General features: G+C 44.4%; 46 protein-coding genes, 3 tRNA genes and 2 pseudogenes (1 of these 51 only partly in view). 26 read left to right on the top strand and 25 right to left on the bottom strand.

The genetic code is table 11. The features are described 5' to 3' along the window. Positions 1 to 153: 153 nt before the first annotated feature. On the bottom strand, positions 154 to 1,911 hold the full coding sequence (locus tag BLV62_RS21650) for an SWIM zinc finger family protein (protein ID WP_089764221.1): 1,758 nt from the start codon (positions 1,909 to 1,911) through the stop codon (positions 154 to 156). A 636-nt stretch (positions 1,912 to 2,547) separates the two neighbouring features. On the opposite strand from BLV62_RS21650, the gene BLV62_RS21645 reads away from it, so the two are divergent. Then, positions 2,548 to 3,498 (top strand): terpene synthase family protein, encoded by a 951-nt coding sequence (locus tag BLV62_RS21645; protein WP_089764220.1) that lies wholly within the window; start codon positions 2,548 to 2,550, stop codon positions 3,496 to 3,498. Here the strand turns inward: BLV62_RS21645 and BLV62_RS21640 are convergent. Then, positions 3,483 to 5,216: a hybrid sensor histidine kinase/response regulator gene (locus BLV62_RS21640; RefSeq protein WP_089764218.1), complete on the bottom strand. Its 1,734-nt coding sequence runs from the start codon at positions 5,214 to 5,216 to the stop codon at positions 3,483 to 3,485. The genes BLV62_RS21645 and BLV62_RS21640 overlap by 16 nt on opposite strands. A gap of 475 nt (positions 5,217 to 5,691) precedes the next feature. On the opposite strand from BLV62_RS21640, the gene BLV62_RS21635 reads away from it, so the two are divergent. From BLV62_RS21635 to BLV62_RS21625, 3 genes are all read left to right on the top strand, one after another. Continuing rightward, on the top strand, positions 5,692 to 6,111 hold the full coding sequence (locus BLV62_RS21635; protein ID WP_089764216.1) for a DUF1648 domain-containing protein: 420 nt from the start codon (positions 5,692 to 5,694) through the stop codon (positions 6,109 to 6,111). A gap of 128 nt (positions 6,112 to 6,239) precedes the next feature. Further along, positions 6,240 to 8,639 carry an ABC transporter permease gene (locus BLV62_RS21630; protein ID WP_089764214.1) on the top strand — a complete coding sequence of 800 codons (2,400 nt, stop codon included), beginning with the start codon at positions 6,240 to 6,242 and terminating at the stop codon, positions 8,637 to 8,639. Between the two features lie 84 nt (positions 8,640 to 8,723). After that, positions 8,724 to 8,800: transfer RNA gene (locus BLV62_RS21625), tRNA-Pro, on the top strand. 455 nt (positions 8,801 to 9,255) lie between these two features. Here BLV62_RS21625 and BLV62_RS21620 read toward each other — a convergent pair. From BLV62_RS21620 to BLV62_RS21610, 3 genes and pseudogenes are all read right to left on the bottom strand, one after another. Next, positions 9,256 to 9,615, bottom strand: coding sequence for a helix-turn-helix domain-containing protein (locus BLV62_RS21620; RefSeq protein ID WP_089764213.1), 360 nt, complete (start codon positions 9,613 to 9,615; stop codon positions 9,256 to 9,258). After that, positions 9,593 to 9,820, bottom strand: a pseudogene (locus BLV62_RS29025) (type II toxin-antitoxin system HigB family toxin); the annotation flags it as partial. The pseudogene BLV62_RS29025 and the gene BLV62_RS21620, both read right to left, overlap by 23 nt. Positions 9,821 to 9,912: 92 nt before the next feature. After that, positions 9,913 to 10,809, bottom strand: coding sequence for a helix-turn-helix domain-containing protein (locus BLV62_RS21610; protein ID WP_089764211.1), 897 nt, complete (start codon positions 10,807 to 10,809; stop codon positions 9,913 to 9,915). A gap of 103 nt (positions 10,810 to 10,912) precedes the next feature. On the opposite strand from BLV62_RS21610, the gene BLV62_RS21605 reads away from it, so the two are divergent. After that, a complete protein-coding gene (locus tag BLV62_RS21605) occupies positions 10,913 to 11,554 on the top strand; it encodes a hypothetical protein (RefSeq protein WP_225889665.1) in 642 nt (213 codons plus the stop codon). Positions 11,555 to 11,763: 209 nt separating this feature from the next. On the opposite strand, the gene BLV62_RS21600 is transcribed toward BLV62_RS21605, so the two are convergent. The 4 genes from BLV62_RS21600 to BLV62_RS21585 all read right to left on the bottom strand — a co-directional run bounded on the left by BLV62_RS21600 (position 11,764) and on the right by BLV62_RS21585 (position 15,409). Continuing rightward, positions 11,764 to 12,459 carry a hypothetical protein gene (locus BLV62_RS21600; protein ID WP_089764209.1) on the bottom strand — a complete coding sequence of 232 codons (696 nt, stop codon included), beginning with the start codon at positions 12,457 to 12,459 and terminating at the stop codon, positions 11,764 to 11,766. Between the two features lie 136 nt (positions 12,460 to 12,595). After that, positions 12,596 to 13,714 (bottom strand): epoxide hydrolase family protein, encoded by a 1,119-nt coding sequence (locus BLV62_RS21595; RefSeq protein WP_089764208.1) that lies wholly within the window; start codon positions 13,712 to 13,714, stop codon positions 12,596 to 12,598. Positions 13,715 to 13,896: 182 nt separating this feature from the next. After that, positions 13,897 to 14,766 (bottom strand): helix-turn-helix domain-containing protein, encoded by an 870-nt coding sequence (locus BLV62_RS21590; RefSeq protein WP_089764207.1) that lies wholly within the window; start codon positions 14,764 to 14,766, stop codon positions 13,897 to 13,899. A 136-nt stretch (positions 14,767 to 14,902) separates the two neighbouring features. Continuing rightward, complete coding sequence (locus BLV62_RS21585; RefSeq protein ID WP_089764206.1) at positions 14,903 to 15,409, bottom strand: N-acetyltransferase; 507 nt, start codon at positions 15,407 to 15,409, stop codon at positions 14,903 to 14,905. A 250-nt stretch (positions 15,410 to 15,659) separates the two neighbouring features. Here BLV62_RS21585 and BLV62_RS21580 point away from each other — a divergent pair, with 250 nt between their 5' ends. From BLV62_RS21580 to BLV62_RS21550, 7 genes are all read left to right on the top strand, one after another. Then, a complete protein-coding gene (locus tag BLV62_RS21580) occupies positions 15,660 to 16,496 on the top strand; it encodes a hypothetical protein (RefSeq protein ID WP_139170340.1) in 837 nt (278 codons plus the stop codon). A 193-nt stretch (positions 16,497 to 16,689) separates the two neighbouring features. Next, entirely contained in the window at positions 16,690 to 17,052 is a 363-nt protein-coding gene (locus BLV62_RS21575) for a DUF4180 domain-containing protein (RefSeq protein WP_089764202.1), read from the top strand. 238 nt (positions 17,053 to 17,290) lie between these two features. Beyond that, positions 17,291 to 20,071: a TonB-dependent receptor gene (locus BLV62_RS21570; RefSeq protein ID WP_168927941.1), complete on the top strand. Its 2,781-nt coding sequence runs from the start codon at positions 17,291 to 17,293 to the stop codon at positions 20,069 to 20,071. Positions 20,072 to 20,107: 36 nt separating this feature from the next. Beyond that, positions 20,108 to 21,643, top strand: coding sequence for a hypothetical protein (locus BLV62_RS21565; RefSeq protein ID WP_089764199.1), 1,536 nt, complete (start codon positions 20,108 to 20,110; stop codon positions 21,641 to 21,643). 76 nt (positions 21,644 to 21,719) lie between these two features. Next, complete coding sequence (locus BLV62_RS21560; RefSeq protein ID WP_089764198.1) at positions 21,720 to 22,694, top strand: hypothetical protein; 975 nt, start codon at positions 21,720 to 21,722, stop codon at positions 22,692 to 22,694. Between the two features lie 11 nt (positions 22,695 to 22,705). After that, complete coding sequence (locus tag BLV62_RS21555) at positions 22,706 to 23,887, top strand: metallophosphoesterase family protein (RefSeq protein WP_089764196.1); 1,182 nt, start codon at positions 22,706 to 22,708, stop codon at positions 23,885 to 23,887. A 202-nt stretch (positions 23,888 to 24,089) separates the two neighbouring features. After that, positions 24,090 to 24,163, top strand: a tRNA-Pro gene (locus tag BLV62_RS21550). A gap of 442 nt (positions 24,164 to 24,605) precedes the next feature. On the opposite strand, the gene BLV62_RS21545 is transcribed toward BLV62_RS21550, so the two are convergent. The 5 genes from BLV62_RS21545 to BLV62_RS21525 form a co-directional block, all read right to left on the bottom strand. Continuing rightward, positions 24,606 to 25,436 carry a PDDEXK nuclease domain-containing protein gene (locus BLV62_RS21545; protein ID WP_225889666.1) on the bottom strand — a complete coding sequence of 277 codons (831 nt, stop codon included), beginning with the start codon at positions 25,434 to 25,436 and terminating at the stop codon, positions 24,606 to 24,608. Between the two features lie 122 nt (positions 25,437 to 25,558). Beyond that, the gene (locus BLV62_RS21540; protein ID WP_089764193.1) at positions 25,559 to 26,038 is read right to left on the bottom strand and encodes a DoxX family protein; all 480 of its coding nucleotides are present in this window, start codon (positions 26,036 to 26,038) and stop codon (positions 25,559 to 25,561) included. 22 nt (positions 26,039 to 26,060) lie between these two features. Then, a complete protein-coding gene (locus BLV62_RS21535; protein ID WP_089764192.1) occupies positions 26,061 to 26,921 on the bottom strand; it encodes a helix-turn-helix domain-containing protein in 861 nt (286 codons plus the stop codon). Between the two features lie 195 nt (positions 26,922 to 27,116). Next, positions 27,117 to 27,809 (bottom strand): peroxiredoxin-like family protein, encoded by a 693-nt coding sequence (locus BLV62_RS21530; protein WP_089764190.1) that lies wholly within the window; start codon positions 27,807 to 27,809, stop codon positions 27,117 to 27,119. A gap of 60 nt (positions 27,810 to 27,869) precedes the next feature. Then, positions 27,870 to 29,171, bottom strand: coding sequence for a spondin domain-containing protein (locus BLV62_RS21525; protein WP_089764231.1), 1,302 nt, complete (start codon positions 29,169 to 29,171; stop codon positions 27,870 to 27,872). Between the two features lie 342 nt (positions 29,172 to 29,513). On the opposite strand from BLV62_RS21525, the gene BLV62_RS21520 reads away from it, so the two are divergent. The 3 genes from BLV62_RS21520 (at position 29,514) to BLV62_RS21510 (ending at position 31,523) form a co-directional block, all read left to right on the top strand. Beyond that, entirely contained in the window at positions 29,514 to 29,954 is a 441-nt protein-coding gene (locus BLV62_RS21520; protein ID WP_089764229.1) for an Hsp20/alpha crystallin family protein, read from the top strand. 75 nt (positions 29,955 to 30,029) lie between these two features. After that, on the top strand, positions 30,030 to 30,317 hold the full coding sequence (locus BLV62_RS21515) for a hypothetical protein (RefSeq protein ID WP_089764188.1): 288 nt from the start codon (positions 30,030 to 30,032) through the stop codon (positions 30,315 to 30,317). A gap of 15 nt (positions 30,318 to 30,332) precedes the next feature. Beyond that, positions 30,333 to 31,523: a cation:proton antiporter gene (locus tag BLV62_RS21510; protein WP_311202800.1), complete on the top strand. Its 1,191-nt coding sequence runs from the start codon at positions 30,333 to 30,335 to the stop codon at positions 31,521 to 31,523. 50 nt (positions 31,524 to 31,573) lie between these two features. Here the strand turns inward: BLV62_RS21510 and BLV62_RS21505 are convergent, their stop codons facing one another. From BLV62_RS21505 to BLV62_RS21490, 4 genes are all read right to left on the bottom strand, one after another. After that, entirely contained in the window at positions 31,574 to 32,479 is a 906-nt protein-coding gene (locus tag BLV62_RS21505; protein ID WP_089764187.1) for a helix-turn-helix domain-containing protein, read from the bottom strand. An 11-nt stretch (positions 32,480 to 32,490) separates the two neighbouring features. Next, entirely contained in the window at positions 32,491 to 33,375 is an 885-nt protein-coding gene (locus tag BLV62_RS21500; protein WP_089764185.1) for an NmrA family NAD(P)-binding protein, read from the bottom strand. A 151-nt stretch (positions 33,376 to 33,526) separates the two neighbouring features. After that, entirely contained in the window at positions 33,527 to 34,702 is a 1,176-nt protein-coding gene (locus BLV62_RS21495) for an RNA polymerase sigma factor (RefSeq protein WP_089764226.1), read from the bottom strand. Positions 34,703 to 34,767: 65 nt separating this feature from the next. Then, positions 34,768 to 35,112: a YciI family protein gene (locus BLV62_RS21490; protein WP_089764183.1), complete on the bottom strand. Its 345-nt coding sequence runs from the start codon at positions 35,110 to 35,112 to the stop codon at positions 34,768 to 34,770. Positions 35,113 to 35,423: 311 nt separating this feature from the next. Here BLV62_RS21490 and BLV62_RS21485 point away from each other — a divergent pair, with 311 nt between their 5' ends. Next, positions 35,424 to 36,329 (top strand): glycosyltransferase, encoded by a 906-nt coding sequence (locus BLV62_RS21485; protein ID WP_089764182.1) that lies wholly within the window; start codon positions 35,424 to 35,426, stop codon positions 36,327 to 36,329. Between the two features lie 79 nt (positions 36,330 to 36,408). Here BLV62_RS21485 and BLV62_RS21480 read toward each other — a convergent pair whose 3' ends face one another. Then, entirely contained in the window at positions 36,409 to 36,915 is a 507-nt protein-coding gene (locus tag BLV62_RS21480; RefSeq protein ID WP_089764180.1) for a GNAT family N-acetyltransferase, read from the bottom strand. A 164-nt stretch (positions 36,916 to 37,079) separates the two neighbouring features. Between BLV62_RS21480 and BLV62_RS21475 the strand changes: the two genes are divergently transcribed. Then, a tRNA-Pro gene (locus BLV62_RS21475) sits at positions 37,080 to 37,153 on the top strand. A gap of 119 nt (positions 37,154 to 37,272) precedes the next feature. On the opposite strand, the gene BLV62_RS21470 is transcribed toward BLV62_RS21475, so the two are convergent. Together BLV62_RS21470 and BLV62_RS29020 are read right to left on the bottom strand one after the other, a co-directional pair. Beyond that, the gene (locus BLV62_RS21470; RefSeq protein WP_139170338.1) at positions 37,273 to 37,518 is read right to left on the bottom strand and encodes a T9SS type A sorting domain-containing protein; all 246 of its coding nucleotides are present in this window, start codon (positions 37,516 to 37,518) and stop codon (positions 37,273 to 37,275) included. A gap of 108 nt (positions 37,519 to 37,626) precedes the next feature. Continuing rightward, positions 37,627 to 37,950: pseudogene (locus tag BLV62_RS29020) on the bottom strand (PA14 domain-containing protein); the annotation flags it as partial. A 355-nt stretch (positions 37,951 to 38,305) separates the two neighbouring features. Between BLV62_RS29020 and BLV62_RS21460 the strand changes: the two are divergent. From BLV62_RS21460 to BLV62_RS21445, 4 genes are all read left to right on the top strand, one after another. After that, positions 38,306 to 39,166, top strand: a complete 861-nt coding sequence (locus BLV62_RS21460) for an SDR family NAD(P)-dependent oxidoreductase (protein ID WP_089764177.1) — start codon at positions 38,306 to 38,308, stop codon at positions 39,164 to 39,166. Between the two features lie 86 nt (positions 39,167 to 39,252). Continuing rightward, complete coding sequence (locus BLV62_RS21455; protein WP_089764175.1) at positions 39,253 to 40,194, top strand: helix-turn-helix domain-containing protein; 942 nt, start codon at positions 39,253 to 39,255, stop codon at positions 40,192 to 40,194. 27 nt (positions 40,195 to 40,221) lie between these two features. Then, positions 40,222 to 40,656, top strand: a complete 435-nt coding sequence (locus BLV62_RS21450) for an acetyltransferase (protein ID WP_089764174.1) — start codon at positions 40,222 to 40,224, stop codon at positions 40,654 to 40,656. A 154-nt stretch (positions 40,657 to 40,810) separates the two neighbouring features. Then, the gene (locus tag BLV62_RS21445) at positions 40,811 to 41,353 is read left to right on the top strand and encodes a cupin domain-containing protein (protein WP_089764172.1); all 543 of its coding nucleotides are present in this window, start codon (positions 40,811 to 40,813) and stop codon (positions 41,351 to 41,353) included. Here BLV62_RS21445 and BLV62_RS21440 read toward each other — a convergent pair. Continuing rightward, positions 41,350 to 41,823, bottom strand: a complete 474-nt coding sequence (locus BLV62_RS21440; protein ID WP_225889667.1) for a winged helix-turn-helix transcriptional regulator — start codon at positions 41,821 to 41,823, stop codon at positions 41,350 to 41,352. The genes BLV62_RS21445 and BLV62_RS21440 overlap by 4 nt on opposite strands. Positions 41,824 to 41,836: 13 nt before the next feature. Between BLV62_RS21440 and BLV62_RS21435 the strand changes: the two genes are divergently transcribed. Next, positions 41,837 to 42,715, top strand: a complete 879-nt coding sequence (locus tag BLV62_RS21435; protein ID WP_089764169.1) for an NAD(P)H-binding protein — start codon at positions 41,837 to 41,839, stop codon at positions 42,713 to 42,715. A 57-nt stretch (positions 42,716 to 42,772) separates the two neighbouring features. On the opposite strand, the gene BLV62_RS21430 is transcribed toward BLV62_RS21435, so the two are convergent. From BLV62_RS21430 to BLV62_RS21420, 3 genes are all read right to left on the bottom strand, one after another. Then, positions 42,773 to 43,282 carry a cupin domain-containing protein gene (locus tag BLV62_RS21430; protein ID WP_089764167.1) on the bottom strand — a complete coding sequence of 170 codons (510 nt, stop codon included), beginning with the start codon at positions 43,280 to 43,282 and terminating at the stop codon, positions 42,773 to 42,775. Positions 43,283 to 43,355: 73 nt separating this feature from the next. Continuing rightward, on the bottom strand, positions 43,356 to 43,925 hold the full coding sequence (locus BLV62_RS21425) for a Crp/Fnr family transcriptional regulator (protein ID WP_089764165.1): 570 nt from the start codon (positions 43,923 to 43,925) through the stop codon (positions 43,356 to 43,358). 14 nt (positions 43,926 to 43,939) lie between these two features. Continuing rightward, entirely contained in the window at positions 43,940 to 44,404 is a 465-nt protein-coding gene (locus BLV62_RS21420) for a hypothetical protein (RefSeq protein WP_089764164.1), read from the bottom strand. A gap of 144 nt (positions 44,405 to 44,548) precedes the next feature. Here BLV62_RS21420 and BLV62_RS21415 point away from each other — a divergent pair, with 144 nt between their 5' ends. The 4 genes in view from BLV62_RS21415 to BLV62_RS21400 are tightly spaced (at most 3 nt apart) and all read left to right on the top strand, a layout consistent with a single transcriptional unit that may run on beyond the window. Then, positions 44,549 to 46,855 carry a putative monovalent cation/H+ antiporter subunit A gene (locus BLV62_RS21415; RefSeq protein WP_089764162.1) on the top strand — a complete coding sequence of 769 codons (2,307 nt, stop codon included), beginning with the start codon at positions 44,549 to 44,551 and terminating at the stop codon, positions 46,853 to 46,855. Between the two features lie 3 nt (positions 46,856 to 46,858). Beyond that, the gene (locus BLV62_RS21410) at positions 46,859 to 47,272 is read left to right on the top strand and encodes a Na+/H+ antiporter subunit B (protein WP_089764161.1); all 414 of its coding nucleotides are present in this window, start codon (positions 46,859 to 46,861) and stop codon (positions 47,270 to 47,272) included. Positions 47,273 to 47,274: 2 nt separating this feature from the next. Then, a complete protein-coding gene (locus BLV62_RS21405) occupies positions 47,275 to 47,628 on the top strand; it encodes a Na+/H+ antiporter subunit C (protein WP_089764159.1) in 354 nt (117 codons plus the stop codon). Further along, positions 47,625 to 48,926: the 5' portion of a proton-conducting transporter transmembrane domain-containing protein gene (locus BLV62_RS21400; RefSeq protein ID WP_089764157.1), read on the top strand. Its footprint extends 231 nt past the window's final position; the window shows 1,302 of its 1,533 coding nt (coding positions 1-1,302); the start codon lies at positions 47,625 to 47,627; its stop codon lies beyond the right edge, outside the window. The genes BLV62_RS21405 and BLV62_RS21400 overlap by 4 nt, the downstream gene beginning before the upstream one ends.

The raw sequence follows: 48,926 nt of genomic DNA, 5'->3' as shown, positions 1-48,926 counted from the left end.
CAGAGGAGTACGGGACGTTGAATTTTTTCTCTACAGGTTAACCAAACTATATGCTTAATTTTTACCTAATCCCCCAATTATTCAACTTGATCCTATTCTCAACGTCATTCCTGTATTATACCTTGGCAGATCCCCCGCCAGGAACCATACCGGCTACTTTTCTTGCCTGGCCATTTTGATCACCCTGGTCAACTCTTCTACCATCGCGGGCCTGCGGACATATTTTCGTTTTAGTTCCTCTGCTACATCAATGATCTCCTCTTTGCCCTCCGGTATAGCAGCCATAACAAACGCCATTTTATTGGCAAGGTCAATGTATTCACGGCGGTTAGATGCCGTATCCCCTTTCCGCATAAAAGCGGGAAGATAAATGGCCAGTAACTGCAATGGATATACTTCCTGTAAATAGTGATGATATTGTAATAACCGGTTAAGGTCTGTTTCCCGGCTCATAAGGCTAAGCAACCTATCCCAATACTTCTCTTGAATGTAAATAGGGGCGAGCAGGTCCAGGAGTATAGTATCCGGCGAATGCCAGTACCTTCCCCTATTCGCTTCGTATTGCTGTTCTATCTCCGAAACCCTTTCTTCAATATATTTTTCTATCTCTAATTCCCATTCCTCAGTGTCGAATGTCGCTTTCCATTGATTATAATAAGCCAGGTCGAAATGCCTGTTAAAAGCCAATTGTTTTGTATAACGTCTTATATTTTGCAGATCATTCTCTATAACGGCTATACGCAATAACACTTTCTCCCAGTTAATTACTGTACCAGGGTGCCCCTTCTTTTCCGCGATCTTTATTCCCTCAGCAACTAATTTCTTCGCTTTCTCCAACTCCTTTCTCTCTATCAACCTATTCACCTCTTCTTTCCGTACAGCTATAACATCCATGTATTTCTGCACCAGCTTTCCGGCTTCGCCCGTATTCCCTATTCCCCTTAAGAATGCTATCTTCTTTACAATAAAAAAATCCTTCTCAAAAGTAAATTCATTCTTTGACGCCATTTTAAGCCGGGAATCGATAAACTCCAGGTATTCTTTCTCCTGGTGCAGTTTTATAGCAAGGGTATGGTAGATGTCTGCCAGGCTGTATCCAAAATCGCCATAATCGAAATACCGGCGATCGTTAACGGCAGATTGTACGAATATCAAAACCTCTTTCAACAGATCATCGGGCGCATTTGCAGTTGAAGCAATCAAGGATAACAGTTCTGTAGCATCAGTGAGAACAGGACTTATATAACTGCCGGAATCATCGTAGTAGGTAACGAGTTCTATAACGGTTGTGAGCACAGCCCGGGCCAGCATTAAAGTATTCCGTAAATTTCCTTTCTGAATTTGCAGCTGGCCTTCCTCCAGCAACCCATGGATATCATTGGCGAAACGGGGAATGGCCTTATAATCGACATACTCGCCGTCCGAAATATTATCAACCATGCTCCGAAGCAGCCGGGTATAGTTTTCACCTGCGTTGATGCTATCGTCCTTGCCGGCGAAGTACCCTTCGAAAAGGGCCTTAAATCGTTTATCCCTGGCGGCCTGCATTGCTATAAACTCCCTGCATTCTTCCAGGGTAATGCTTTGCAGCAGCTTATCAAAACCTGTTTGTGCCGGCATCTTTTCAGGGCCGCGACTATCTGCCAGCTCTTCCCTGATCCGGAACAGGACAGCTACTACATGTTTACAGGTATTACCTTCATAGGGGCAGTCGCAGGACCATGAATCAATGATGTTTTTCCGCAGGATATTTATCTCTACGGTATAAGTTTCGTTTCCGGTTACTTCCGCATGCCAGAACCCGTTTCCTGTTTCCTGCAGGTCTGCAACTAAGCCATTTTCATAGTATTCCCGTCCCCGTTGTACGAGGGTATGGTTGATCTGTAATTCAAACTGTTTCAGCGTGAGCATATAAATGAATGCTTTAGGCCAAAATACGCGGAAAATATGATAAACGACTAAATTAACTTTGTATATGACCGGTTATTGACATGAATTGGTTTTCAATATGTTAGATTGACTGTGGGAGAATGCGTCCGGCATGTCGGCCCGGTGATATCTTTTTTCCTTTTACCGAATCTTTCCTGCTGCTGCCGGAGTATATATCAATATAAGCCATCAAGTTACCGGGTATATGCAAACGAACATGTAAACTTTTGAATTGTCAGCTTGGAGTATTACTAATGAAACCTTATTGAGCTAACGCCGTGATATATACGAATCAAGACTAATTGTTTGGGTTAACTAGCCCCCTCTTTAATGTAGGATATATATACTATTTTCATATTGCCAAAAATGCCGCTTATCCTGCTTTCGGCAAATGAATAGCAAAATGTATCTCCGGGCGCCTGTTCTGTCTTTTTATCCCGGCAGCATTGATTGAAGGTCCTATAGAGCAGGGAATCACAACGTATAGTAACTGATAAGGGATGTTTGTCGGGCTACCAGGTTATTCATGATTGTCGCAAACAGGTTAGTTATCCGGTAGTTATTGTTATCGCTCATTATTATCTCACAATAATTTTCTCACCTTTTAATTTTTCTGTTATGTTAGTTCTTGAAAAAAACTATGTTGAATTTCCCGGGATCACTGAAATCAGTCCTTTTGCGGATGCGGTACAGGCGCATACACTTTCATTTGCTGCAGACTTCCAGCTTTACCCGGCTATCAAACCTTTGAAATGGTACGAAAAGGCGCAATTCGGCATGCAAGGGGCCAGGGAATATCCCGATGCTTCATATACTGACCTTTGCCTGGCCGGCGATCTACTGACGTGGTTATTCTCGGTTGATGACAAATGCGACAGAGCGTCTAACGATCGTAACGATGCTGTTGCTATGGAGGCATTGCTCTACAGCCTTATCGACATCCTCGAGGACCGTGGACCCAGGTTTAAGGATGATATCCTGAGTATCAGTTTAATGGACATCATGGCCAGGTTCAAGGCTATCAGTTCTCCTTTCCTTTACCAGTTATTATGCAAACACATTGTTACTTACCTGAAGGAATGTTTTTACGAGATTGATATGCAAACCAGGAATTACCTGCCAACGATAAAAGAGTATTTCCGTGTGCGCCCCGACACAGGATTTTCAATTATGTTCCCGTTGGTAGCCATTTTCCAGCGGCTCGACCTGCCCGATGAAGTATATCTCCATCCGGTTATGCAGGAAATAGAGTTGATACTAAACCTGGTTGGAGGTTTGGGAAATGACGTGCATTCTTTTCACCGGGAGAAGAACCTGGAAACAACCGGTTTAAACCTCATCTTTATTGCCCAGCATGAATTGAAGCTGACGGAAGACGAAGCGTTTAGCTATGTGATCAGGGAGCATGATCAGCACCTGGAAATGCTGGAAGCAGCTTGCTCCAGGATGCCGTTTTGGAGCGAGGCTATCAACACACAGGTAGATGCCTATGTTTTGGGACTAAGGAAAATACTCAGGGGGTATTATGATTGGGCGACTATCGAGAGTAAGCGCTATACGGCTGCATAGCGTAGGGGCAGCTGCCTGGACAACTCCTGGTACAGTTCTTTAAAATGCACCGGTTTGGTGATAAATGCAGCAGCGCCGGCTTCTAACAGTTCTTCTCTGACAGTACTAAAGGCATCTCCGGAAACAATAAGGACGGGGATGCCTTTCAGTTCTTTATGATTGTTTACGATTCCAAGCAATTCCCTGCCATTCAGTCCGGGCATATTCAGGTCTGAAATAATTACAGTTGGTTTATTTTCGCTGATCACGGCAATAGATTCCTGTGCATCTTTACAGAGGATAGGTTGTATCCCCATTTCTTCCAATACCTTTTTCAGTAAAGTGCTGCTGGGCAGGTCGTCTTCTATTACAACTGCTGTAGCTCCATAGAAGCAGTTCTTCCTGTACTGGAATGCGTGATGCGTATTCACTGCATCTGTGGCGGTTTCTAGCGGGATATTGAAATAAACGATCGTTTGGTCGTTATCGTTAGGTTTCAGCGCGATCTTTCCTCCGAAGAGTTCTACCAGGTGCCTGGTGATGGCGAGTCCCAGTCCTGTACCTTCAGATAGCTGGCTGCGGGTGGTCACAAAGGCATCGAATATTTTGCCGGCAACTTCGGGGTTAATAGTTCCTTCGTTGCTGATCTCGAAAATGATCTGTTCTTCTATTGCATAACACTTAAACAGGACCAATGAATTGTCGGGGGCGAATTTTACAGCATTGGATAGTACGTTGTTAAATATCTTGGTGAGCAATAGCTTGTCGCTGTTGATAGCCAGCGGAAGTTCATCGGCATATTCTATGTTGATAATTATACCCCTGGAGGCGGCAAGGTAGCTGTTCATGGCTACGCACAATGCGATCGTTTCTTTCAGGTTAAAGGGCTCTTTGATCAGCACATAAAATTTACCGGAGTCGATACGCGACATATCCAGTACATTATTAACGATATTCCGGGCTATATAGGAGGCAGCATACAGGTTTTCGACTTCCTGGCGTTCGGGCAGCTCATAATTCTGTTTTCGTTGCTGAAGGAACTGCGCATTACCGAAGATGGCGTTTAACGGTGTTCTGAGTTCATGAAAAGTTTCTCTTAAAAAAGCGCTCTTTCTTTCGGATACTTCTTTTAATTGCCTTTCAGACAGGAGCAGCACCTGTATCTTGCCCAGGTAGGTAGACATGATCAGCGCTATCAGTACCAGGAAGGCAATAGAAGTGATACCTCTCATGGTGCTTTGTACCGAAGGGGAAATACTCAGTGGTGTGATCGCATGATATACCCTGTTTAAATGAACAGAGATAGTTAGCAGGATCACCATGGTAAGACAAACGATGATGGTCTTTTTCTCTTTATAAACAATAAAACTGCCACTGAGGTGGAATATAATTAAGAAGAGGAATGCTAATAACAGTTCTGTGGATATAGCGGCATCCAGTACTATGCTCCAGTACACAGCAAATATGCAGTGGGCAACCAGCATAACGAGATTGGCCTCTACGAATCTTTTACGGCTGTTAAGTACGATCACCGACAGGAAGCTAAGCGTTTCAATGATCACAGGGATGAGTACTAACAGGGAAGAAGTAAGCAGGTAAAAGTAGCCCCCTACACCTATCACCATAGCGCCAACAACTAAAGCAAGTGAATTGATCACAATCACAGATTTTCTATTGGCGGAATTTTCCATGCCTTCAGTACCTGCAAAAATGGGTTTTCCAATAATATCGAATTTCATTTTGAGGGGATGTTTTTGGAATTTTCAAATACAATGTCGGAATCCACTTTAGCGATTTTACTAAGATAACAATTATTCGTACAAGTTTTTGGGTGGCCGATCAATGCGTTCTAATAAGCGATAATAATATACTAAAAATCAGGTTATAATTTATATGCTATTCAGGATGTACATAAAAAGATTTACAGGTAATTCATTAATAGTATTTTCATATATTTAAATTATTTAAAGATAGTTAAATAGGGAGACAGGTTGCTGTGGTTTTCCATTCAATTGATTTGTACTATTTATGACTTCCCCGTCGGGCGATGCTAAACTTTACCAGCTACATTATAGAGACCGATTGATTGATGTTGTACCAGGCAACCGGGCGCCCGACAAAAATAAAATAACTTTGCAGAAGTAAAAATGGATTGCAGACAATTTCATATAACCATTGCAGTTAGATCGTTTATTTTTTTAAATACCTGATGCGATGTATAGCGTTTATAAAGCGCCAATCAAGAAGTTTTTTTCTCCTACCGGCCAATGGCAGGATACTTTTATTACTGTTCTTTCCCTGGTTTGCTTAATTGCGCAAATGCTGATCACTGGCTTGTTTGCGTCGCGTTTACCAGCTGAAATACCTGTTCATTTTAACTGGCAATTGAGGCCCGACAGGTATGGCGATAATAGTAACCTGGCAACGCTGGTATATGTGGCGGCAGGAATTTTCGTGTTGTTATCTGTGCTGATGCAGGCTGGATTTATCATGAAAAATTTTAAAGATCTTGATAACTTCGGGAAGGTGGATGGAAACCTGGGAATAACTACGTTAAGAACATTTATACTGCTGCGCTTTGCGGTTGCCCTTATTTTCCTGGGTCTTACTGTGCTTACCATTGTAACGGCGTAAATAAATAAAAATGAACGTGGGCTGTATTGTTAACGGACAATTTTTGTTTTATTAATATATCTAAATTGCTGTTTAATAAATTCATAATTGAATGGCATTGTTGATGTGAAAGAAACCGAAAAAGGAGTATGCTTTACAGCTATATCAAAATTGCTTTTCGCAACTTACGCAGGAACAAGCTTTTTTCTATACTAAACGTATTGGGGTTGTCTGCCGGGATGGCCTGTAGTATCCTTATTTTTTTATGGGTAGCTGATGAAAGAAGCTATGACAGGTTTCATAAGGATGCCAGTCATATTTACCGCATCACCGCCCAGGTCAATGATATCAAGTCGGCGGTTGTGCCGGTGCCGCTGGCAATGGCTGTAAAGGAAGCTTTCCCGGAAGTAAAGATGGTGACCAGGGTAGTGCCGCTTCAGTCGATGGTAACAATAGGCGCCCGGAAGTTTGAAGATAAGCAGATACTGTATGCAGATAGTAATTTCCTGCAACTGTTTTCTTTTCCTATGGCCAACGGCGGGCCTGCTCCGCTGTTTAAGGATCCGGGTACGGTGTTGCTTACGGAAAGCGGCGCCCGGAAATATTTTGGCAGCCCAGAGAATGCTATAGGGAAAACCCTGCATATAGATAACGATTATACAGGCAATGACCTGATGGTAACGGCTATCCTGAAAGATATTCCTGTTAACTCGCACCTGCAATTTGACATGGTGCTGCCCATACAACTTTACGAAAGAACGATCAACCTATCGCAAGGTTGGGGTAATTATGATCTGTATAGCTATATACTTTTCGCCCCTGCTTTCAACCCTACAAAGAATGCCATTGCGGGAATGGAGAAAAGGATCATGCAACTCCATGAACAGTTAGACGATTCACATACCAAAGCAACGCTGCGGTTACAGGCGTTAACAGATATACATCTTTCGCCGGGCCTTATGCTGGATGTTGCCGGCCAGGGGAACAGGCAACAGGTGAACACTTTTTCGCTGGTGGCTATTTTCATCCTGCTAATCGCCTGTATCAATTTCATGAATTTATCTACTGCATTATCTGCCGGCAAGGCGAAGGAAGTAGGATTACGTAAAGCGATAGGCGCAAAACGTTCGCAATTGGTATTCCAGTTCCTGACGGAAGCAATATTGCTTTCTTTTATATCGCTGGGTCTGGGATTGGCGCTGGCGTGGTTGCTAACGCCTCTTTTCAACCAGCTGACAGGTAAGGCTATTACTTTGCCGTTCCTGTCGGTAAACTGGGTTGGTATGCTAATAGGAGGCGTTTTATTGTTGGGCCTTATCGCAGGCAGCTACCCATCGTTGCTGCTGTCGTCGTTCCTCCCTGTCAAAGTGCTGAAAGGAGCGAAGGTTATGCATGGCAACAGGTCCTTTTTCCGCAGCAGTTTAATTGTCGTGCAATTCTCTATTGCGGTGATACTGATCATCAGTACTATTGTGGTATACCGCCAGCTTACCTATATACAGAAAAGGGATATAGGGTTTAACAAGAACGACTTAGTATATGCGCCTATTCCGAGGATCGGCGACCTGGTGCAGCATTGCCAGGCGCTGAAGACAGCTGTTGCCGGGAAGGCAGGGCTGGAAGATGTTACCTTTATCAGTCATTTGCCTACCGACCTTACTACGGGTACCAAGTTTGTGAACTGGGAAGGGAAAGATCCATTATCTCAGCCTTTATTCTGCCAGATGTGGGTAGACTACCACTTTGCGCAGACATTCAAAATGCAGTTGGTAAGCGGCAGGTTTTTCCGGGAAGATGCAGTAGCGGATAAAAACAACCTGGTTGTAAATGAAGCTGCGCTGAAGATACTGGGAGTGGATGCCAACAGCGCATTGGGGAAAAAGGTGACGATTGGAGGAGCCCCGGCCGGTGAAATTGTTGGGGTATTGAAAGACTTTAATTTCAAGCCCGTTCAACAGCCAATTCAGCCTTTATTGCTCAGAAATGCGAATGATGGGAATTTTAACGGCAATAATGGTTATGTGGTTGTTAGAACAGGACTGAATAAATTGCCCCGGGTGGAAGCCGGTTTGCAGGCAGCATTTCAGAAAACGTTCGGAGATTTTCCTTTCACTATGGGTTTTATAAGCCAGGACCTGGAGCATCTTTATTTAACCGAGCAGCGTATGGGTAAGCTGTTCAATATTTTCTCCGTTCTGGCTATTCTTGTTTCCTGTCTGGGACTTTTCGGGCTTACAACCTATGCAACCCAGCAAAGGATCCGGGAAATAGGTATCAGGAAGGTTTTGGGCGCCAGTGTAACCAGTATAGTAGGTATGCTGTCCAAAGACTTTATATTGCTGGTATTACTGGCTCTTTTAATTGGTTTCCCGCTTGCTTACTGGATGATGCAGCGGTGGTTATCTCACTTTGTGTATCATATCAGTATTGAGTGGTGGATCTTCGTGGTAGCAGGGATATCGGCTATTCTTGTGGCTTTTCTTACGATGAGTTTCCAATCTGTTAAAGCAGCCAGGGCTAACCCTGTAAAAAGCCTGAAAGCGGAATAGGCTGTTGATATTCATGAAAAAATATGATTGGATTTGCTTTTATGTAACATTTTCATACATTTGCACTCCGCAAACAGCGGAATTCGGGGCGTAGCGTAGCCCGGTATCGCGCCACATTTGGGATGTGGAGGCCGCAGGTTCGAATCCTGCCGCCCCGACCAGAAACTTAAAGCCCGCTCTGGTAGCGGGTTTTTTAGTTCGATTTAATTCGTGCTTTAGAGGGAATTCTTTGAGAAGGTTGATTATCCTATATTTAGGAGTTCGAATCCTGTTAACATCGGCACATTTCAAAATTTTACTCTTTTAAGTTTTTCTCTCTATCGAGTTTTATGCCTTAAAGCGTTTCCTTTGCTCATTTCTTTTTTCTTCTTTTAACTCTGCGATCATATACAGCTTCGCAATGGTTATGTAACGTCATTGGGAAGCTCAATAGGCCAAATTTTAAGTGCATATTGCTCAATTATTTGGTCTTTGATATACCCCGTTGCTACGACTAGCTTAGGATTTTTGCTTTTATTTCTTTTTGAATCAATTGCTTTGTAAGATCGAACGATTTTTTTCCTGCCCTAAATTTTTCGACATTGTCCAATAACTGCCTTGAATATTTATTCAGTCCCTAATAGGCTTGTATTAAAACTTCTGCGGGAATATGTAATAATTCATTTAATTTCCTTATCATGGCAAGACTTAATTTTCTTTTGCCAGATAAAATTTCTGATTTCCTGGATCGATATCCCAAAATTTCAGACAATTCCACTTCAGACATATTCATCTGTTCCAGCCGGAATTTAATAGCCTCCAGCGGATTGGGCTTAGGAACAGGATAATGTTCATTTTCATATTCTTTAATTAGAATAGAAAAAATTTCCAATTCATCAGATTCTTTAGAATCAGGCTTGATATTTTTTTGCATCAGCACATAAGCACGGGCTAACGCATCTTCATACTGCTGATTATTTTTTATTGGTTTTAGCATAACTTACTTTTTTAGCGTCTATTTTATCATATTGCTTATGAGTACCGAACCACGCTATGAATACTATTTTTAGCCGGTACTCAATATCTACGATTAACCGGTAAGTATTCCCATGAATATTGAAAACTACTCTTTTATCAGTAAGAACAGAGGCATTTCGATACTGGCTTTTTAACTCGTTAGGGTTATTCCAATTTGCAGTTCCCGCTTTGTCATACTAGGATAATAATGCCTGTTCTGCCTGTGGGATTCCTCCCAATACTCCTTTAACGTTCTTACAGCATGTATTCCGCCTTTCTAAGAGCTAATTTCAAGCTTATATCCTTTCCCACGTATAGCCACAATTCTGATATTCGGATCAGGTTCCAATTTTTTCCTAAGCTTTGATATGAACATATCCAGACTACGTCCCACTATCACGCCTTCATCTTCCCATATCTCTTTTTGCAGCCTGCTTCTCTCAATTATTTCATTCTGAGACTTTGCGAAAATACTGAGTACACGGGTTTCAGTTCCGGTCAGGTCTGTTGTTGTACCATCTATTACCAGCTTCCGGTTCTTTGTATCGAACAACACTGCTCCCAAAGTGATCATGTCGGTTTGCTGATCATCTACGGGTAATACCCTTCGCGGTTTAACTGGTCTGAAAAAAACAAAACCGGCAATTGCCAAACATAATAAGCCTCCTCCCAGTAAATATTTATTTTTTGTGGTAGTGATACCGCGCGGTTTAAATTTAATGTCGATGATGTAACATGCTACAGGTTGCCTTCTTCCTAAACAGGTTATAATATTATCCTTCTTATTTTTTGATATAGCATATTCATAAGCTACACTGGCGTTAGCACAGTTAAGTACGTTAACAACATAATCACTTGCGAACGGGTCTTTGGCCAACAAACGCTGAGTAGTACTCACCAGGGAGTCGGGTTGAAAAGTAAATTCTTTCTCAAACCTTACCTGGTATTCATTGTCACTGAGTTTTTCTACCGGAAGTACCCGCGATGTACTGTCGCCCGACTGTAGGAGCAGTTCATGTCCTATTCTGCGGAGCAAAACTTCTCTTCTTGAAGTATCAAAACCGTCATTATCTCTTATGGTGAAAGCCACACATATGGCAGAGATAAAAAGAAGTAATAATAACCCGAAGAGGTACCTGCGTTTCCCGGAGAGGGGGTTTCGGCTATCAGACATACTACTTTACAATTTATTTACAAAGGTTACATTTTTATTTACAATCCTGGTTTCCAGCCTGAAAAATCGCAAGTTAATTTCGTTGAAATCAATTTTATAGGGTATGAAAAATAAACAAAATGCCTTAAACGGATCTGGTTTATCAGGAGGTAGATCAATGTTAATTAAACTAAAAAATATGAAAAAAGCTATTTATGCGCTGATCTTACCGCTGGTTGTGGCAGGCGGACTAGTATTTGCCAATCGTGAAATTAAAAATGAAACTTCTAAAAAAACAGTGCCACGACCACTTTCTGCCGCTGAAATTAAAGCCGAAAGAGAAAGATGGGCGGCTACCCCCGAGGGTATAAAGTACAAAAATTGGGAAACCTCTCCCGATGGTAAAAAAGTGCTTGCCGGGGCTGCTAAAATCAGGAAGAATACAAGCGCTTTTACCGATATGGAGGCTGTTGTAACCTCTCTTTCGCTTCCGCCAGGTTCACGGCTAGGTTTCGGAATGATGGTCAGGATTAATGATGACGACTATATTCTTAGTTTCGGACCAGAAAAGTTTGACAAGAATTTTTTGAATTTCAACAGTGAATTTCGGCAATTGCATAACCTGAAAGTTAACGACAGGATAATTATAAGAAGCCATAGCGTATCGTGGGCTCCCAAGTATTCATATCCAATAGTAGCGGGCGACTATGTAGAACAAGACGGTAAAATAATTTATAAACGTCCCCCTCACAAAGGTGGTTGCTGAGTATTTGTTAAGCCTGGCGGGAATTATATATAAGTAAATTGTTGAATGTATGATTCTGGATTTTACGTTTGTAGCAAATAGTCAGGACAAACCTGGCTATTGCTACAAACCCTGGTTTTATTTAATGGTATTGAGCTTTCTCTTATACCAAAGGCGGCTAAATGCATGGCGAGAAGAATTAGATCGCATGGCAAATTCCTCACTTGCCTTCAACAAATCAACAGTAGCCTCTTCCCGGATTTTTCCCTCGGCGCCCGGTGAAGACACGGGGGAACCTGGCTTCCCGGATGATCAACTGCCAGCCTCCATAAATTTCCAACTCCTAAACTTATGGGGTGCGCCCCCGGTTTGGCCTGATAGTGCAGGTCAAAGAAATGATCACTTAAGAAAGAATCAAATTCTTCATCCGGTCCCTGGTATACCTTTTTCAGTTCGTCGCGTATTTCCGGGATCAGTACTTTTTTCAGGCCTTGAGAATTGGGTAGTATTTCACTTGGATCACCATAGTAAGTGCATAAAAAGGTATCGGTAGGTATGGGAGAACGATCTGCATGAAACGAGTAAACATCGGTTGGGAAAAACGGGTAGGTATCGTCCTGCTCGTAGTGGGTGATCACGTTAAGGACCGGCGATGCGCCATGAGCTTTCAATAGCTCCAGGTCATTTAACAGAGTTTCGCGTGCAAGTTGTCCTTGTTCACTCAATTGAAGCTCAAGAAGTTCCTCCTGTTCAATCTCTGTTATATTCCCGTTTAACGCTACTTTACCGACAATCTCAGCGAAATCGCCTTTTAATTCACGGCTCCAGCAAATCGCATTCATTTCTTTATTAAATGGCGTAGCAACAAGATCCTGGAAATTCCTGACATAGTAAATTTGTTCCCCGGCCTGGTAGGAATCTGTCATAGTTAATTAAATATGGGAACGAAGGTCCGCTATTTTCTTTTATAACTGAAACCTTTCTGATCGCTGTCGAATCTGCCGAAAATTACAAAGCCCGCTCTATAAGCAGGCCTTGCAAAAATTCTGTCAAAGTTCTCTTCTACTCTATACTATAGAAAAAAGTCCTTAACTCATCCGCAAATACATTCGGTACTTCCAGCGCAGGGAAATGCCCTCCCTCTTTCATCTTCCTGAAACTTACCACATTTACAAAACGTTCTGCCCATTCTTTTGGAAATTGCGCTTCTCTTGGGAATACAGAGATACCTGCGGGAACCTTCGATTTTTGTAATGGTTGAGAACCGCCCCATTGTGCAATAGCATCTGCCTTGTACATCCTCACCGAAGTAGCTACTGTTTCTGTGGTCCAATAGATCATGATATTGGTAAGCAGGTCGTCTTTGCCGCCAAACGCCTGTTCTATCATTTCAGGTGGAGCGCCTGCGTTGATAAAGCTAAGTATCCAGGCGGTAAGACCTGCAGGAGAGTCGTTCAGCGCATAAGCCAGCGATTGCGGCTTTGTGGAGTGTACCATTGCATAGGCGCCTTCACTATACCACCACTGCTGTACAAATTGTGCAAATTGCTTTTCAGCTTCCGTCATCGTTGCAGGGTCCTCCTGCCCCATAGGGTAACCGATATCTATGAAATGAACCCCGGCTACGACGTCAGGATATTTGGATGCCAGCGCCTTGGTAACGCCCATCCCTACATCGCCTCCGGCAGCATAGAATTTAGCGTAACCCAGGTTTTCGGTCATCAGTACCTTCCATAGATCAGCCACTGCTTCACTTGTTATCGCTTTTTTCTCTGAGTATCCGAAGCCGGGGATAGACGGGATGACCAGGTCAAAACTTTGTTCGCCTTCTGTTAATAACGGAATGATCTTATTAAAACGGTAATAGCTGTCGGGCCAGCCATGTGTTAATATAAGGGGCTTGGAGTGCTTACCTTTGCCTTTGATATACTGGAAGTGGATCTTCACGCCATTTACATCGGCAATATATTGAGGGTATTTATTTAAAGCTGCTTCCTGTTTACGCCAATCGTATTTGGTGAGCCAGTATTGTACCAACTCTTTCAGGTAGGCTTCGCTGGTGCCAAAGTTCCATCCGGAACCTTCTGCTTCGCCCGGCCAGCGGGTATTTTCCAGGCGTCTTTTTAAATCATCCAATACGGGTTGGGGAACTGATACTTTAAATTCCGATACATTTTTCATGGTCAAATTTTTACTGGTTTGTGAATGCAAGGTTGTAGAACTTAATATGAGTGTTATAAAAACGAATGAGATAATTCTGGGTATCATGTTGTATTGTTTTACTGAAACAAAGGTAGAGATACCCATACGGGGCTGTTAGTCTGTATGTCGGGAGAACTGGTAAAAAATTCGGTTTTGCTTAATTAAGCCCTGCGATAGTCAGTAGGGGTGACGTTAGTTAGCTTTTTGAATGATTTTGTAAAGTGGGATGCATCTTCATACCCCAACCAATAGCATATTTCCTGGACAGAAAGGGTGGTTTGTTTCAGCAGGCTTTTCGCTTCCATTATCACATATTCGTCGATAAAGGTTTTGGCCGATTTACCAACCTCTGTTTGCAGGATCTCGCTAAGATATTTAGGAGTAAGGTTCAGTTTCGTTGCGTAATAAGCCACTTCTTTATGTTCGGGATAATGCTCCGCAACCAGCTTCCTGAAAGAACTGGTGATCTTTTCTTTATTGGATGCGGCATTGTTCTTTTGAGTGCTTTTCTGAATGGAATGAAAAGTATTAGCCAACGATAAAAGAGAATGCACCAGCCCGGGAATCGCGCTTTTTTCATCTTTCAATTCTTTAATCAAAGAGAACAATGCCGTAATTTTTCCCAACTGTTCGTCGGTCAGCTTGCATACATGATTGCCGCCATGAAAAAAGAAGGGAAGAGATTGCAGGAAAGAATTCGATTGCAGATCAGAAAACAGTTCTTCTGTAAAATAGACGGTATCATGTTCGGCTGTATAACTACCGGTCCATTGACAAACCATTCCGGGTCCAACAGTGGTCAGGCATCCTGCCGTTACAAGATAATCGGTACTGCCGATCCTGAAAACATCACCTTCACCGGTATATGTAATACCTAACCCATAAGAAAATGTACGGAAGGGGAAATTTATATGAGCGTTCTTATATGTATCCTTGTCGGCCAGGAAGAAGGGGACTTGCAGGCTATGAGAATTCTGATGTTTTAGGAATTCATATAGGTTGAATGAATTTAAATTAGGTTTTCGTTGCATGCAGATGCTATTTATCTTGGGTTTGATCCAAAATAATACTTTTTCTGCTTTGTATCCTTCAAAAAATGATCAGGCATCCGACCAAATAAGAATAAGTTGATTCGACAACAAACGATACCATCCAGGATAACAAATATTAGACTCGTAGTTTGACCAGGCACTTGGCTGGCAATGGAAGCCCTTCCAGCCCGAACGATTCATCCTGCGGCACAAATCCTTTGCTTTCAAAGAAAGAGATAAGGGAACTTTCAGCATATTCGTTTATCCATACACCGTCGTAAGATTTGGTGACTAACATACATTTTTCAAACAGGGAAAGCCTGACTGCATCTTCGTTGTATTGCTGAAGTATCCCGAACTCAGCCAGCCGGATACCACGTTTGCTCCCCAGTACTTCCGGCTTTTGTCCTTTTGCTGTGATATGGGCATATCCCGCCGGTTTGTTATCTACATATACAACGAGGACCTGGTTGGCTATGTTGTTAAGATCTGCCATCAGTACTTTTCGGTCGAATTTATCATCAATATATTTTTCAATGGTACCGGTACTAACTAAAGCTGAGAATTTTTCGCGGGTTACCTCTTCCATGAGAGCCGGCAGCATGTCTCCTGTTCCTATATTGAACTTCGTGATTATTTCCATATCTGTTGGTGTTATGTCTGTTCAAAAGTAGGTTGATTGTTTGGGAATATACAGGTACAGAATATGAAAGAATGAGTGGTACAGATTGGAAAAAGAATGACTTTATCAATGCCACGATCGGGGATTAAATCCTCCTGCAATATTAATCACCCGACATTATTGTTCAATCCATAAAAATCTTCTTCCCTCACCCATAGGGGTAACACCACTTCACACGCGTACTATTAGCATCTAAATTTTTGCAAACTATATGAAAAGATGCGTTATGCTATTGGCAGGAGTAATATGTTTTCTGTTCACATATCCCAATCCCCTGGCCGCTCAAAGCACCGCCCCAAAGAAAGCGCAGGTAATAAAGGAAGATAGTATAATGATGCTCAGCGGAGAGGTGAAGCATGGAAAAGTGACCGGAGTACAGCCTGACGTAATATTATTCGTTCATAGCGGGGAGGAACTGGAATACTCACTGAAGAAGGCCGACATCAACAAGATCGTTTTTTCCAGTGGCAGAACTGAAACTATATCTGGCGCCTCAAAAGAATCAACCGATCAATATCCTCCAATGGAACGTAACCTGGTAGCAATACTGCCATTTAAGTATCGCAGCGTAGGCGAAGCATTGGAACAGATTTCGGCTACGAGGGAAAAGTTGCAGGATGATACCTATTTTTACCTGAGTAAAAGAAATGGCGTATATAACTTCCAGGACCCGCAGACGACCAATGCTTTGCTGATCCGCAGGGGAATCGACGAAACTACCATCAAAGGGTATACGTACGCAGAATTATGCAAAATTTTAGGTGTTGAGATGATCGTTCAGGGAAGCCTGTCCCGCAGCAGCAAAGAAAATGTTGCCAGCGCCGAAACCAAAACAATTACCGCAAAAGATGATGATCGTATCAGGCAGAATAAAGCCAGCAGCACTGTGGTGGAAAGAACCTACCAAAACGAGGTTGCAGTTCTCATTTATAATTATCAAAACAGTAAAGTATTTGATTCTCATCGTACGGCTATGTTCCAGAATGAAACCTCCTACAAAGATGCGCTGTTTTACATGCTTAAAAGATGCCCGATCTATAACAAATAGTTTGATCCTGTACCGTAGCGTATACAAAATAAGATTTAGGGCTTGATGCCCTTTTGCTAACCTACAACTGTTGCCTACCCTGGCAACAAACTCAAAGGCAGGTTCCGGTAAATGGAACCTGCTTTCTTATTGACTGCAGCTCGGAGCGTTGAAGGAATACCTATATTTGATAATAGTATATAAACTAGGAAGAATGGATATAAGAACAATTAAAACAGGAAATTCTAAAATTGCCGAGGTCATCTCTGATGGTTTTGTAATAGAAACAGCGGATGATGGATTGGATATATTGGGAAATCTAGGGTACCAGGACTTCGATAAGATCATCATTCATGAAAAGAATATAACCCCGGCATTTTTTGAGCTGAAGACAGGTCTGGCAGGCGAGATACTGCAAAAGTTTTCGACTTACCGGGTACGGTTAGCTATAGTGGGCGACTTTGTTGCTTATGCAGGAAGCAAAAGCCTGAGGGATTTTATATATGAAAGTAATAAAAGAAAGCAGGTGAACTTTGTACCGACTATCGAAGAAGCGATCAATGTACTTAGCAGCTGAGCAGAATATAGTTACGCCCCGATTATCCTGTGCCGTATAAGATATTCATTTTATAATTACGTTAACCAGTGTTAAACTCTTATCAAGATGCATTCGCGACATTCAAAATATTTTTCGCATATGCGCTGCCGTTAAATTAAGAAATAGTTACCTGTTTGTTACCATTCCATTATATGATATGAATGGTTTAGTACCGTCTGCTAATTTATTTTTCTTTGCCCGAAAATCAATCAAAAAGATGCATCTTCGGTCACTCCTGGTCCTAAGCCTGCTAAGTATTCCACAAATAGCGATCAGCCAGCAAGTAACTCACAATGTTAAAGGAACAGTTACAGATAAGCAATCAAAGGAACAACTAATCGGAGCTATAATCACTATCCCGGAACTAAAGAAAAATGCAGTTGCGAAGTTAGACGGTACATTTGCATTTGAGCGCATTCCTGCCGGTACCTACCATGTTCGTTGCACTTATGTAGGCTACCAGGCTATTGATACCGTAATAACAGTAAATAAGAACATTGATCTTACTCTTCCTCTTAACAACCAATCTTCCGCTTTAGGTGAAGTAGTGGTGAAAGGAAAACAGGATGCCGAGTCTGAATCTACCGCCAAAAGATCCGAACAGAATGCGGCCAGTGTGATGAATATAATTTCTGCAAGGGCTATCCAGTTATCGCCTGATCTTACTGTCGCCAACGTGTTGCAGCGTATTTCAGGCGTGTCTATAGAGCGCAGCAGCAGCGGCGAAGGGCGTTATGCCATTATCCGGGGGATGGATCAACGTTATAATAATACCCTGGTCAATGGGATCAAAATTCCCAGCCCTGACAACAAAAGCCGTTTTGTACCATTAGATATTTTTCCTTCAGAACTGGTTGAGCGCATTGAAGTAAATAAGACACTTACTCCCAACATGGAAGCCGATGCAATAGGAGGCACTGTTAATATGGTGATGAAAAATGCGCCTGACAAGTTATATGTAAACGCCAGCGCTGCTACAGGTTTCAGCCAAACCGTGTTGCAGGATGGTTTTAATGCTTTTCCTGTTGGAGCTATTCAAAAATCATCGCCTTACCAGGCGAAGGGTCCCGACTATAGCGCAACGCCCGATGATTTTACAAGAGATAACCTGAACTATACACATAAAAAGGCGCCTGCTAACGCAATGGGTACCTTGTCGATTGGCGACCGCTTCTTCAAAGATCGACTGGGTATCATGCTGGGCGGCTCTTACCAGAACCTTTACAGGTCTTATAAAAGCATCTTTAATCCCGGCGAATTCCAGGAAGGAGGATTGCTTTATGTAAAGCATGCGAACCAGCGTACCTACTCTTCTCACCTTATCAGGACTGGTTTGAATGCGAAGATCGATTTCAATATAAATCCAAAACATAAACTGGCGCTTTACAGTGCCTATGCAGATTTCCAGGATGCGCAGGCCAGGCTGACGACAGATACCCTAATGCCGGCGCCGCGTACCGGCTATGGTACGGGCCAGGTATGGAACTTTGGCAGATCCAAATACCAGCGTCAGAATATTTTCAGCAATACATTACAGGGAAATCATTCCATCCTGGATGACCGTTTAAAAGTGGATTGGTCTGCGGTGTACTCAAAAGCAACCAACAATATACCTGATTGGGCGGAATATGAATATGACGGAGGTTTTTATGCAGATGGTACCTCGCCTGAGCCTTATAAACACACAGATGTTGCGACCAACTTTCACCGTATGTGGTGGAAGAACAGCGACAGGGATTTTGCGGGTTATTTAAACCTGACCTATTCCAACAAGGCATGGGATGTACCTTTCGACCTGTCGGCTGGCGGAATGTACAGGGATAAGCACCGCGATAACAAATACGACAACTACGAATTAAGACCAGTACCAGGTCCTGGCGGCGCCCCGCAGCCCTGGAATGGAATATATAATTTCAACTGGACCGTCTTCAACCCTAAAGGTAGCCCGGGAGAAGCAAATAACTATCGTTCTAATGAGCGTATTACAGCAGGTTACCTTATGCTGAAATTTGTAGTTAACAAACTTGAAACTACCGCTGGGGTACGCGCCGAAAATACAGACCAGGACTATGATACCGATCTACCGGTCACGCAGGAAGGGAAAACCGGTACGATCAGCTACATGGATGTTCTGCCAAGCGTGAATTTCAAATATATACTTAACAAACATACCAACCTGCGCTTATCTTATTACGCAGCCATTAGCCGCCCCGCTTTCTTTGAAATAGTACCCTACAACTATGATGGCGACCAGTTCACCGAAAAGGGCAATCCGCACCTCCTGCATACAACCAGCGATAACATCGACCTGCGTTATGAGCTGTTTCCTAAGTCGAATGAACAGATACTAGTTGGGATTTTCTATAAAGCGCTTAAAAATCCTATTGAATATGGTTTTGAATTTACAGGGCAGCAAAACCAGAAAGTATATATGCCGGGCAACTATGGAAATGCCAACAACTTCGGGTTCGAATTTGTGTATGAAAAATATATAGGCAATTTCGGGATCAGGGCTAATTATACCTATACCAATTCAAAGATCACCACTACCAAACTGACCTCGGAGCTGGTGAATGGCGGTTCGCCCAATAAAATTTACCTGAACGAATCAAGGCCATTGCAGGGACAGTCAGCCCACATCGCCAATGCAGCCCTCTTGTATAAGAATGCAAAAATAGGCCTGGATTTCCAACTGGCATGGCAGTATACGGGCAAGAGAATAGTATTGGTATCGCCTTATTACGGGTTTGATAACTGGCAGAAAGGAATGAACCTGTTTGATCTGTCGGCAGAAAAACGTTTCGCTAAACACTTCGCTGTATTTGCAAAAATTCAGAACCTGCTGGATGCAAAGTATGAAGTATATATCGATAAAGCCCCGGCTAAAAATGATACACCGATTCCATTCCAGGATATGTCGGCCAGCCGTACGCTGGTGCAACGTGATCAGTATGGACAGAACTACCTGCTGGGACTAAGATTCATTCTCAATAAATAATCAAGCATTTTACCCTAATAACACAACTATTAAGTTATGAAGAGACAGTCATTACAGATCGGATTGATTGCATGCATTTCGGTGGCAATGTTTTCCTGTAAGAAATCAGATGAAAAAACTAACATATCCAGGCCTTTGTTAGTATTAGGTCAACCAATTTCTGACACCATTCTGCCTGTTAAGGATGCAAGCGGCAACGCTATTCCTTTGAAAGGTACAATGCTGGCCGGTAAAACCTATCATATCAAATCTGATGTGACTATCAATGCAGGCGATACGTTGTACCTGCAGCCAGGGGTTAAGGTGTTGATAGAAGGTGATGGAAAATCTCCTGAAACCAGCCCGACTTTTTATGTGAAAGGTTCCCTGGTAAGCAGTGGTACCAAAGAAGCCCCAAACTGGTTTACCGTGAAAGAAACGCCTTCAACCCCGCTTTCCAATTCTACATATAAAGACGACGTGGTGAACGACCCCGCTTACGCCGGTTACTGGGGTGGTTTCCAATGCGGACCTGAAGCGGATCTGCTGTTGCTCCGCTGGACGCACGTAGAGTATACCGGGGGCCCATGGGGCAGCAATGCTCCCGATTACGGCGCTAAACCTGGCGATGCACGTTTTACCGTATACATGAACCGCAAATCCGGTTACTCGAAACTGATCATCGAAGATTCATGGTTCTTTGGGTCAAAAGACGACTGTATAGGCAAGTGCGAAAATACTTATGTATCCATCATGCGTAATACCTTCAATAAACTGGGTGCAACCGGCGGAGAAGGCGTGAACCTGAAAAGCAATGTATATGGCGATATTGCCTATAACCTCAGCTACGGCATTGCTACCAATGGTCTGAAAACCGCGGGTACAGATGGTGTTGGTACTATTGTGAACATCTACAACAATACCCTTGTTAATTGCGGGTTCAGACAGCTTAAAGCTACCCGTAACGGTTCTATCAATACCGAAACCAATACAGGGGGATATATCTACAACAACATCATCGTTAACTGTAAATCCGGTCTTCGAATTTCTTACCAGTCAGAAAAAGGCAAACCAAGCGATACGCTCAATACTTCCTATGGTAATAACCTGACTTGCATTGGTCGTGGTAAACCAATGGGAGGTGCGCAGCAATACATGCAGTTTATCGAGCCGTTGCAGTTCACTATCAAGCAGCCTACAGACCTGAACGGTTATGTAAATGGCCCTACCCTGGCTAACGGTACCAACAACGGTACTAATAATGCTAACGATTCCCTGAAGTACGACCCTATGTTTAAAAACTATGACGTGGCTGCCAACAGCCTGGGTACTGCTTACAGGAACAGTGTTATCCCTGCGGGCGCTGATTTTCACCTGAAACCAGGTTCTCCTGCTATCGGTGTAGGTGTTTGGAGAGGCGGTTCTAAAAACACGGCGATGCCGGTTAAAACAACCGCTCCTTTGCTGATGCAATACGGTTTCCCTATGACGAAACTGCCTGTGGGCGGCGAGTTTGGAGCTAACATCACTCCTCCTAACCAGGACCTGGGAGCTTTCCCTACAGATAATACCGGTAATCAACACGTTTACTAAACAATTATCGATCATCACTATTCAATAGCAAAAGGACGTGTAATGCGTCCTTTTGTATTAACAGCAAATTACAGTTATGAAGAGATGGGTATGGACCTTTCCCGTTTGTACATGGTTGATACTTTCCGCCTGCTCTAAAAAGCCGGATAATCCAAACGGAGACGGAGGATATCCGCCAGTGGTAACAGATACCGTTCCCCAAACGAAGTATGACATCACCCTGCTGAACGAAGCAGGGATGTTTAACGTCACGCCGGAAGTATATGCAATGCAGCGGCAGGATTATAACGAATTATCAGGTATCGCAGCCAGCCAGTTAAATAAAGGCCTGCTATATGTGCATGACGATTACAATGGGAACAGAACAGTGGTGATCACTGACGCAAAGGGAAAAGACCTGGGGCAGATCATCCTGGACAATGTAAGTACCCGCAACCTGGAAGATATTGCTGTGGGTCCGGGGCCTGAAGCCGGCAAAACATATATCTACCTGGCAGACATCGGCGATAACAATGCAGGTCGCAGCAGTATTGCTGTTTACAGGTTTGCAGAACCGGTTATTTCAAACCCTGGTGCTGCAACAAAGATCCATATTACGGCGGTGGATAAACTGGAAATGAGTTACCCTAAAGCAGTGAATGCAGAAACGATGCTGCTGGACCCACAGACCAGGGACATCTATATTGCCAGTAAGGAAAATTCCAGGAGTACGCTGTACCTGGCTGCTTATCCACAGTCGACAACCGCGGTAACTGCGCTGAAGCCTGTGCTTAAAACGAATTTCGAGCTGCTCACATCCGGCGATCTTAGTCCTGACGGTACCGAAATCCTCCTGCGCAATAAAGGCCAGTTATTCTACTGGAAACGCGGCAACGGGCAAAGCCTGGTACAAGCGTTGCTTACGGCGCCATTGGCGGCTCCCTATGCCGGGAACGAACGCCAGGGCGAAGGTATTTGTTTTGCCGCCGATGCCGGCGGTTATTACACGGATACAGAAATACGGGATCATCCCGGCGCTGTCTCTAATATCTCTTTCTACAAAAGAAAATAAACTCATAAAAGATGAAAAATAAGATCACCCGTATCTTGTATATGGCTCCGCTGGCGGCGCTGTTATTTACTGCCTGCAAAAAGAACGACGACGATAATAAACAACCCGAAGAAGACCTGTCGCCCGTTCAGTTTGTATTTACCTCGGATGCCCACTATGGAATAACCCGTGCTGCATTCCAGGGTAAAACCAACGTGGATGCTCATACAGTGAACGCCGCTATGATCGCTAAGATCAACGGCCTGCCTGAGGTAACTCTTCCTTCTGATGGCGGATTGAATGCCGGCCAGAAGATCGGAAGCATCGATTACCTGTTTGAGGGCGGCGATATCGCCAACCGGATGGAAGTAAGCGCGAAAGTGCAGACAGCCGCCACTTCCTGGGAGCAGTTTAAAACAGACTACCTGCAGAATCTTACTATCAAAAATAAAAAGAACCAGAAAGCGGAAGTGCTGATGGTGCCGGGCAATCATGATGTATCCAACAGCATAGGTTACTATGCAACAATGTCGCCGCTGCTGGATGCTACCTCGATGGCGAACATCTATAACCTGATGTTTAATGTTACCACAAAATCTGCGGCCAATTTCGACCCGAAGAAGGACCGGATCAATTTCTCACGCGATATTGCCGGCGTTCACTTTTGTTTTATCCAGATGTGGCCTGATTCGAGTGTAAGGATCTGGATGGAGAAGGATTTACAGGTAGTTGCCCCAACCACGCCGGTTATTATCGTGGCGCACGACCAGCCGGCTGTTGTTTCCAACCACTTCACCAACCCGAACGGCGATCATGGTATCAACAATACTGATAAATTCGATAATGTGCTGGACGAGATATTTAAATCCGGTAAAACCACCAGTGTGGCCGATGTTATAGAGCAACGGGCGTTTGTGGCGTTCCTGAAGAAACATACCAACATTAAGGCCTACTTGCATGGACATGCCCATGAAAGCAAGTTCTATACGTATGGAGGACCGGATAATGATGTGGCCCTGGCTACAGTAGGCGCCGATTCACCCATGAAAGGCGTGGTGTCGGCAGCCGACGAAACCAAATTGTCTTTCCATTTTGCAGTTCTTGATCCTAAAACACAAACACTGACTGTCCGCGAAGTATTGTGGAACCCTGAACCAGCCAACCCTTCTGCAGCGGTTAAATGGGGAAATATGGTTACCATAAAGCTGAAATAGTACGGTTTTTTACATTAGATATAAACCTGGCTCGCTCAAAGCCAGGTTTTTTGTTTTAATGTAGAGCGCCCAGCCGGTAAGGGTTTGGCTGGCCGGGAGCCCCGAAATCTTAAAAAATTGTGAATTCTATTTGGATTTATTACAAAGTTATCGCTACCTTTGCATCCCGCAATCTGAAGATTGTGAGATGTTTAGAGGTCGACGGGGCGTAGCGTAGCCCGGTATCGCGCCACATTTGGGATGTGGAGGCCGCAGGTTCGAATCCTGCCGCCCCGACTTTAAAGGACAAAACGGATTTATTTCTGTTTTGTCCTTTTTTATTGCCCCTACCCCTACATGGCTGTCTATCATGTAAATAAAAGCCCCTGAACTTCTGTTGGCTTGTATTTCGTTTCTAATGTTTCTTTTACGCAATCAAGTATGTATCCTGCCTGTAATTGGAGCATAGAAATTAAAAATAAACAGGGTGAGCTAATTCACAATTATTTGTACCTAAGGGAGCCGATGCCCTGTATTACAAAATAAAAGGAACGCCCACGCTTTACCGTAGGCGTTCCTTTTATTTTGTAATACAAATTTTCTACTTTTTAGGTACAGGAATATAAGCGAAACGCTATGCTTTATATATTATGATATTTCTATTTCATTCTCAAATTTGTTCCTTGCATCTAAAGTAATAGATTCTTTCCTGTCAATTGTTGTATTCTTATTCTTCCGTTTATTTTTCTTTGGGATTATTATCTCGCTTTTCAATCTCCTTCTTCACTTCCTCTATCAACTGCTGTTCAGTAGGCAGGTAAAGCTTGTATTCGCTGGCGATTATCGTTTTATTATCCTCCGGCAGTGATATTTTTACTACAGCATTATTTTTCTCGGCACATAGCAAAATACCTATCGTTGGGTTTTCAAACTCACGTTTTTCGTATCGATCATAATAATTTACATACATCTGTAATTGTCCAATGTCCTGATGTGTAAGCTTTGTGGTCTTGATCTCAATGATTACGAAACATTGCAGGAGCCGGTTATAGAAAACAAGATCTATGAAAAATTCATCACCTTCAATGTGCAGCCGCTTCTGTCTTGCTACAAATGCAAATCCGTTGCCGAGTTCAAGTAAAAAGTCGTGCAAGTGCGTAATAATCGCTTGCTCTAAATCTTTTTCGTAGTAAGATGCTTCCCGATGTAGTCCTAAAAATTCAAGATACATTGGGTCTTTAATGATTTCCTTGGCATCCGATGGTTGCTTTTCATTTCGTGCTACGGCCAGCACATTTTCTCTGTCGTTACTCATTAATAGCCGTTCCCATAAGCTACTATGAATTTGGCGTTCTAACTGTCTGGTAGTCCAGTTATTTTTTATGGCTTCTGCGATATAAAACTCTCTTTGTTCTTGATTATCAATGCGTATCAGCATTTTGTAATGTGTCCAGCCCAATTGCGAACGCAGTGCGTTCGCAATTGGAAATGTGCGGTAAAATTGACGGAAAAGCTCTATCTGACGCTTAGAGAAGCCGCTTCCATATTCTGGTTCCAACTGCTCTGCCACAAATTTAGTCAGATAGTTGCGGTAGAATATTTAAAATGGTTGGTTAATGAATAAGCGATAGTTAATTCTCTCCTTTGTTGTTAATCGCTAAATAGCCGCGTGTTGTTCTTTGTTAACAGGGCCTATACCTTTCGTTTTTTTGCGAATAAAGAATCTAAGGAAAACCTCCCTCCTCCAACCGCAATCAACATTCCAAGGGCGGCTATATAAAGCAGGTTGATCTCATAGCCGGGAGGACCAAATTTTGGTCCGTTCGCGTCCAGGCCTATCGTCTTTATTGAGCTGTACCCGAATTTATAATGTATAGTAAACATGGCTGTAAGCATAGTTATGATTAACGGAACTGAAACAATACTTACAAAAGCTCCTGTTATAAGTGCGATACCGCCAAGAACTTCCGTGCATATCGCAATCCAGGCCATAATCTTAGGTTGGGGAATGCCCAGGTGCTGCAGCAATGCCATAAAACCCGCTGGCCCCTTGCTTAACTTAGCCTGCCCGTGAATAAGAAAGCCTAGTCCCACTATTACCCTTAAAATGAAAGGCGCCCAGCTGTCATATGCTTTTTTCGCCGGATTAAACAATTTATCAGTTAGCTTCATATTAATCTTGAATAATGGCGTTTCATTCTCCTTTTTTTAACATAGCGCAATTCCGGAATTCCGAAATGCTGGTCCCTGAATACATCCTGAAAAACCTGCTGAAATGCGCCGGGCTTTCAAATCCCAATTCATAAGCTATTTCTTTTGCCGACTTCTCCGTATAATGCAAATAACGTTTGGCTTCGAGCATGATCCTGTTGCGGATAAGAACCGACGGAGCGGCCTGTTTCAGCAGTGCAAACACATTACTGAGCGTTTTGGGAGATTTGTTAAGCGCCGCAGCATAAAATTTCACCTCATGCTGTTGTTTGAAATTACCTTCCAGCAATAATGAAAATCTTCGCACGATGTCCATCTTCTCGTCGGGGAATTGCTGGTAGCTATCGCATTGCAGCTTGGCTATCCTCGTTGTTTTTATGATCACTCTTTTTAGAAGCGTACGAAGCATCTCTCCCTGGAAATTGTCTTTAAGTAATAACTCCTCGGAGAATATTTTTTCCAGGTACGACATCTCTTTATTCCCTTCCTTGTCTAATTTAATGAACATGGGATGTTGTATCCCGTAGAAAAGAAAGCCCACACAACCTACTTCTGCATCATGGTCAAGAATACAATAGAACTCCCGGTTAAACTGCCAGGCTGTTAACATTTCAGGATGCTCGAATACAAAGTGCTGATTGGAAACAAGGGGGAGAATGCTGCCTTCAGGCATGGTGTAAACTATCTCGTCTATAACCACTTTCTGAGCGCCACCTTTGTTGTACACAAAAGTGTTAATCGGGTAAGGAGAAGGTTTATTCAACCCCTGACCGGAAAACGATTTGTTTCCAACGTGCATTATAAAGCGCGCGGATGTTGACTTTTCGTTGTATTCGCTGATCATAGAAATTATTTGTATGCAGGAATGGCAAGCCCCTTTATTATTATTTCCCTTTAAATAAATTTAAGGAATTGAAACCGGATTATCGACAGCCTGCCATCCCTGCTCCGGCACTTTTATTCAACCTCTTTATCCGCTCCCTTATTCCTCTTAAAAACACCTTTGCTGCCTTTGCCTCCTCTCCGCCTTTGCATGCAATCACCGTTCGATAGCCTTTGCAACCGCCGCCGATGCCGCTTTCAAAAGCTCAGGGTTTAACCGTTGCATGAAATCAGGATTGATATATTCGAATTGTATGGTACCCGTTTTATCCAGGACGAAAACCGATGGTACAGGAAGTAAAAGTTCCGTGTCTTTGCCTCCCGACGTCTTAGGCAGCATATCCCAGTAAGCTTTGGGAGCTTTGTAAGCGATACCGAACTGTTTGGCCAGGCTGAGATCAGCGTCTGAAAGCAAAGTGTAGCTGAGCTTTTCTTTGGCTGCCGATTGGGCCAGACCCGTCGATGCATCGGTGCTGATGGCAATTACCTGGTATCCCATCTTTTCCAGTTCGGGAAGCGCCTGTTGCAAACCTGAAAGCTGCTTAGAACAATAAGGGCACCAGCCGCCCCGGTAAAAGACCAATACTGTTGGTTTTGTTGATATTGCTTTGTTCAGGTCAAAGTTTTTTCCTGACGCATCAGGCAATACCGCCATTGGAACTTTTTCTCCATTCAGCAATGGGCTGATATCTTCCGCTTTTTGCGGTAACATGTATGGCATTTGCGTTGTTGCCATTTTAGAAGATTCCATAGATTGGTTTTTTTTCTGCGCCTGGACCACATTGACAGAACAGTTAAGCAGCAAGGCCACAGCTAAAGATTGCAGGCTTGCTTTTATTGAATTTCTCATTTTATAGTTGTTTGAAACGGGGAACTGTTCTTATTTCAATCGCCCGCTAATATTTAAATATTAGTTAAGAGTCACTTTTATGATGTTCGGTATAGCGGGCAAAGTTGTAAAAGCGTTGGGATTAGGTACTGCTTCAATAGTCTTGCTTTCTTCCAGCGGAGTGCCTGCCAGGTTAAATTGAGTAACACCGGCTCCCGGGAACTGGTTTACCGCGGTGCCATTGTCGAACAAGCCGATCGAGGAGGAAATATCACCTTTCTGCGTAGCATCTACTCCATTATCTTTCGACGCAAAGAACCAGTCATTCGACAGCCCGTACATAGTGGCAATCGCCAATCTGTCGCCTTCCGCAACTGACAGCTGCTGCGAAACGCTGCTGCCGGCCTGTGTTCCGATCTTCGGTAACAGAACAGTAGTATTTGCTGCTGGGAGAACATAAACTTCTTTTACTCCCTGTACCGTTTTAAGATAAGCCGCTAAACCACTCGCATCGCCTTTCTGAGCCAGCTCTTTTAATCCCTTTCCACGGTCTTTTTCCCCCGTTTTATAGATTGGATTGTCTATGCCGTTATATACCACTACCAACACAGGAGAAAGAGGCGTGAAAATACCTGTTTGCCCGGTGAGGTATGTTGCAAGCGCACTGTTATCACCCATTTCTGCGATATTGGTCAGGCCATTGGCTGTTGGCTTGCCTGCTTCATAAAGAGGAGCGGGGTTCAGGAGGTTGCCTCCGGCTATATAGGATACCGCCCAAACGCCAGGACTGAAGGGTGTTGGATTGGATGTGCCTCCGGAGGTATTCGTAATCTTAAGGGTGAAAGTGGAATTGCCTTCATAATGCAATGTTGCTTTCATCAACGAAGCGGCGGCAGCATAAGTATTGCCCTGGGCGTCGGCGCCTTGTACCTCGGTAATATTTTTAGGGGTTGCTTCTGCAGCGCCGGGATGTGAAACAGATGCCCCGGGAACCTGGTTGATACGGGTCCCGTTATCCCAAAGCCGGATCTGCGACGATACATCTCCTTCAACCGGGGTGCCGTTATCCTGGTACACCTGGATGCCGGGATTGGCAGGCGCGAAGAAAAGATCGTTCGACCAGCCATACATTGTCGCAAAAGTAATAGCCTGGCCCTTGGCGGCGGAGAACTGGAATGTTACCGATTCTCCCGGCATGATAAGTGGTGAAGCCCCGTTGTTTTTGAAGGTACCCGATTCTACCAGCGGCCTGGAATCCAGTACGTTTTCTATAGTAATGGTAGATGTGGATGCAGGCGGCATTTTGTCGTCATCCTTGCTGCACGACGCCATCATCAGCGGCAGTGAAACTAAAGACAGACATATTAAATTGTTAGGTTTCATAATAAATCTCTTTTTGAAAATTGTATTACGAAGGTACAGGGGGCTTATACCGCGTTTGGTATCTCTATTTCCCGTTGTGTTGTCCAAACTTCCCGAATCCCTATTGAGAATACCGGTGCATCCCGGTTCCTTACATCGGCGTTTATCCGCCATACAAGAACATTTGATGGGATAAAGTCCGTCTATTTCAAGCTGCCCAAAATGACATTCCATCCTGTCATTTTTTCTCAAAAAATGACAAATGTAACGGCTGGAAGCCCCACTCATGGCCTGGTACAGGCTTTGATCCCCTGTTTTCAAAGTTCATTATATTATTGTTTAACATTTAAAAAGGAGGGTTTTATGACACTCGTTAAAAGAACCAACGGTAGTTGGCTGCCGTTCTTTGATGATTTCTTTAGCCGGGAACTTTTTAACTGGAGTAACAATAATTTCTCTTCTACAAGCACTACCGTTCCGGCGGTGAACATCAGGGAAAACGACCATAACTTTGAAGTTGAAGTGGCCGCTCCCGGCATGGAAAAAAAGGATTTCAAAATCACATTGGAAGGTAACACTCTTACCATCTCTTCTTCCAGGGAAAATCAATATACGCAGGAAGACGACCGTTATACCCGTAAGGAGTTCAGTTACCAATCATTTCAACGCAGCTTTGAATTGCCAAAAGATGTGGTAGATCAAAACCATATCGAAGCTAAATATGAAAACGGGCTGCTGAAACTGGTGATCCCTAAAACAGAATCGGCCAGGAAAAAAGCGCCTAGGTTAATAGAGATCCAATAAGCTTATGGGTTTTCCCTCTGTTTGCACCCGCCGGACGACGGGTGCAAACCTGTTATTACAACTTTTATATCGCTTATGCAGAAATCTTACATCATAGAGGTAAGCATCAAAACCATCAAAGGATATGTATCGTTCTGCCAATATCAATTGGGTAGTATTGCCGAAGATGCAGAAAGGATCTTCGCATGTATGAAAGGCCAGCCGGTTGATGAGGAAGGGGGCGCTCCTTTCCTGATAAACCTGGTACTTCGAAGCGGGAAGAAATCTGCTACGCTGGCTTCGCAATATTGCTCCCTGACAGAGCTGAAAGAAAATTGTCATTATATCGCCCGCGAAGTGTTTAAAATATTAAACCTGGAATAATTACTTCTGCGCATTATGAATACAATACTGGGGTCTGTTTGTATTATGTGCCTGACTATACTTGGAACTATGCTTTTGCTCAGAAAGCTGAAGCAGCCATACCTTATTGCCTATATTTTAGCCGGTATAGTGCTGGGACCTCATATGACAGGTATTTTCAAAAATGCAGAAGCGATAGAGGCAATAGGTGAAGTAGGCATATTGCTGTTTATGTTTTTTATCGGGATGGAAATAAATGTTCCTGATAGTCATTCCTTTTTGCTGCAACCTATTATAGCCCAGTCGATCAAAATAATACTAGGCCTCATCTTTTCTTTCGTAGTTGGCTATATAGTTCACCTGCCCATTGAAAGCGTTATGCTCATTGCTATTCTTTTCGTTTTTAACAGTACCCCTGTGGTGAGCGATCTGTTAAGCATGAATGGCCTTTTAAAAACATCCCTTGGCCTTACAATCCTGAACATGCTTATCTTCCAGGATGTGCTCTTTGCTCCTATACTTACCCTGCTGAATATATGGAAGGGAGAAAAAGTCAGTACCCTCAATGTGTCTGCCATTTTAATTGCCATAGCCGGCTGCGTAGCTTTCTTTCTTATGTTAAAAAGAGTAAGGGGAAGAAGGCAGTTGATCACTCCCCGCTTTCTCAAAGCCCTGGAAAGAGACCATGACATGCAGGTGTTTACCGGCTTGCTGATCTGTTTAGGTTTTGGATTGATGGCTGAAGCGACGGGCCTCAGCGGGGCATTAGGCAGCTTTATCGCCGGCGTATATATCGGAAGAGTAAAGGCATTCGGCTGGCTCGAACATTCAATTCACCCCTTTAAAGTTTTCTTTGTAGCGCTGTTCTTTGTGTCCATCGGCCTGCGGCTCGATATACCATACCTGCTGGAAAATTATACTTTTATATTGCTGGGTACCTTGCTCGTTTTTATAAGCAATAGCCTGCTTTCAGCTATTGTTTTCAGGATATTGAAATTCAACTGGGAGCAAAGTTGGCTGGGAGGCGCCTTGCTTTCGCACACCGGCGAATTCGGTATACTCGCCTTATCGGTAGCGTATAAAATGCAGCTGATAGAATTTACGCTGTACAAAGCAGGGTTGGGTATAACCGGCTTATCGCTGCTGCTTTCAACCATTTGGGTTTATTTTTTAAGAAGTATTATAGCGAAGTTGGGAAAGAAAGCCAGGCTGAGATATTCCCTGTGATGTTTGGTACTATCTTCCTTTATCAGCCTGGCATGCATAGCGGGCATATGTTAATTGAATGATTGCCTGAATTCTAACGGAGATAACCGGGTTTTAGCTTTGAATAGTTTGCTGAAAGACTGCGGGTGTTCGAAACCCAGTTCATAAGCTATTTCACTGACAGAGAGATTGGTTGTCGACAGTTTTTCTTTTGCTTTTTCTATCAGGAAATTATGAATATGTTGCTGGGTGCTCGAACCTGTTACAACTTTCAGCAGTCCGCTCAGGTAGTTAGGCGAAATATTGAGCGCCTCTGCCACGAACTGGACTGTAGGAATCCCTTTTTTGACAGGCTCTTCACCGTTGAAATATTCGTTCAGCAAATGTTCCAGCCGCTCAAGCACCTGGTGGTTGGTGACCTTGCGGGTGATGAACTGCCTGTTGTAAAATCTTTCAGAATAAGATAACAGGAGATTCAATTGTGCGATGATAATATTCTGGGTGAATTTATCGATGTTGGACCGGCACTCTTTCTGGATCTGCGAAATTACTTCCGCGATTTTCTCTTCTTCCTGGGCGGAGAGGAACAACGCTTCATTGGTAGCATACCCGAAAAACTCGTACTGCCTGATATCCTTAGCCAGCGGCGTATTCCAGAGGAAGTCGGGATGTACTAATAATAGCCATCCCGACCTGGTAGAAGTTGCGTCTTTAGTTCTTTGGATCTGGAAAACCTGGCCGGGCGACATAAAGAACAAGGTTCCCTCGTCGAAATCATAAACCGATTGTCCGTACTTGATCTTCGTATTGGTATTCTTCTTCAACGAAATGGAATAAAAGTCCATGACGATAGGATGCGCATCACAGGTGTAACCGATGTGCTCAAAATTGATCACGCTGATCAGCGGGTGTTCAGGAGGCGCGAGGTTTCGTTGCCTGTGAAATTCGGTTATCGACTTGATTCGTTGAGGTTGCATATACCTGCTTTTTAACTTTGATGATATGTTTTAGCAAATTCCTTCGCAAATGTTTCCAGTTTAGTATTGCTCAAAACCGGTTTATGTAATTCATAATCACCGCTCAGGAGGCCGGTTCGCAGGGCTGCTCCCAACTCCACGAGGTTTTCTGCTACATGTTTGGGAACTCCACGGCCGGTTAAGCTCTCCAGCATCTGTTCGTCGGTCAGGATATTCCACTTCAGATCCGGTAATCCTATTTCTTTTCCCAATACGCTGGCGATTTCGTTTCCTGTTCTTTCATCACTGCAAATATATCTCACTTTATGACCGGAAGCGGCAGATGTCAGTTCCTCGGCTACTACAGTTGCAATGTCGGCCGGGGCAACCAATACTATTTTATCCGGGCCGCCGTAATTGGCAGCAATAGCACCGGTAGCTTTGATCACCTGTATAAAGTTATTCAGATTATAGTAAAAATAAGTAGGCCGAACAAAGGTTATGGAAACATCCGGCAATGCCGACAGTATTTGCTCCACTTCGTACGATCCTGTAATGAAACCGGTGCCTTTAGGTACGTGAGCGCCGTAACTGCTGAGGTTTACAGCTTTTTTGAGCCCCGACTGGCGGATGGCCTCAGCATAGCTGTCCCCCACGCTGCGATAATAGGCTACGGGATCAGGAGCGGCATAGTTAGGAGGGATCATCAAATAAGCGGCGTCGGCCTCTTGGAAAACGGAAGCCAGGAAGTTGCTGTCGGTTACCTGGCCTATGGCGGCAATAGCGCCCAGAGATTCGATGCTTGATTTTTTTTCCGGGTTGCTGCTGATAATAGTAACGGTATGGCCTTTTTTTACCAATTCCTCAGCTAATGGTTTGCTTATATGGCCAATTGAGCCGGTTAATACGATTTTCATTTTTTATTGTTTTTGTAGATACAAAGGTGCTTTGCAATACAAAAACAGAAGTAGCCATATCTATGGTTGTTGTAGCCAAAATTATAGTCGTCTCACGACCAAATAGCTTAACGATTGAAAATCAATAACTAACATTTTCCCTGATGGTAAATTACAATCCCTGAAGCCTGTTGATTTCTTTCTGTATTGTATGCTTCTCAGGTTCTGAATTAGTCAGCGCCAGGGCTTTCTGGTAGTGATAAATAGCGGTTTCGATGGCGTCGCTGTATAAATAACCCAGCAAAGAATGATAGTACGAATTGTTATCGAGCCGCAGTTTCAGGGCTTCTTCAATCCCTGCTTTGTTGCCATATACTTTGGCGAATGCAAAGGTCCTGTTCAGCGCCGTAACAGGAGAATAGGAAATAATGATCAACTCATTATACAGCGACAGTATATGTTTCCATTTATCGGGATTGTCGACAGTTGTATGCCAGTATGCGATACCGGCTTCGAGGTGATACCTGGAAAGTTCATTGCCGGTGCAGGCATCAATAAAGTATTGATGTCCTTTTACGATCAGCTCCTGGTTCCATCGGGAAGTGTCCTGCTGTTCAAAGAGTATCTGTTCTCCGCTATCGTTTAACCTGGCTTCCAACCGGGAGCTCTGGTAACAGAACAGGGCGATCAATGCTTTGGTAGCCGGCGTATCAGTACGTTCGTTGGTAGTGAGGATCAATGCCAGGCGCAATGCTTCGCCGCAGAGGTCTTGCCGTATTACCTGGTTGGCGCCGGAAGAAAAATAACCTTCATTAAAAAGCAGGTAAAGTGTTGTATGCACGGCAGGGAGCCGTGTTGCCAATACTTCCGGGGTAAGATTGCTTACCTGGAAGTTCTGTTCCCGCAGTTGGCTCCTTGCTCGCTGCAATCGTTTTTTTATGGTTTCAGCAGGCGAAAGAAAAGCATGCGAGATAGTTGTGATGCTGAAGCCGCACAGTATCTGCAGCGCCAGCGCAATTTGCGCGGCTGGGGGATTAACAGGGTCGCATACGGCAAAGATCATTGCCAGTTGGCTATCGGCGATCTGTTTTTCCGTGAAGTCAAAATCGGGGTAGCTCACCTGGTTATTTGCCTGTAGCTGGGGCGAAACCTTTTGCTCGAATATCTGCTCATGCTTTAAATAATCGCGGGCTTTATTTTTCGCAACGGTGTATAGCCAGGCGGTAGGGTTTTCGGGAATACCTTTATGGGCCCAGGTATGGGTAGCCTGAAGAAAAGCTTCGCTGGCGATATCTTCTGCAACGGCCAGGTGTTTCAAACCAAAATGACGGCATAGCACTGCCGTCATTTTAGTGTATTCGAGCCTAAAAAGCTGGGGTAAGAGTTGTTGATATGTATCCTGCTGCCCGCTCATCAGTGCTTCTCATTGGGTTGGATAATAGCCCGTACTTCAATGTTGCCGCCATCTTTAAGGATGGGATTCTTTTTAGCAAGCGCAACAGCCTCTTCAATTGTTTCTGTTCTGACAACCACATAGCCGCTGATAAATTCTTTGATTTCCGTGTAAGGGCCGTCGGTTACCACATCTCCCGGCCTTACTGTTTTTGCCTGGTTGGAAGATAACCTGTTCCCTTTGTCTGCCAGCTTGTTTTGCGCCGCTATTCCCGCCATCCAGTTCATTCTTTCCTGTATAACCTCAGGGCTCGGATTGGCATGCGGATCGGTGCTGTTTCTAAAAATTAACAAGAACTCTTTCATAGTTTATCATTTTTGTTTCCATAGGTTAACGATCGAAATTGAAGAAAGGGGACATTCTTCCATAACGTTAATTTAACCTATTTGTTAAATGCAATCTATTAATAAGATAATTAATCTTGTTCCTGCTATCCTTCAGTTAATTATAGTTAAAATTTGTCTGTAAAGCCGGCTCAAAGGTTGTATTAAAATTCATTTGGGCTAATTTTGTAGTCAATGCGAACTAAAACGACAATTCTCACACTCAGGGATGTGGTATGCCAACATTTTTGGGGCATCCCTTTATTTTAACAACCTAAAAAGACCTACCGACTATGAGAGTAAGTGGCTTCACTTATTTGCGTAATAGTTTCCTTTATGGCTATCCTGTTATACAGTCTATTAAATCTGTATTACCCGTTTGCGATGAATTTATTGCTGTTGTAGGAAGAAGTACTGACGGCACCCGCGAGGCTATTGAAGCGATCGGTGATCCAAAGATCAGGATCATTGATACGGAGTGGGACCCGAAGTTAACACAGGGAGGAAAAATTTTTGCGCAGCAGGCGAATATAGGCCTGAAAGCAGTAACGGGCGACTGGGCATTTCATATCCAATCTGATGAAGTGATCCATGAAGATGATCTGCCTGAAATAAAACAGGCGATGATAACGCATCTTGATAACAGGAAGGTTGATGGTTTCTTATTCAGATACCTACATTTTGTGGGCGATTACAGGCATATAGGTACAACGCGCAGGTGGCATAGCAGGGAGATCCGCATTCTCAGGAATGATCCTTCTTTTTTCTCCTATCGCGATTCCCAGGGCTTTAGGAAATACACCTCTGAAGAAGCGTATGCATCAGGGGCTGAAAAGGGTGTGAAACTGAAAGTGAAACCGCTGAATGCAAGGGTTTTCCACTATTCTTATTGCAGGAACCCATACCTGTTGTGTGGGAAAGTGAAAAAATTCCATAGTTATTATAATCCAAACCAGGCGAGCCTGGAAGATTTTAAAGAAGCGGAATCTTTCGATTTTCATAGCGTGGTGGATGTGCTGTCGCCGTATATAGGTTCGCATCCTGCAGTGATGAAAGAAGTGATAGCCAAACAGGATTGGGACTTTAAATATGATGCCAGCAAAGGTTCTTTTACTCCCAGGCATCGAATGCTGTATGAAATTGAGAAGATCACAGGTTGGAGGATAGGAGAATATAAGAACTATAAATTAGTGAAGTAGGTATAAATATTACAGGTTGAAGGCTCGAAGAGGAACTCTTTGAGCCTTTCCTGTTTTGTATAAGAAGGGTTTAAAAAATTTAAACAGCCAGTTCAAACAGGGCGGAGTAGCCCCCGGTGTAATGGGCAGGGAGAGCAGGGCTTTTAGGTACATGTACAGTTCCCAGCAGGGTAAATCCGCAGCTTACATAGTAGTTGTTCAGTTTATCGTTCCCCCCCGTAGTATCCATCCTGACAAGGGTCTTGTTCAGGCTTTTAGCATAGGCTTTGCTCCATTCCACTATTTTTTTCACGTACCCTTTGCCGTGATGATCCGGGTGCACGGAGATACGATGAATGTAAATGGCGTCGGGAGTATCTTTTTCCTGCCAGATATCCGGATCATTGAAGGTGAGTGAGAAAGTGCATACCATAGTTCCGTTTTCTACAATTTTCCAGGCTCTTTTCTCTCTTACATCTGTTTCTATCAGTTCTCTTTCGAATCCAGCCCAGGGTTTTGCACCAATGCGGTGCTGGTAAGCGGTTCCGCTGTTCAGCAGATCGAAAATGGCGTCTATGTCGGCAGTTGTTGAATTGATAATTTCCATAGTCGATAAAATTTTAAACAAAATTCTAAAAAGCAGCTGAAATAAAACAGATTCAGATTTTGTAATTTTCGACCATATCAGATTAGTTGTATAAAATATTTTTTTGCTGATATTTGTTTTTATGGAAGAATATTTCCTACATTTGCAACCCAATCAGAAGTCGACGGGGCGTAGCGTAGCCCGGTATCGCGCCACATTTGGGATGTGGAGGCCGCAGGTTCGAATCCTGCCGCCCCGACGGAAAGCAGGAACCCGCTCATTGAGCGGGTTTTTTGTTTTTAAAGAATTTATTGCTGATCGTTACAAATAAAATGGGAATGCTTCACACGAAGCATTCCCAAAATCAGTAAAACCCCCTTACTGAACTATGAGCTTCTTAACTACACCAGACTCTTTCAAATTTATTCTCACAATATAAAACCCTGCTTTAAGCCGTGCATCAATCTCTATCCTGTTATTGCCGAGCGATAATTTCTGGTAAAGCATCCTGCCCTGGCTATCATAAATCCTTACCATCGCATCTTTCGAAATTTCCGGCAGTACGATTGTAAACCGCCCATCAGTTGAAGGATTTGGATACAGGCTGACAGCATCTTCACTCATGCCGGCTTTCTCATTCACGCTGGTTGCTGATGCAACCCGGGCGATAGAAGCCAAGCCCGCTCCAGGAACAAACGGGGAAAGATTGCTTCCCGCGATTACCTGCTGCGTAATACCTGGACCCTGCCACGCTACCGCTACATTATCTCCGCCACTGCCTTCTTTGTGGAGAACTTCAATATAGTATTTCTGTCCTGCGGTGAGGTTGATAGCAGCAGATTGCTGCGTGCTGTACTTATTCCATTGTTTGGAGTCGGTCCATCCATCTACATATGCAATCCGCGAGCGATTGGCCGGGTTATCGTTGGTACTCAGGTATAACTCCGTGTTGTCGTCGCCCGCTACCCAGAATGTGTAACTTCCGGTTGTTGGAGGATGTATATACCCGCGTATCCTGGTACCATAATTATCTGCCCAGTTTGTAGGGCCTTCCAGGCTGTTGATCTGCCCGCTGCCTGATGGGTTGTTTGGATAGTTGCTGTTGGAAGTAAGTTAGCCAGACCTATGTTATAATAAGAACAGGGATGGTATCTCCCGTTGCCGGCGCATCAATTGTCATTCTGTCATATTTTGTTCGGGGTCCGATCAGATTGGCGACCCATACTGGTTTTGTCTTCCCAGTTGTTTGGCAACCATCATTCTTTTTTTTGTATGTACTTCCGCCGGCGGCAGTTAATTATCCTTATACCTGGCAGGTTATCCTCAATTAGCCTACAAAGTACCCCGATTAGGCTACTTGCAACAGGTGATATCTCCGGAATTTTGTTCCACAAATCAAACAGATTTTAAGATGGAACAACAAAACAGAAGCTCGGCAAATGCCGCAAATAACACAGGAAAAGTATGGTTTATCACTGGCTCTTCCCGGGGCTTTGGACGCATATGGACGGAAGCAGCGCTGGAACGGGGCGATAAAGTTGCCGCTACAGCGCGTAATCCGGAAAGCCTTGCTGATCTGAAAGAAAAGTATGGCAATAATGTTCTCACGCTGGCATTGGATGTTACCAATCCTGAACAGGCAAAATACGCTGTGGAAGCTGCACATGCATATTTCGGCAGGCTGGATATAGTGCTCAATAATGCCGGGTACCCTCTCGTCAGAACTATCGAAGAAGCAAGCCTGGACGATATCCGCGCTTTGTACGAAACAAACGTACTGGGCCCGGTTTCTGTGATCAAGGCAGCATTGCCCTTACTGCGCAAACAAGGCAAAGGGCATATCCTGGGCACGTCAAGCGGACTCGGGCATGTGGCGCATCCGCTGATTGGCTACTACTGTTCTTCGAAATGGGCGTTTGAAGCCATACACGAAAGCCTGTCAATGGAAGTGAAACAATTTGGCATCAACGTTACCATCATCGAACCGGGCGCTTATGCTACAGAGTTTGGCAGCCAGGCTTCATTAACAGATGAAAACAGCCTGCCTGTTTACGAAGGTTTGCGAAATAAGATAATCCAGGGACTGGGCAGTATGGAACGAGGCAACCCTAATGCCACAGCCGGCGCAATCCTTAAGGTAGTTGATGCTGCTGAACCTCCGCTGCGTTTATCACTGGGCCGTCATAATTTGCCGGAGATCCGCGCAGCATATGCTAACCGGTTAAAGACCTGGGAAGAATGGGAAGCTGTATCTAACGCGGCACAAGGATAAATTACCAATAACAGCCGGGCCTATTTTGGCATCGGCTGTTAGGTTAACCGATTGGAAACATTTGTTTTTACTATATTTTTGTAGATATGAAGAAGAGCGAACACGCACCGGTGAAATATGAATCGTTGTCGGAAGCGATGAGCGCTGCCGGCTTTCCACCTCCGCAACATCCGTTGATCACTCTAATCAACGGCCTGGATAAGGAGTGGAACCTGCAACCCATTCATCAACCTCATGTACTGAGCTTTTATAAAATATCTCTTCGGCCGCATGCAGGAAGCTGTTCTGTAAAATACGGGCAAACGTATTACGACTACAACGAAGGCGGGCTGTTATTTGCTGCACCAAACCAGGTTATCGGCGGTGCGGAAAATGAACCCGGAAATAATGAGAGCAGGTGCCTTAACCAGCAGATCACGTTACTCATACACCCTGATTTCCTGCTGAATTCCCCCTTGGCGCAGAAGATTAAACAATACAACTATTTTTCTTACTCGGTTAACGAAGCGCTTCATTTGTCGGCCAAGGAAAAGGAAGTTATTATAGCTCTTTTCAGGAATATTGAAGATGAGCTAAATAATAGGATCGATGAGATCAGCCAGGATATTATCATCTCCCAGATCGACCTGTTGCTGAGCTATGCGCACCGGTTCTACAAACGACAGTTTATCACGCGCAAACAGGTTAATAATTCTCTGCTGCAAAATCTTGAAGCCATATTGGAAGATTATTTCTCCGGGTCAAGGTCATTGCACCAGGGCACCCCAACTGTTCAATACCTGGCAGACCAATTGCATCTTTCGCCCAGCTACCTGAGTGATATGCTGCGCTCCCTGACGGGGCAAAACACGCAACAGTTGATCCATGAAAAACTGATCGAGAAAGCAAAGGAAAAACTTTTAACCACCGACTTGTCTGTCAGCGAAATCGCCTACGAGTTAGGTTTCGAACATCCGCAAAGTTTCAGCAAACTGTTTAAAAGCAAAACTGCTCAAACGCCTATGGCATTCCGCTCCTCGTTTAATTGACCAGGTTAACCCTCTAAAGAGAAATTTATGTACAATATCAGATCGGTAGCCGCGCACGAATATTTACAGCTCACCAATGTATGGGAAGCGTCTGTAAGAGCGACGCACGATTTTTTATCGGAGGCGGATATACAGTTTTTCAGGCCTTTGATCTTAAATGAATACCTGAAAGCTGTTGAATTATCCTGTATCAAAGATGAGCGGGAAAAAATACTCGGGTTTATAGGAATAGCCGGTAAAAAAGTGGAAATGCTGTTTGTTGATCCCGCGGCCAGGGGGCTGGGTGTGGGCAAAGCTTTAATGCTGCACGCCATCCAGGAACGCGGTATAAATGCTGTAGATGTAAACGAGCAAAACACACAGGCAGTAGGGTTTTATCAGCACCTGGGATTTAAGGTAACAGGCCGTTCTGAAAAGGATAGTATGGGTAAACCCTTTCCGTTACTGTTTATGGAGCTTTAGATGGCCTGCCGGTATGCCGCTTGTCTGCGAAATTATGTTGTATAGCTACCAAAGATTGCATACGTCGATAACCCGTAAATAAGGATTTTACGACATGTACATTTGTACTGAAATCGAGATTCGATAAGAAGACCAAAATTTTCAGTACCCCTGTATGAACAGCACTATTATCAATCCTGTAATTAAAGATGAAGTAACTTTTGTACAAACCGCCGCAGCAACCAGCGGTCGGATCACCACTTTGCAGGTTACCCTGATGCCGGGAGGAGGAACTCCCATGCACTATCACAGGAATTTTTCAGAAACGTTTGTTGTCGTTAGCGGCGAACTGACCATCGCCTTGAAGAACAGAACCCTGGTACTTTCTGCGGGCCAGAAGCTGACAGTGGAAAAAGGCATGGCGCATCGATTTTCCAACAACTCCGGAGCCCCTGTTGTTTTTACTACAGTTGTACTTCCCGGCTCCCAGGGATTTGAAGATGCCTTGCGTATCTTATACGGATTAGCCGCCGATGGAAAAACCGATGATAAAGGAGTGCCCAGGAACCTGATGGTAATGGCGGTAGTATCAAAGATCAGCGATATGCACCTGGCTGGTCCCGGTGTTCTGTTACTCCCGCTGCTGCAACTGTTAAACCTGGTTGCCTCGGTTTTAGGGTACAGGGAAAAACTGTTAGCGCAGTATTGCAGGAATTAGCTTTGCTCAGCTGGGAATTCCTCCATTTGCCGGGCAAACCTTTTACCCTGTTTACCACTGTTGTGAACCGCCCATGTTGCCATAGCATGCAATACCGGCCTTAACGCCCTGCCGGTTTTTGTAAGATCGTAGGTTACGTGTGGAGGCACCACAGGCTTTGATTTTCTAATAACCAATCCATCCTGCTCCAGTTGTTTTAACTGCTGGATCAATACCTTTTCCGTGATAGTGGGCACAGCTCTTCTCAGCTCACTATACCGTTTGGCGCCTGTTAAAAGATTAAATAACAGGATAGGTTTCCAATAACCTCCGATCTTATCCATGACAAAAGTGACCGGGCAATTGCTGAATACAGTATTCTTATTTTGCTGTATTGTTGAAGATGCTTTGATGTCAGTCATTTGAATGCCTACTTTAGGGTAAGTACTTGTACAAAAGTAAGTATCAAAGTAGTATTGCAGCGTAATCAAAGCAACATTTTTTATGAAAATCATTATCACCGGCTCTCTTGGGAACATAAGCCGGCCACTTGTCCAAAAATTAATAGCCGCAGGCCATACCGTAGGTGTGGTAAGTTCCAAACAGGATAAAGCTGCAAAGATAGAAGCCCTTGGCGCCCGCGCATTGATCGGCTCCGTGGAAGACAGGCAGTTTATAACAACCGCGTTTAAAGGCGCCGACGCCGTGTACACCATGATCCCCCCTGATTTTTCAATGGCCGACTATAACGCATTCTCAGCTACGGTAGCCGGCAATTATGCCGCTGCAATACAGGAACATGGTATCCAATACGTGGTTAACCTCAGCAGTATTGTTACGCCGCTTTCGGGCGCCGCGCCGCTGGAGAATTTTTTTAACCTGGAGGCCGAACTTAACAGGGTTAAAGACCTGAATGTGGTACACCTGCGGCCAGCCATGTTTTACACCAATTTTTACGGGCAGCTGCATCATGTGAAGGAACGCGGTATGATTGGCCACAATGTACCTCCTTCCGTTAATATGCTGCTTACCCACCCTGCCGATATTGCTGATGCAGCATTCCGCTACCTTGATGATCTTTCCTTCCGGGGTGTTAATATCTTTCACATCATCAGCGATGTGAAAAACGGCAGCCAGATCGCTGCAACTATCGGATCTGCCATTGGTAATCCGCAGGTTCAATGGGCCTTTTTCCCTGATGATCAGCTATTGGAAGGACTGATGCAGAACGGTTTTTCGAAAGATGCCGCACAGGCCTATGTGATAGATGCCGGGGTGGCGATCCGGCAAAACATGCTGAACGAATACTACCAGGCAAACAGGCTGGATATTAACGGGAGCAGGAGCTTTGGGCATTTTACGAATGAAGTTTTCAGCGCCTGAAATAAACAAGGGTTGTATTGAAGTAAGGCTGCTGCTTTGATACAACCCCTGTTCTTGTTATTGTTTCGGCAACATATTATGCACATCTACCGGGAAGCTGTCGTACTTCTGGTATAATTGCAGGAAAAGCTCCGGGTTCACCGGTTGCGCACTGAGTATCTCCTGCAATCCTTTGAAGAACCCTTCCCGCTGCTGGCCAGGATTGAATAAGAGATATAGCGTTACCGGCGCAGACGAGGTATTTGAAAAACCATGTGGAGTGAACCGGGGCGCAAATGCAATGCCTCCTTCGGCCAGTTGAACAGAGCGGTCGTTAAGCTGCACGGTCAGCTGCCCCTTTTTTACAATAAAGGTTTCATCCATAAACCTGTGGTAATGCAACTGCGCTCCAACAACTCCCGGCGGAAGGGTTATTTCATACAGCCCAAACTGGTCTTTGGTGATATCGCTGGTCAGTTTCAGTACTATCTGCGCAGCAGTACCGGCAACGCCCAGTTTCTCTCCTGCTGCCGGCTCCACAATCGTGGGAATGCCATTCAGGTTATCTTTCAGGTAACTTGTTTCCATTTCTATAATGTTTTGATTCCGGGATCAAAGTTCGCTGACCCCGATCTCCAAAACATTTACAAATGTTGAGATTTCAGAGATTGAGTTTGAGCCTGCTTAACTGGGTTGGAGTAATTCCCAGGAACGAAGCTATTTCATGTTGTTTCAAACGGGAGATCAAATGAGGATTATTTCTAACAAACTCCGTATACCTGGTTGCCGCGCTGTCTTTCCTGAACGCAACTTCCAGCGGTTCTTTCTCAATGATCCAATGCTGCTCTATATAGCAGGTATAAAGTTTGAAGAGGTCTGAACGCTGTTCCATCAGTTCCCTGAACACCTGGAAATCAAATTCATATATCCTGCTTGTTTCTAACGCCTTCATACTAAGTAAACTGGGCTGGTTAGTCAACAAGGCGCTGATGGAAGCCATGAAAGCATTTTCTGCGAAGAATTTTTTTATAACAATATTTCCTTCATCATCCGTAAAATACTGCGAGAATAATCCTTTGATCACAAAGGCGGCATTCCTGGGCAACTGGCCCTCCTGCAGGAAGAACTCATGTTTCCTGACAGTTCTTTCCTGCATTATAGCTAAGAATGCCTGTTTGCTGGAATCAGACAGCGTTCCGTAAGGCAATAACTTGTCGAATATCTGCTCCATAGATTAAAACGGGATTAGAAAGATCTGAATAAAGGCCGGTGTGTGAACGGTGAAAACTGCCATGGAATAGAAAAGAACAAAATGATGAAGGCAATGGTGAACCATATGGCGATGGTGCGGAATCGCTGCGCATCATCCGTACGTTTCGCCGATAAGCCCGCCCCTATTGTGATCAGTATAACGGAGGTGATCATCATAGTACTGTGTTCCAACCCGAAAAATCTTATTTCCCGTAGTTTGATAGCCTTGCTCAGGTGACCGAAAAAATATCGGACAAGTGGGCTGACAAAATATAATACAATACCGATCAGCATTTGCAGTTGTGCAACTCCAACGGTCATACGTAGCAAACTTTCATCTTTTTGGGAAAAAGTTTTCCGGTTCTTCCAGCCAGCATATGCACGGAATATTGACAATATAAGCGTTATAACTACCAGCCAGCGGACAAGCGAGTGGATAGCCAATAAGATAGGATACATTTTTGTTAGCAGTCTTTTACAACTAAATTCTGTTTAAAAGGTATAAAGATAGATGCTTGCCCGGAGAACTCCGCCTTTTTACTGCGTTTTTATGGCACTCTGCAAGTCTTTCGTTATATTTATCAAAGCACCAAAAACATCGATATGATCATAGCAGTTCTTTCGGGGTTTTTCTTCGCGATTATAGCTTTATTGTCGGGTAAGCCGATAAGAAAAAATATGGGCTGGATTCCCGCCCTGCTTCCCTTAACCCTTTTCATCTATTTCTTCTCATTACTTCCTGCTCTTGCTTCCGGGCCTTTACGTTTTAAATACGAATGGGTGCCATCAATGGGCGTAAATGCAGATATGAAGCTGGACGGATTATCGATGCTCTTCTGCCTGCTGATAACCGGCATCGGAACAGGCGTGTTCCTCTATGCTTCCTATTACCTGAAAGGACATCAATACCTCAACAGGTTTTTCTGTTACCTGAGTATTTTTATGGCCGCCATGTTGGGTATGGTACTGGCCGATAACCTGGTCTTGCTGTTCGTATTCTGGGAGCTGACAAGCATCAGTTCTTTCTTCCTTATAGGGTTTAATAATGAAGAAAAAATATCCCGGCGCAATGCACTGATGGCATTGACCATTACCGGCGCCGGAGGTTTCCTGTTGATGGCAGGTTGCATACTGATAGGATCTGCATCAGGCACTTATTCTATCAACAGCCTGTTGGCTTCGGCGGGCAACCTTCAGCAACATACGCTATACGGATGGATGCTGCTGTTTATTTTTGCAGGCGCTTTTACCAAGTCGGCGCAGTTCCCCTTTCACTTCTGGTTGCCTGGCGCGATGGTTGCGCCAACCCCGGTTTCTGCGTACCTGCACTCCGCTACCATGGTTAAGGCCGGCATCTACCTGCTGGCGCGCTTTACCCCGATATTAGGGCATACGGCCCCCTGGAATATTACCCTCATGATTGTTGGGGGCATTACCATGCTTTACAGCGCCTTTCATTCCCTTCAACGGACCGACCTGAAAGAGATCCTCGCTTATAGCACCATTGCGGCCCTGGGAATATTGGTTTTCCTGTTGGGAGTAGGTACCGATGCGGCCTTGCTGGCTGCTGCCGCCTTCATCCTGGTACATGCACTTTATAAAGCGGCGTTGTTCATGGTAGCCGGCATACTGGATCATGAAACCGGTACCAGGCATGTGGGGCTGCTGCGGGGTCTGGGAAAAGTAATGTGGCCTGTGGCAACGGCAGGACTGCTGGCCGCCCTCTCCAGCGCCGGTGTGCCGTTAACTTATGGGTTCATAGGAAAAGATCTTATTTATGAAGCAACTTTGCATGCGCCTTCTTTTGCAGTATTGCTTACAGCGGTTGCTGTGCTTACCAATATATTTGTGTTGTATGCCGGCTTCCAGGCTGGTATCAGGCCTTTTGCCGGGGAATTGCCCCAACAGTACAGGCAACTGCATTTGCCCGGATGGCGGTTATGGATACCCCCGTTGGTACTTGCCCTGTTGGGCGTGGTGTTTGGCCTGCTGCCTTCGCTGACCGACGAGGCGTTGATCCGGCAGGTATATACCTCAATAGGCGGCCAGGGAACGCTGCCACCGCTTAAAATATGGCATGGGTTTAATACCGTACTGTTGCTCAGCGGCATTACATTGGTTGCAGGTTGCCTGTTGTATTTCCTCTATGCACCATCGGCGGCTTTCAGGCCGTTGACAGACAAATGGCAGCACTTCAGTCCCGAAGCCATAACGATAAAATGCAGCAGGGCATTCCTGAAATTTTCTAATTGGTACACGAACCTGTTCCATAGCGGTTACCTCAGAGCTTACGTCAGCATTATCATCATTTTCATCACCTGCCTGCTGGGATTAAAGCTGGTACTTGATGTAAAGGTCTACTTCGATATTAAAACCAATATTTCCGGGATCCGGCTATACGATGCCGTTGTATTTGCGATCATACTGGCAGCCATCTGGAAGAGTGTGTCCACATCTTCCAGGATCAATGCAGTAGCCAGTTTGAGTGTAGTGGGGTACTGTATATGCCTCCTGTTTGTTATCTACAGCGCTCCAGACCTGGCAATGACCCAGTTTACCATCGATACCCTTACCGTAGTGCTGTTTGTACTGGTGTTATTCAGGCTTCCTCCATTCCTGAAGATCAACGACCGTAAGGTGATCCTGCGGGATGCTGTACTGGCTGCATTATTTGGCGCCGTTATCTCCATCATCGCACTGGAGGCGATGAATGAGCCTACCACAAAAGAGATCAGCCGTTTCTATGCTGAAAATGCCTATGTAATGGCTAAAGGAAAGAATGTGGTGAACGTGATGCTGGTCGACTTCCGGGGTTTCGATACGTTGGTGGAGATCACTGTATTGACTATCGCGGCGCTGGGTGTTTACAGCCTGATGAAACTGCGGGTGAATTCAACAACTAAAGAATAGATTATGAAAAGCATTATCCTGAAAACCGCTTCGAACTACCTGTTACCCTTGCTGCTGCTGTTCGCGGTGTTTATCCTCTTCAGGGGGCATTATAAACCGGGCGGTGGTTTTGTAGGCGGATTGATTGCGAGTATCGCTTTCGTGTTGCATGCGTTCGCAAATGGATTGCAGAGCACGAGGAAGTTGTTAAGGTATCCTCCGGGGGCTTTCATCCCTACAGGCCTGGCTATTTCGCTGTTAAGCGGCCTGGCGCCGATGTTTGCCGGCAAACCTTTTATGAGTGCGGAATGGCTGTCCATCCACATACCGATAATAGGGTTGTTGGGCACTCCGTTGTTTTTTGATATCGGAGTTTTCTTCGTGGTAATAGGCATTGCGCTTACCATTCTGTTCACCATCTCGGAAACCATTTTATAGTTATGGAATTGCTGTTATTGATATTGATAGGGATACTTTACGCAACCGGCATTTTTATGATGCTGAGGCGAAGTATGGTGAAACTCCTGATAGGTCTCATTTTACTTGGCAACGGCGCTAATATGCTGATCTTTTTGTTGGGAGGGATCACCCGCGGAAAGCCTCCAATTATCGGGGAAACCGACAAGGTGCTCACGGGCGTGTATGCCGATCCGGTGCCGCAGTCGCTTATTCTTACGGCTATTGTTATCAGTTTCGGTTTGCAGGCGTTTGCCATCGTATTACTGAAACGGGTGCACGCATTGATCCAGACAGACGACCTGAACGACCTTAATACACCGGACACCAGTATATGACAGACCGTTATTTAATTCTACCGATCATAGGACATATGTTTACAGCCGTACTCCTGATATTTTTCTGGCGTAAGGTGAATACGCAGCGCATCATCAGCGTACTGGGCAGCCTGGCGGTAATGGGCCTGAGCGTAGGTCTTTTTATCAAAACTTACAGGGCCGGTTACCTGACCATGCAGGCGGGCAACTGGCAGGCTCCGTTCGGGATCACTTTTGTTGCAGATGTTTTCAGCAGCACCATGATCCTGTTAACGGGATTCACAGGCCTGGCCGTTTGCGTTTATTCAACGGTTGGCATCAGCAGGCAACGTATTCAATACGGTTTCTTTCCCATCTTTCATTTCTTGTTGCTGGGTTTGAACGGGGCTTTCCTGGCGGGAGATATCTTTAACCTGTATGTCTGGTTTGAAGTGATCATCATCTCATCTTTTGTGTTGATGACATTGGGAGGAAGAAAACCGCAGGTAGAAGGAGGGATCAAATATGTAACATTGAACCTCCTGGCATCCGTTATGTTCCTGACAGCAATAGCGATCCTCTATGGCTTGACAGGCAGCCTGAACATGGCGGATCTGTCGCTGAAAATGTCGGCCATTCCCAATAAGGGATTGGTAGAGATAACAGGGCTGCTCTTCTTTATCGGGTTCGGTATTAAATCGGCTGTTTTCCCGCTGTATTTCTGGTTGCCTTCTTCTTACCATACCCCGCCATCGGCCATTGCCGCTATTTTTGGCGGATTGCTGACAAAAGTTGGGATCTATGCGCTCATCCGGGTATATACGCTGATATTTGTACCAGACCCTTTCACTAAACAGGTTTTCCTGGTAATAGCGAGCCTCACGCTCTTAACAGGCGCTTTCGGCGCGCTTACAAAAAGGAATATGAGAATGATGTTCTCTTACCTGATCGTTTGTCATATCGGCTTCCTGCTCGGAGGAATTGGAATGTATACCAGGTTGGCGCTGGCCGGAACGGTATTCTACCTGGTGCATGACATCATTGTTAAAACAAACCTTTTCCTCGTGAGTGGCCTGATCTATAAAATAAGAGGCACTATGAACATGGACGAACTGGGAGGGATGTACGAAGATTACCCGCGCTTATCGTTGTTGTTCTCGGTTGTTTTTTTCTCGTTGGTGGGGATTCCGCCGTTGTCGGGATTCTGGCCTAAGATCTATTTATTCAGGGAAACATTTACGACAGGCGCCTGGTACCTGTTGGCAGCTATGATAATAGCGAGTCTTGTTACCCTGTACGTGATGGCGAAGATGTGGGGAGATGTGTTTTGGAAGAAGGGA

This window comes from Chitinophaga terrae (ex Kim and Jung 2007) (genome assembly GCF_900107795.1).
GTDB lineage: Bacteria > Bacteroidota > Bacteroidia > Chitinophagales > Chitinophagaceae > Chitinophaga > Chitinophaga terrae.
Note: the sequence above shows the minus strand (reverse complement) of the source record. Positions and strands in the feature narration are given on the sequence as shown.

What these genes read in the sequence shown, in the direction of transcription:
- BLV62_RS21605 (WP_225889665.1), top strand. Translation starts at nt 10,913, where the DNA reads ATGAAAAATAAACAAAATGCCTTAAACGGATCTGGTTTATCAGGAGGT.
- BLV62_RS21635 (WP_089764216.1), top strand. Translation starts at nt 5,692, where the DNA reads ATGTATAGCGTTTATAAAGCGCCAATCAAGAAGTTTTTTTCTCCTACC.
- BLV62_RS21610 (WP_089764211.1), bottom strand. Translation starts at nt 10,809, where the DNA reads ATGTCTGATAGCCGAAACCCCCTCTCCGGGAAACGCAGGTACCTCTTC.
- BLV62_RS21415 (WP_089764162.1), top strand. Translation starts at nt 44,549, where the DNA reads ATGATCATAGCAGTTCTTTCGGGGTTTTTCTTCGCGATTATAGCTTTA.
- BLV62_RS21405 (WP_089764159.1), top strand. Translation starts at nt 47,275, where the DNA reads ATGGAATTGCTGTTATTGATATTGATAGGGATACTTTACGCAACCGGC.
- BLV62_RS21495 (WP_089764226.1), bottom strand. Translation starts at nt 34,702, where the DNA reads ATGACGGCAGTGCTATGCCGTCATTTTGGTTTGAAACACCTGGCCGTT.
- BLV62_RS21520 (WP_089764229.1), top strand. Translation starts at nt 29,514, where the DNA reads ATGACACTCGTTAAAAGAACCAACGGTAGTTGGCTGCCGTTCTTTGAT.
- BLV62_RS21600 (WP_089764209.1), bottom strand. Translation starts at nt 12,459, where the DNA reads ATGACAGATTCCTACCAGGCCGGGGAACAAATTTACTATGTCAGGAAT.
- BLV62_RS21435 (WP_089764169.1), top strand. Translation starts at nt 41,837, where the DNA reads ATGAAAATCATTATCACCGGCTCTCTTGGGAACATAAGCCGGCCACTT.
- BLV62_RS21535 (WP_089764192.1), bottom strand. Translation starts at nt 26,921, where the DNA reads ATGATCAGCGAATACAACGAAAAGTCAACATCCGCGCGCTTTATAATG.
- BLV62_RS21460 (WP_089764177.1), top strand. Translation starts at nt 38,306, where the DNA reads ATGGAACAACAAAACAGAAGCTCGGCAAATGCCGCAAATAACACAGGA.
- BLV62_RS21590 (WP_089764207.1), bottom strand. Translation starts at nt 14,766, where the DNA reads ATGCAACGAAAACCTAATTTAAATTCATTCAACCTATATGAATTCCTA.
- BLV62_RS21410 (WP_089764161.1), top strand. Translation starts at nt 46,859, where the DNA reads ATGAAAAGCATTATCCTGAAAACCGCTTCGAACTACCTGTTACCCTTG.
- BLV62_RS21505 (WP_089764187.1), bottom strand. Translation starts at nt 32,479, where the DNA reads ATGCAACCTCAACGAATCAAGTCGATAACCGAATTTCACAGGCAACGA.
- BLV62_RS21580 (WP_139170340.1), top strand. Translation starts at nt 15,660, where the DNA reads ATGAAAAGATGCGTTATGCTATTGGCAGGAGTAATATGTTTTCTGTTC.
- BLV62_RS21540 (WP_089764193.1), bottom strand. Translation starts at nt 26,038, where the DNA reads ATGAAGCTAACTGATAAATTGTTTAATCCGGCGAAAAAAGCATATGAC.
- BLV62_RS21445 (WP_089764172.1), top strand. Translation starts at nt 40,811, where the DNA reads ATGAACAGCACTATTATCAATCCTGTAATTAAAGATGAAGTAACTTTT.
- BLV62_RS21555 (WP_089764196.1), top strand. Translation starts at nt 22,706, where the DNA reads ATGAAAAATAAGATCACCCGTATCTTGTATATGGCTCCGCTGGCGGCG.
- BLV62_RS21530 (WP_089764190.1), bottom strand. Translation starts at nt 27,809, where the DNA reads ATGAGAAATTCAATAAAAGCAAGCCTGCAATCTTTAGCTGTGGCCTTG.
- BLV62_RS21575 (WP_089764202.1), top strand. Translation starts at nt 16,690, where the DNA reads ATGGATATAAGAACAATTAAAACAGGAAATTCTAAAATTGCCGAGGTC.
- BLV62_RS21455 (WP_089764175.1), top strand. Translation starts at nt 39,253, where the DNA reads ATGAAGAAGAGCGAACACGCACCGGTGAAATATGAATCGTTGTCGGAA.
- BLV62_RS21620 (WP_089764213.1), bottom strand. Translation starts at nt 9,615, where the DNA reads ATGCTAAAACCAATAAAAAATAATCAGCAGTATGAAGATGCGTTAGCC.
- BLV62_RS21630 (WP_089764214.1), top strand. Translation starts at nt 6,240, where the DNA reads ATGCTTTACAGCTATATCAAAATTGCTTTTCGCAACTTACGCAGGAAC.
- BLV62_RS21645 (WP_089764220.1), top strand. Translation starts at nt 2,548, where the DNA reads ATGTTAGTTCTTGAAAAAAACTATGTTGAATTTCCCGGGATCACTGAA.
- BLV62_RS21450 (WP_089764174.1), top strand. Translation starts at nt 40,222, where the DNA reads ATGTACAATATCAGATCGGTAGCCGCGCACGAATATTTACAGCTCACC.
- BLV62_RS21585 (WP_089764206.1), bottom strand. Translation starts at nt 15,409, where the DNA reads ATGGAAATAATCACGAAGTTCAATATAGGAACAGGAGACATGCTGCCG.
- BLV62_RS21595 (WP_089764208.1), bottom strand. Translation starts at nt 13,714, where the DNA reads ATGAAAAATGTATCGGAATTTAAAGTATCAGTTCCCCAACCCGTATTG.
- BLV62_RS21570 (WP_168927941.1), top strand. Translation starts at nt 17,291, where the DNA reads ATGCATCTTCGGTCACTCCTGGTCCTAAGCCTGCTAAGTATTCCACAA.
- BLV62_RS21640 (WP_089764218.1), bottom strand. Translation starts at nt 5,216, where the DNA reads ATGAAATTCGATATTATTGGAAAACCCATTTTTGCAGGTACTGAAGGC.
- BLV62_RS21485 (WP_089764182.1), top strand. Translation starts at nt 35,424, where the DNA reads ATGAGAGTAAGTGGCTTCACTTATTTGCGTAATAGTTTCCTTTATGGC.
- BLV62_RS21560 (WP_089764198.1), top strand. Translation starts at nt 21,720, where the DNA reads ATGAAGAGATGGGTATGGACCTTTCCCGTTTGTACATGGTTGATACTT.
- BLV62_RS21510 (WP_311202800.1), top strand. Translation starts at nt 30,333, where the DNA reads ATGAATACAATACTGGGGTCTGTTTGTATTATGTGCCTGACTATACTT.
- BLV62_RS21515 (WP_089764188.1), top strand. Translation starts at nt 30,030, where the DNA reads ATGCAGAAATCTTACATCATAGAGGTAAGCATCAAAACCATCAAAGGA.
- BLV62_RS21420 (WP_089764164.1), bottom strand. Translation starts at nt 44,404, where the DNA reads ATGTATCCTATCTTATTGGCTATCCACTCGCTTGTCCGCTGGCTGGTA.
- BLV62_RS21650 (WP_089764221.1), bottom strand. Translation starts at nt 1,911, where the DNA reads ATGCTCACGCTGAAACAGTTTGAATTACAGATCAACCATACCCTCGTA.
- BLV62_RS21490 (WP_089764183.1), bottom strand. Translation starts at nt 35,112, where the DNA reads ATGAAAGAGTTCTTGTTAATTTTTAGAAACAGCACCGATCCGCATGCC.
- BLV62_RS21525 (WP_089764231.1), bottom strand. Translation starts at nt 29,171, where the DNA reads ATGAAACCTAACAATTTAATATGTCTGTCTTTAGTTTCACTGCCGCTG.
- BLV62_RS21425 (WP_089764165.1), bottom strand. Translation starts at nt 43,925, where the DNA reads ATGGAGCAGATATTCGACAAGTTATTGCCTTACGGAACGCTGTCTGAT.
- BLV62_RS21480 (WP_089764180.1), bottom strand. Translation starts at nt 36,915, where the DNA reads ATGGAAATTATCAATTCAACAACTGCCGACATAGACGCCATTTTCGAT.
- BLV62_RS21430 (WP_089764167.1), bottom strand. Translation starts at nt 43,282, where the DNA reads ATGGAAACAAGTTACCTGAAAGATAACCTGAATGGCATTCCCACGATT.
- BLV62_RS21500 (WP_089764185.1), bottom strand. Translation starts at nt 33,375, where the DNA reads ATGAAAATCGTATTAACCGGCTCAATTGGCCATATAAGCAAACCATTA.
- BLV62_RS21470 (WP_139170338.1), bottom strand. Translation starts at nt 37,518, where the DNA reads ATGAGTGAAGATGCTGTCAGCCTGTATCCAAATCCTTCAACTGATGGG.
- BLV62_RS21565 (WP_089764199.1), top strand. Translation starts at nt 20,108, where the DNA reads ATGAAGAGACAGTCATTACAGATCGGATTGATTGCATGCATTTCGGTG.